General features: G+C 70.1%; 47 protein-coding genes (2 of these 47 cut by a window edge). 28 read left to right on the forward strand and 19 right to left on the reverse strand.

Annotated elements, in window-relative coordinates; all coding sequences use genetic code 11:
- From OV427_RS28850 to OV427_RS28860, 3 genes are all read left to right on the forward strand, one after another.
- A protein-coding gene (locus OV427_RS28850; protein WP_267859408.1) for a BatA and WFA domain-containing protein crosses the window boundary here: on the forward strand, window positions 1-332 show its end. The gene continues 1396 nt to the left of window position 1, outside the view; only the last 332 of its 1728 coding nucleotides appear in the window; its start codon lies beyond the left edge, outside the window; it ends in the stop codon at window positions 330-332.
- Window positions 333-420: 88 nt separating this feature from the next.
- On the forward strand, window positions 421-3186 hold the full coding sequence (locus OV427_RS28855; RefSeq protein WP_267859409.1) for a VWA domain-containing protein: 2766 nt from the start codon (window positions 421-423) through the stop codon (window positions 3184-3186).
- A 442-nt stretch (window positions 3187-3628) separates the two neighbouring features.
- Window positions 3629-4894, forward strand: coding sequence for a DNA alkylation repair protein (locus tag OV427_RS28860; RefSeq protein WP_267859410.1), 1266 nt, complete (start codon window positions 3629-3631; stop codon window positions 4892-4894).
- Window positions 4895-5333: 439 nt separating this feature from the next.
- Here the strand turns inward: OV427_RS28860 and OV427_RS28865 are convergent, their stop codons facing one another.
- Window positions 5334-6674, reverse strand: a complete 1341-nt coding sequence (locus OV427_RS28865; RefSeq protein ID WP_267859411.1) for a hypothetical protein — start codon at window positions 6672-6674, stop codon at window positions 5334-5336.
- A gap of 205 nt (window positions 6675-6879) precedes the next feature.
- Between OV427_RS28865 and OV427_RS28870 the strand changes: the two genes are divergently transcribed.
- Window positions 6880-7932 carry a hypothetical protein gene (locus OV427_RS28870; RefSeq protein ID WP_267859412.1) on the forward strand — a complete coding sequence of 351 codons (1053 nt, stop codon included), beginning with the start codon at window positions 6880-6882 and terminating at the stop codon, window positions 7930-7932.
- A gap of 61 nt (window positions 7933-7993) precedes the next feature.
- Here OV427_RS28870 and OV427_RS50615 read toward each other — a convergent pair whose 3' ends face one another.
- The 3 genes from OV427_RS50615 to OV427_RS28885 form a co-directional block, all read right to left on the reverse strand.
- A complete protein-coding gene (locus OV427_RS50615; RefSeq protein WP_324290073.1) occupies window positions 7994-10597 on the reverse strand; it encodes a translocation/assembly module TamB domain-containing protein in 2604 nt (867 codons plus the stop codon).
- A 374-nt stretch (window positions 10598-10971) separates the two neighbouring features.
- The gene (locus tag OV427_RS28880; protein WP_267859413.1) at window positions 10972-12777 is read right to left on the reverse strand and encodes an AsmA family protein; all 1806 of its coding nucleotides are present in this window, start codon (window positions 12775-12777) and stop codon (window positions 10972-10974) included.
- Window positions 12774-14912, reverse strand: a complete 2139-nt coding sequence (locus OV427_RS28885; protein ID WP_267859414.1) for a BamA/OMP85 family outer membrane protein — start codon at window positions 14910-14912, stop codon at window positions 12774-12776. Before OV427_RS28885 ends, OV427_RS28880 begins: the two co-directional genes overlap by 4 nt.
- Window positions 14913-15109: 197 nt before the next feature.
- On the opposite strand from OV427_RS28885, the gene OV427_RS28890 reads away from it, so the two are divergent.
- A complete protein-coding gene (locus OV427_RS28890; protein WP_420718287.1) occupies window positions 15110-15400 on the forward strand; it encodes a hypothetical protein in 291 nt (96 codons plus the stop codon).
- A gap of 115 nt (window positions 15401-15515) precedes the next feature.
- Here the strand turns inward: OV427_RS28890 and OV427_RS28895 are convergent, their stop codons facing one another.
- On the reverse strand, window positions 15516-17066 hold the full coding sequence (locus OV427_RS28895; protein ID WP_267859416.1) for a 4-alpha-glucanotransferase: 1551 nt from the start codon (window positions 17064-17066) through the stop codon (window positions 15516-15518).
- 132 nt (window positions 17067-17198) lie between these two features.
- Here OV427_RS28895 and OV427_RS28900 point away from each other — a divergent pair, with 132 nt between their 5' ends.
- Genes OV427_RS28900 through OV427_RS28915 form a run of 4 tightly spaced genes read left to right on the forward strand, consistent with a single transcriptional unit; the run spans window position 17199 to window position 19796 of the window.
- Entirely contained in the window at window positions 17199-17780 is a 582-nt protein-coding gene (locus OV427_RS28900) for a DNA-3-methyladenine glycosylase (RefSeq protein ID WP_267859417.1), read from the forward strand.
- A gap of 35 nt (window positions 17781-17815) precedes the next feature.
- Window positions 17816-18430, forward strand: coding sequence for an RNA polymerase sigma factor (locus tag OV427_RS28905; protein WP_267859418.1), 615 nt, complete (start codon window positions 17816-17818; stop codon window positions 18428-18430).
- Window positions 18427-18735, forward strand: coding sequence for an anti-sigma factor family protein (locus tag OV427_RS28910; RefSeq protein ID WP_267859419.1), 309 nt, complete (start codon window positions 18427-18429; stop codon window positions 18733-18735). Before OV427_RS28905 ends, OV427_RS28910 begins: the two co-directional genes overlap by 4 nt.
- Entirely contained in the window at window positions 18732-19796 is a 1065-nt protein-coding gene (locus OV427_RS28915) for a radical SAM protein (RefSeq protein ID WP_267859420.1), read from the forward strand. Before OV427_RS28910 ends, OV427_RS28915 begins: the two co-directional genes overlap by 4 nt.
- Before the next feature lie 7 nt (window positions 19797-19803).
- On the opposite strand, the gene OV427_RS28920 is transcribed toward OV427_RS28915, so the two are convergent.
- Window positions 19804-20361, reverse strand: a complete 558-nt coding sequence (locus tag OV427_RS28920) for an RBBP9/YdeN family alpha/beta hydrolase (protein ID WP_267859421.1) — start codon at window positions 20359-20361, stop codon at window positions 19804-19806.
- Between the two features lie 35 nt (window positions 20362-20396).
- Window positions 20397-21890, reverse strand: a complete 1494-nt coding sequence (locus OV427_RS28925) for a hypothetical protein (RefSeq protein ID WP_267859422.1) — start codon at window positions 21888-21890, stop codon at window positions 20397-20399.
- Between the two features lie 322 nt (window positions 21891-22212).
- On the opposite strand from OV427_RS28925, the gene OV427_RS28930 reads away from it, so the two are divergent.
- Complete coding sequence (locus OV427_RS28930; RefSeq protein ID WP_267859423.1) at window positions 22213-22704, forward strand: DUF2127 domain-containing protein; 492 nt, start codon at window positions 22213-22215, stop codon at window positions 22702-22704.
- A gap of 1 nt (window position 22705) precedes the next feature.
- Here the strand turns inward: OV427_RS28930 and OV427_RS28935 are convergent, their stop codons facing one another.
- Entirely contained in the window at window positions 22706-23476 is a 771-nt protein-coding gene (locus tag OV427_RS28935) for a DUF1003 domain-containing protein (protein WP_267859424.1), read from the reverse strand.
- A 330-nt stretch (window positions 23477-23806) separates the two neighbouring features.
- Here OV427_RS28935 and mscL point away from each other — a divergent pair, with 330 nt between their 5' ends.
- The 3 genes from mscL (at window position 23807) to OV427_RS28950 (ending at window position 27232) form a co-directional block, all read left to right on the forward strand.
- Window positions 23807-24223 (forward strand): large conductance mechanosensitive channel protein MscL, encoded by a 417-nt coding sequence (gene mscL / locus OV427_RS28940; protein ID WP_267859425.1) that lies wholly within the window; start codon window positions 23807-23809, stop codon window positions 24221-24223.
- Between the two features lie 92 nt (window positions 24224-24315).
- Complete coding sequence (locus tag OV427_RS28945) at window positions 24316-24936, forward strand: DedA family protein (RefSeq protein ID WP_267859426.1); 621 nt, start codon at window positions 24316-24318, stop codon at window positions 24934-24936.
- A 112-nt stretch (window positions 24937-25048) separates the two neighbouring features.
- Window positions 25049-27232 (forward strand): hypothetical protein, encoded by a 2184-nt coding sequence (locus OV427_RS28950; RefSeq protein WP_267863494.1) that lies wholly within the window; start codon window positions 25049-25051, stop codon window positions 27230-27232.
- Between the two features lies 1 nt (window position 27233).
- On the opposite strand, the gene OV427_RS28955 is transcribed toward OV427_RS28950, so the two are convergent.
- Window positions 27234-30380, reverse strand: a complete 3147-nt coding sequence (locus OV427_RS28955; RefSeq protein ID WP_267859427.1) for an ABC transporter substrate-binding protein — start codon at window positions 30378-30380, stop codon at window positions 27234-27236.
- Between the two features lie 102 nt (window positions 30381-30482).
- On the opposite strand from OV427_RS28955, the gene OV427_RS28960 reads away from it, so the two are divergent.
- The gene (locus OV427_RS28960; RefSeq protein WP_267859428.1) at window positions 30483-31520 is read left to right on the forward strand and encodes a lasso peptide biosynthesis protein; all 1038 of its coding nucleotides are present in this window, start codon (window positions 30483-30485) and stop codon (window positions 31518-31520) included.
- Between the two features lie 12 nt (window positions 31521-31532).
- On the opposite strand, the gene OV427_RS28965 is transcribed toward OV427_RS28960, so the two are convergent.
- Window positions 31533-32558, reverse strand: coding sequence for an arginine N-succinyltransferase (locus OV427_RS28965; protein WP_267859429.1), 1026 nt, complete (start codon window positions 32556-32558; stop codon window positions 31533-31535).
- A 358-nt stretch (window positions 32559-32916) separates the two neighbouring features.
- Here OV427_RS28965 and OV427_RS28970 point away from each other — a divergent pair, with 358 nt between their 5' ends.
- The 3 genes from OV427_RS28970 (at window position 32917) to OV427_RS28980 (ending at window position 36033) form a co-directional block, all read left to right on the forward strand.
- A complete protein-coding gene (locus tag OV427_RS28970; RefSeq protein ID WP_267859430.1) occupies window positions 32917-33885 on the forward strand; it encodes a heparin lyase I family protein in 969 nt (322 codons plus the stop codon).
- 222 nt (window positions 33886-34107) lie between these two features.
- Window positions 34108-34458 carry a DUF2019 domain-containing protein gene (locus tag OV427_RS28975; protein ID WP_267859431.1) on the forward strand — a complete coding sequence of 117 codons (351 nt, stop codon included), beginning with the start codon at window positions 34108-34110 and terminating at the stop codon, window positions 34456-34458.
- 51 nt (window positions 34459-34509) lie between these two features.
- Window positions 34510-36033 (forward strand): pyridoxal-dependent decarboxylase, encoded by a 1524-nt coding sequence (locus tag OV427_RS28980; protein ID WP_267859432.1) that lies wholly within the window; start codon window positions 34510-34512, stop codon window positions 36031-36033.
- A 112-nt stretch (window positions 36034-36145) separates the two neighbouring features.
- Here the strand turns inward: OV427_RS28980 and OV427_RS28985 are convergent, their stop codons facing one another.
- On the reverse strand, window positions 36146-37000 hold the full coding sequence (locus tag OV427_RS28985; RefSeq protein WP_267859433.1) for a hypothetical protein: 855 nt from the start codon (window positions 36998-37000) through the stop codon (window positions 36146-36148).
- Between the two features lie 186 nt (window positions 37001-37186).
- Between OV427_RS28985 and OV427_RS28990 the strand changes: the two genes are divergently transcribed.
- Entirely contained in the window at window positions 37187-38485 is a 1299-nt protein-coding gene (locus OV427_RS28990; RefSeq protein ID WP_267863495.1) for a TIGR04013 family B12-binding domain/radical SAM domain-containing protein, read from the forward strand.
- A gap of 53 nt (window positions 38486-38538) precedes the next feature.
- Complete coding sequence (locus OV427_RS28995; RefSeq protein ID WP_267859434.1) at window positions 38539-38877, forward strand: hypothetical protein; 339 nt, start codon at window positions 38539-38541, stop codon at window positions 38875-38877.
- Between the two features lie 90 nt (window positions 38878-38967).
- Here the strand turns inward: OV427_RS28995 and OV427_RS29000 are convergent, their stop codons facing one another.
- From OV427_RS29000 to aceB, 3 genes are all read right to left on the reverse strand, one after another.
- Window positions 38968-39384, reverse strand: coding sequence for a hypothetical protein (locus OV427_RS29000; RefSeq protein ID WP_267859435.1), 417 nt, complete (start codon window positions 39382-39384; stop codon window positions 38968-38970).
- 181 nt (window positions 39385-39565) lie between these two features.
- Entirely contained in the window at window positions 39566-40852 is a 1287-nt protein-coding gene (gene aceA, locus OV427_RS29005) for an isocitrate lyase (protein WP_267859436.1), read from the reverse strand.
- A 48-nt stretch (window positions 40853-40900) separates the two neighbouring features.
- On the reverse strand, window positions 40901-42526 hold the full coding sequence (aceB, locus tag OV427_RS29010; protein ID WP_267859437.1) for a malate synthase A: 1626 nt from the start codon (window positions 42524-42526) through the stop codon (window positions 40901-40903).
- 282 nt (window positions 42527-42808) lie between these two features.
- Here aceB and OV427_RS29015 point away from each other — a divergent pair, with 282 nt between their 5' ends.
- The 3 genes from OV427_RS29015 to OV427_RS29025 all read left to right on the forward strand — a co-directional run bounded on the left by OV427_RS29015 (window position 42809) and on the right by OV427_RS29025 (window position 44747).
- Complete coding sequence (locus tag OV427_RS29015; RefSeq protein ID WP_267859438.1) at window positions 42809-43159, forward strand: PspC domain-containing protein; 351 nt, start codon at window positions 42809-42811, stop codon at window positions 43157-43159.
- Between the two features lie 98 nt (window positions 43160-43257).
- Window positions 43258-44403, forward strand: coding sequence for a cytochrome P450 (locus OV427_RS29020; RefSeq protein WP_267859439.1), 1146 nt, complete (start codon window positions 43258-43260; stop codon window positions 44401-44403).
- On the forward strand, window positions 44400-44747 hold the full coding sequence (locus OV427_RS29025; protein ID WP_267859440.1) for an antibiotic biosynthesis monooxygenase family protein: 348 nt from the start codon (window positions 44400-44402) through the stop codon (window positions 44745-44747). Before OV427_RS29020 ends, OV427_RS29025 begins: the two co-directional genes overlap by 4 nt.
- A gap of 3 nt (window positions 44748-44750) precedes the next feature.
- Here the strand turns inward: OV427_RS29025 and OV427_RS29030 are convergent, their stop codons facing one another.
- Window positions 44751-45239 carry an MOSC domain-containing protein gene (locus OV427_RS29030; protein ID WP_267859441.1) on the reverse strand — a complete coding sequence of 163 codons (489 nt, stop codon included), beginning with the start codon at window positions 45237-45239 and terminating at the stop codon, window positions 44751-44753.
- 90 nt (window positions 45240-45329) lie between these two features.
- Between OV427_RS29030 and fumC the strand changes: the two genes are divergently transcribed.
- The 3 genes from fumC (at window position 45330) to OV427_RS29045 (ending at window position 48216) form a co-directional block, all read left to right on the forward strand.
- On the forward strand, window positions 45330-46730 hold the full coding sequence (fumC, locus tag OV427_RS29035; RefSeq protein WP_267859442.1) for a class II fumarate hydratase: 1401 nt from the start codon (window positions 45330-45332) through the stop codon (window positions 46728-46730).
- Window positions 46731-46924: 194 nt separating this feature from the next.
- On the forward strand, window positions 46925-47530 hold the full coding sequence (clpP, locus tag OV427_RS29040) for an ATP-dependent Clp endopeptidase proteolytic subunit ClpP (protein WP_164002197.1): 606 nt from the start codon (window positions 46925-46927) through the stop codon (window positions 47528-47530).
- Window positions 47531-47790: 260 nt separating this feature from the next.
- Window positions 47791-48216 (forward strand): hypothetical protein, encoded by a 426-nt coding sequence (locus OV427_RS29045; protein ID WP_267859443.1) that lies wholly within the window; start codon window positions 47791-47793, stop codon window positions 48214-48216.
- A 2-nt stretch (window positions 48217-48218) separates the two neighbouring features.
- Here the strand turns inward: OV427_RS29045 and OV427_RS29050 are convergent, their stop codons facing one another.
- A complete protein-coding gene (locus OV427_RS29050) occupies window positions 48219-48779 on the reverse strand; it encodes a pyridoxamine 5'-phosphate oxidase family protein (RefSeq protein WP_267859444.1) in 561 nt (186 codons plus the stop codon).
- Window positions 48780-48844: 65 nt separating this feature from the next.
- Window positions 48845-49903: an SDR family oxidoreductase gene (locus OV427_RS29055; RefSeq protein ID WP_267859445.1), complete on the reverse strand. Its 1059-nt coding sequence runs from the start codon at window positions 49901-49903 to the stop codon at window positions 48845-48847.
- A 113-nt stretch (window positions 49904-50016) separates the two neighbouring features.
- On the opposite strand from OV427_RS29055, the gene OV427_RS29060 reads away from it, so the two are divergent.
- From OV427_RS29060 to OV427_RS29070, 3 genes are all read left to right on the forward strand, one after another.
- Window positions 50017-50922, forward strand: coding sequence for a LysR family transcriptional regulator (locus tag OV427_RS29060; protein WP_267859446.1), 906 nt, complete (start codon window positions 50017-50019; stop codon window positions 50920-50922).
- Between the two features lie 273 nt (window positions 50923-51195).
- Window positions 51196-52011 (forward strand): hypothetical protein, encoded by an 816-nt coding sequence (locus tag OV427_RS29065; protein WP_267859447.1) that lies wholly within the window; start codon window positions 51196-51198, stop codon window positions 52009-52011.
- A gap of 180 nt (window positions 52012-52191) precedes the next feature.
- A complete protein-coding gene (locus OV427_RS29070) occupies window positions 52192-53634 on the forward strand; it encodes a right-handed parallel beta-helix repeat-containing protein (protein WP_267859448.1) in 1443 nt (480 codons plus the stop codon).
- A gap of 56 nt (window positions 53635-53690) precedes the next feature.
- Here the strand turns inward: OV427_RS29070 and OV427_RS29075 are convergent, their stop codons facing one another.
- On the reverse strand, window positions 53691-55631 hold the full coding sequence (locus OV427_RS29075) for a bifunctional metallophosphatase/5'-nucleotidase (protein WP_267859449.1): 1941 nt from the start codon (window positions 55629-55631) through the stop codon (window positions 53691-53693).
- Window positions 55632-57238: 1607 nt separating this feature from the next.
- A protein-coding gene (locus tag OV427_RS29080) for a DUF3293 domain-containing protein (protein WP_267859450.1) crosses the window boundary here: on the reverse strand, window positions 57239-57279 show its 3' end. The gene runs 412 nt beyond the window's last position; only the last 41 of its 453 coding nucleotides appear in the window; the start codon falls outside the window, past its right edge; the stop codon is at window positions 57239-57241.

Below are 57279 nucleotides of genomic sequence, written 5' to 3' on the forward strand. Positions count from 1 at the left end.
CCCTGCCCGTGGTGACGGTGCCCGGCGCGCGCTACACGCTGGTGGGCCCGGAGGGACGCCGTCCCGTGTTTGGCGCGGGGGCGGTGGACCTGCCACCGCCTTCGGGTCCGGGCCGCTACGTGCTGGAGCGCGACGGGGACGAGGTGGACACGGCGGAGGTGCTTGCCCTGGACGCCCGCGAGTCGGACCTGCGCGGGCGTGGCGCCGCGGACGTGGCGGCGCGCGAGGCGGGTGATGACGAGGAGCACGGCGCGCCGGGACGGGCGCGCTGGCCCCTGGTCCTGCTGCTGGCCGCGTTGGTCGCGGACTTCTACGTCACCCGGCGCGTATGAGTGCACAGGCCATGCAAGGGAACGAACAACAGGCCGCGCCAGACGGCCCCCCGAAAACTCCACCCGCAGGCGCCAGGCTCCTCTCGCGATGACCTTCTCCCTTCCCCAGGCGTGGGTGCTGCTGCTGCCGCTGGGCCTCTTCCTCTGGAAGTACGGCCGGCGGCCCGGTCCGCCCATGTGGCTGCGGGCCGCGCTGCTGGTGCTCGCGGTGGGCGCGCTGTCCGGCCCCGAGCTGCGGCTGGCGGACGCGGGCAGCGACGTCGTCGTGGTGGTGGACCGCTCCGCCTCCATGCCCCGCGACGTGGACCGCACCGCGCAGGAGCTCATCACCCTGCTGGAGGCGCAGCGCCGTCCCGGAGACCGCGTGGGCGTCATCACCTTCGGCCGCGAGCCCCGCGTGGAGCAGTCGCTGTCCACCGCCGGCCGCTTCGGCGGCTTCTCGCGGCCGGTGGATGTGGAGGCGTCGGACCTGGCCGCCGCGCTGGATGCGGCGGGCGGCCTCATTCCCGACGAGCGCACCGGTCGCGTGCTGGTGCTGTCCGACGGGCGGGCCACGGGCGTGGACGCGCGCGGCGCGGCGCGGAGGCTGGCGGCGCGAGGGCTCGCCGTGGACTGGCGCCAGCTCGCCCGGCCCGAGCCTCCGCTGGACGTCGCCGTCGTCTCGCTGGACGTGCCCGGCTCCGTGGCCGTGCGCGAGCCGTTCCAGTTCTCCGCCGTGGTGCACGCCACGGCGGCCGTCACCGGCAAGGTGCGCCTGGAGCGCAACGGCCGCGTGCTGGTGCAGGGCCCCTTCGACTTCACGCCCGGCGCCAACGTGTTGCCGCTCCGGGACTTGGTGGAGGAGCCGGGGCTCGTGCGCTACCAGCTCACGGTGGAGGCCCCCGGCGACGGTGTCACGGAGAACGACAAGGGGCTCGCGGTGCTGCGCGTGGAGGGACCGCCGCGCGTGCTGCTCTTGACGAACCAGCCCCGGGGCACACTCGCGAAGGCGCTCGCGGAGACGGGCATGCAGGTGGACGTCCGCGCGCCCTTCCGGCTCACGCTGGATGATTTGGACGGCGTGGGCTCGGTGGTGCTGGAGAACGTGGACGCCAACACGCTGGGCGAGCCGGGGCTCCTCTCGCTGGCGTCCTATGTGGAGCAGGCGGGGGGCGGGCTCGTGATGACGGGCGGGCGCAGCAGCTTCGGCGAGGGCGGCTACCGGCGCTCACCGGTGGAGCCGCTGCTGCCGGTGTCGCTGGAGATGCGCGAGGAGCAGCGCCGCGCGGCCGTGGCGCTGAGCGTGTTGATGGACTGCTCGTGCTCCATGGGCGTCACCGTGCCCGACGGGCGCACGAAGATGGAGCTGGCCGCCGAGGGCGTCGTCGCCGCGCTCACGCTGCTCAATCCGAAGGACGAGGTCTCCGTCCACATGGTGGACACGGAGTCCCACGAAATCTTCCCGCTCAGCTCGGTGGAGGCGGGCCTGCCGCTGAACGAGGTGGCGCGAGGCTTCAGCGGGGGCGGCGGCATCTACGTGGGTGAGGCGCTGCGCACGGGCCGGGAAGAAATCCTTCGCAGCGACAAGCCCACGCGGCACGTGCTGCTCTTCTCCGACGCGGCGGACTCCGAGGAGCCGGACGACTACCAGCGCACGCTGGCGGAGCTGCGCGCGAAGGACGTGACGGTGTCCGTCATCGGCCTGGGCTCGCCGAAGGATTCGGACGCGGACCTGCTGAAGGAGGTGGCCTCACGCGGCGGCGGGCGCATCTACTTCGCGGAGGATGCGATGAGCCTGCCGCGCATCTTCAGCCAGGAGACGCTCACGGTGGCGCGCGCCACCTTCGTGGACGAGCCCGCCTCGATGGAGGGCGCCCCGGACCTTCCGTTGCTGGGCCGCTTGTCGCCGCAGGGGCTGCCGCAGGTGGGCGGCTACAACCTCACGTACCTCAAGCCGCGCGCCAGCGTGGCGCTGCGCACGCTGGACACCAACACCGCGCCGGTGCTGGCCATGTGGCCGCGCGGCGCGGGGCGCACGGTGGCCTTCACCGCGGAGGTGGACGGGCCGTACACGGGCGAGCTGCGCCAGTGGAGCGCGCTGCGCGCGGCGCTGGAGGCCATGGTGCGCTGGACGCTCGCGGGCGCGACGCCCGTGGGCGAAGCGGTGGTGCGCTCCGAGCGGCGGGGCCACCTGCTGCGCGTGACGTTGGATTTGCCTCCCGGCGAGCCGCTGCCGGGCGCGCTGCCCACGCTGGTGCTGCTGCCCGGGGACGGGCGCACCGCCCAGGTGGAGAAGCCCATGCGCTGGGAGGACGAGGACCGGCTGGTGGCCGAGTACCCGCTGCAGGGCAGTGGCACGTGGCACCCGGTGGTGCGCCTGGGCTCGCGGGTGCTGCGCGCGCCGCCGGTGACGCTGCCGTACGCACCGGAGTTCGAGCCCGGCAGCGTGAAGGAGGGCCTGGAGTTGCTGCGCGCGGTGGCGGCCGTGGGGGGCGGCGTGGAGCGCCTCTCCATGACGGGCCTCTTCATGGAGGCGCCCGAGTCGCAAGGCCGGCTCGCCCTGGCACCGTGGTTGGTGGGCCTGGCGCTGGCCGTGCTGCTGGCGGAGGTGGCCGTGCGCCGCTTCCTCTCCGGGCCTCGCGTGCGCAAGCCAGCCTCGGTGACGGTGGCCAGGCCCGCGTTCGCGGGTGTGCCGGCTGTCAGTGCCGCGCCTGTTCGCGCGGCTCCCACCGTGGAGGTGAAGCGCGGCACGGAGGAGCAGGGCGAGGCGACGGCGGCTCCCACCGACACCGCGGTCGCGAAGCCGAAGGAGGGCGGGGTGGATTCCGCGCTGGAGGCGGCTCGCGCCCGCTCCCGCCGACGGCTGGACCGGTGACGCGCGGAGGTGGCGGCGCGCTCGGGCCCATGCATGGCTCACGACGTCGCGAACGCTGGCGGCAGCTCCCGTTGGAGGCGGGAACGCGCGAGCGGCGGTAGCGCAACGGATGGAAGGTGCGGGCTGGCCGGACTCGGATGGAGATCAGCGCTGAGGCACAGCCCGCGATGAAAAAGTGCAGGCCGCCCCGGGTTCGAGATGGGCAGTCAATGGTGTGGGGCGGCCCGCGGTGAAACGGTGCGGGTCGTCCCGGACTCAGGATGCAAAATCACAGTTGGGGGGCGACCTGCGGTGAGGCACGGGTGACCCCAAGCTCGGAGGGGGAACACAGATGCAGGGCAACCCGTTCCCCGTGGGGCTCACAGGGCGAAGAGGAAGATACACGGCAAGTGTGTTCAACGCAACAGAATTGGAAAATTCCTTAGGGGCGAGAATCTACGACATGGACCTCCAAGAGACGATGCGGGAGCTGGAGTCATTGGGTTCGGAGCAGACCCGGAAGACGTTCCTTCGTCACGGTGCGTCGGAGCCGCTCTTCGGCGTGAAGTTCGGGGACCTGGAGAAGCTGCGCAAGCGCATCCGGACGAACGCCGGGCTCGCCGAGGCGCTGTGGGACACGGGCAACGCGGATGCGCGCATGCTGGCGACGATGGTGGCCGATGCCGCCGCCATGTCGTGGGAGCACCTGAATGCCTGGGCCCAGGCGATCAACTGGCACTCGCTGGTGGATGTCTTCGTGAGCAACGTGGCGCTGCGCTCACCGCACTTCAGGACGGCGGTGGAGACGTGGACGGCGCAGGCCGGGGAGCTGCAGAGCCGCGCGGGCTGGCAGTTGCTGGCGGCGCTGGCCACCAAGACGACGAACCTGGTCGACGCGGAGCTTGCCCCCTGGCTGCCGCGCATCGAGCAGGGCATCCACACCGCGCAGAACCGCGTGCGCGAAGCGATGAACACCGCGCTGATTGCCATTGGCGGGAGGGGTGGGCCGCTGCGGGAGACGGCACTCGAGGTGGCGAAGCGCATCGGCAAGGTGGAGGTCGACCACGGTGACACCGCCTGCGAGACGCCAGATGCGGCGGAGTACATCGAGCGGATTCGCGCCCGGAAGGAGGGGGGCATGGCGAAGGCCGCCGCCGTGGCGAAGAACGCCGTGGACAGCGTGAAGGACATGGCGGCGAAGGCTCAGGGCGTGGCGTCGTCGGGCGCGATGAACGCCGTGGCGAACGCGAAGAACGTGATGGCCGGCGCGAGGAGCGTCGTGAGCAGTGCGCAGGGCGTGGTGTCGGCAGTGGCGAAGAAGGCGGCCGCCGGTGCGCGGAACGTGGTCTCCGGTACGGCGCGGAAGGCGCCCTCGGGTGTGAAGACGGCTGCGGCGAAGAAGGCCCCGGCTCGCGCGAAGAAGAACGGGGCGGCGAAGAAGGCCAGCCCGGCGTCCACAGCTCGCAAGGCGGCGCCGACGAAGCGTGCCTCCACCACGGCGAAGAAGGCCACCGCGAAGCGCGGCGCTTCTACCCAGACGAAGAGGACCCCGGTGCCTCGGGCTGCCCCCGCGTCGAAGCGGGCCACGGCGAAGCGAGCCGCTCCCGCACCGAAGCGGGCCACGGTGAAGCGAGTCGCTCCCGCATCGAGACGGGCCACGGCGAAGAAGGCGGCGACACCGAGCCGGAGCAGGACCGGCGTGAAGAAGGGCTCACGGTCCCGCTCCTGATTCGCACGAAGGATGGCCTCATCAGGAACGGGCTGGAGCGGGGCCCCGGTTCTCCGCCTGTTCCGGATGACAGCGGTTCCGTCGCGGAGCCGCACTGCCAGGGTTCAATCTGGACGCGGATTCGAACCGCGGGGACTCCTGCCAGACCTTGCGGTGGAGCCCCCGGGCAGGAGGTTTGAGTCTCCCTGTTCGGAAATGTCGGGGGTTTTCAGGCGCGGCGAAATGTCCCGACATTTCCGAACAGGACGGTGCCCGGAAGCGTCCGGACCGCTCATGCCGTCAGTGCGTACCGCCTGGTGGCGCTCGCCGAGCCGCCTGTCTGCTGTCGAGCGGAACGTTTCCTCCAGCTCCGCTCGTACCTCCTCGCCCGGTGCCAGCCCCGCCATACGTGGGCGACACCCAGGCCCCGCAGGACTCATCCGCGCCCTGAATCACTCCGCTACGGCGTGCACAGCCGCTGGCCACCGGTCTGCTTGTAGGCCCGCACGCGGGTCACCAGGTTGCCGTTGTCCGACTCCGGCGTGGTCGTCCCATCGATGCCGGCACCGAATGCGAAGCCCACGGAGTGGGCGGCGGCCAGCTCGGCGGTGTGCGCGAAGAAGTAGTCCACGCGGTTGTCCTTCCACGCGTCGCCCGAGTTGGGCAGGGCCGGGTTGCCCACCGGGAGCTGCCACCAGAAGTTCGGCTTGTTCAGCCGCTCGGAGAGGGCCCTGGCCCAGGCGAAGGCCTGATGGAAGTGGGGCAGGGTGGCGTTGGTCGCGTCCCACCACGTGTCCTCGCCCTGGTTCACCTGGTACCAGCCGGCGTCGCGGTCCGCCGCCTCGATGACGACGAAGTCCGTGTCCGCCGCGCCCAGCTTCAACAGGAAGTCGGCCACCTTCCGGGCCTCGCCCGCCACGTCGAAGGACGCCTGCGTGTTGAGGTACACGTCCATCTTCGTGGCCCAGGGGCTCGCGTGCAGGCCCACCTTCGCGTTGGGTGCGTACTTGCGCGTCATGGCCACCATGCACTTCGCCAGCCCCGCGGCGTTGTTCTCCTGCGTGCCGCAGTCCGTGGAATTGGCGGTGGCCACCTGCGCCGGCACCGTGCGCGGGTCTCCATTCGAGTTGAACTGGAGGTAGCCCCACAGGTCCGGCTCGAGGTGGAGCAGCGCGCGCTCACTGCCCACCTGCTGCAGCGCGAAGCGCCAGTCGTTCAGGTAGCGCCGCATGAACGCCACGTCGTTCAGCTTCGTCAGCTGCGCTGCGCCCTCGCCCTCGCGGCTGCCCAGCAGCTCCACGTAGTAGGTGATGAAGGGAAGCTGGCCGCGCCCCTTCGCCACGCGGATGAAGTCGCGCACCATGGCGCCCGGCGTGGCGGCGATGTCCTGCCAGCAGCCCCACCACGCGCACTGGTACTGCCCGCAGGAGCCCTCCTGCGTCGTGCAGGAGTTGTTGCAGGCGGTGCAGACAGTGGTCGAGTCCACGAGCCGGCTCGACACGTAGAGGTAGTGGACATCGAAGGGCGCGTTGGCCGCGGTGGCGTCCTCCATCTTCGCGCCCACCAGCAGCCGGTCCTTCCCCAGCGACTTCAACAACGAATCGCCCAGGCACGCCGAGGGCTCGGTGCCGCCATCCGTGTTGCCACCGGTGCCCGCGTCCGTCTCCGTCCCGGCATCCACGCCCGCATCGGACGAGGGCTGCTTGTCGCCGTCATCCGAGCTGGAGCAGCCCGCCAGCGCCAACAGGCCAAGGGTGAGGAACGCGAGCTGCTTCATCCGCTTCGGAGGAGGGGTGCGCATACGGCCCCCGACGCTACTCCGTCACCCCGCCAGAGCGTCACCGGACCCATGGTGTCGCGGGACGGCCCGGCCTGCCTGCCCGTCCACCTCGGCCCGCGTCCAGTCAGGAGCCAACAATCCGCCAATCTTTCAAATCAAGAAATTCTTGAGAGTTGCTCAGCGCCCCGGCTAGACGCACGGCTCCCTTATTCCCCCCGAGGATTTGATGAAGACGCGAGTGTGGATGCTCCTGGTGCCCGCGCTGCTGGCGGCTGGCTGTGGCCCCGTCGATGAAGCGGAGGCGCCCGTCATCGACGAGCTGACCGGTCAGGTGCTGCAGGAGGCCACGACGAAGTACGACATGCACCGGTTGATGGAGGACGAGGACATCGTCGGCGGCCAGTGGATTACCCCCGCGCAGGTGCAGGCCTTCCTCCAGCAGAACGGCTCGTACCTGGCCACGTACAAGGACCCGGCCTGGGGCAACAAGACGGCCGCCACGCTCATCGTCGAGCGCTCCAGGGCGTACACCATCAGCCCGCTGTACATGCTCGCGCGCATCCAGGGCGAGTCGAGCCTCATCCAGAGTGGCACCTCCACCAACCTGTCCAAGGCCACCGGCTGCGGCTGTCCGGACGGCAGCGGCTGCGACGCGCAATACACGGGCTTCGGCAACCAGATTGAGTGCTCGGCGAAGAAGATGCGCGGCTACTTCGTCGACCTGGATGCGGGGCGCACCACGGTGTCCGGGTGGAAGGTGGGCCTGACGAAGAACACGTCGGACCCGTGCACGGTGAAGCCCGTCACGAAGGCCACCGCGGCGCTCTACACGTACACGCCCTGGGTGGGCGCGTACGCCCTCCAGTGCGGCCGCACCACCGTGGGTGGCTCGTCGCTGATGGCCAGCATCTTCAACCGCTTCAAGACGGCCTATAACTGGGGCAGCGCCCCCACCACCTGCTACACCGAGACGGCGGGCACCGCGCTGCCCGTGAATGGCTGCGTGCAGAGCTCGTCGGATGCGATGTGGCGGCAGTGCCTGTCGTCCGGAGCCTTCACGGCGGGCAGCACCACGAAGCCCACCACCTGCACCGTGTCCTATCCGTGGTGCTCCTCCGCCACGCTGGGCCGCTCCGTCCCCGCGCGCACCTGCGTGCAGTCCTCCGGGGACTCGCAGTGGCACCAGTGCGGCGTGGAGGGCGCATGGCAGAGCGCGCCCACGGCGCCCACCAGCGGCTCGGGCCCCGTCGGCACCTGCTTCGAGCTGTACGCGCTGTAGCCTGCGCGCCTCCCGAGCACGGGCTCCCGTCCGAGGCACGGACGGGAGCCGCCCGTGCGCGTCAGTATTCCTTGCTCCAGATGAGGTCCAGGCCGCCCGAGCGCGCGTCGCCATACTGGCCTTCCAGGCTCCAGCGCGTACCGAGCTGGTACTCGAAGCGCACGGCGTTGGCGTTCTCTCCCTGCTGGAGGTTGGCGCCGACGCGGCCGGTGTAGCCCACGTAGATTTTGTCCGTCACGTACGTGCCCACCTCCAGCTTGGTGCCGGCGATTCCGGAGTCGCCGGCCTCGATGGAGAGCACGTCCAGCGGGAGCTTCGCCGCCAGCGCCTTGCGCGCCTCGTTGGCCACGAGCGAGCCCACCACGGAGGCGGCCTGGGCGCTGGCCGTCATGGACGCGCCCGAGCCGCGCTCCAGCGTGCGGCGGCCGGTGGCGAGCAGCGTATAGATTTCCGACTCCGGCAGCGGCGGGTCGCTGGTGGGCTTCAGGGTGATGTCCCGGCCCTGGCCGCGGATGGTGACGAACACCGTCACCTTGGCGTTGTCGTTGCGGTGCTCGGCGGTGACGTTGATGTACGGCACCGCCGGCGGGCCGGTGAAGCGCACCTGGCTGTCGCGCTGCACGTCGAAGCGGCGGCCCAGCACGTCCACGCGCCCGCGCAGCACGCGCACCTCGCCGAACAGGCGCGCCGCGTCGCGGTACTCCACGCGGAAGTCCTCGGACAGCCCCAGCTCGACATTCACGTCCGAGCCCTTCACCCAGATGTTGCGCGGCGCATTCACGTTCACCCAGTACGTGCGCAGCGGCGCCTCCTGCTCCACCCCGACCTCCTCGTCTTCACCGGCCTCGTCCACGGCCTTCGCGAGGTCCTCCGCCTGAGCTCCCACGCCGCTGCCACCCACGGCCGTGCGCCGGCGGTCGCTGGGCGTGGGGTCCGGGATGTTCTCCTCCTTGTCCTTCTCGGGTGTCCCGGGCGCTCCGGGCGAGGGCTGCTGTTGCTGCTTGCGCTTCTTGCGCTCCACGGGCACGCCGTTGCGCACGAGGACGATGTCACCGGGCCGCTCCAGTGGCTGCAAGTCCCTCCGCTTCAGCTCCGGCAGGGTGATGGTGGCCTCGGGGACGGAGACGTTGCGCAGGTTGACGAGCGTCGCGGACAGCGTGCCCTCCACCTTCGCGCGCAGGCTCACCACGGCCATGAGCTGGTCGTCGTAGATGATGGGGAAGTCCTGCGTGACGAGCGGGTGCTCATTGCCCTTCGGGCTGGACAGCTCGTACTCCCCCTTGCGGGTGCGCACGGCCGTCAACGGCGCCTCCAGCCGCAGCGAGCCATTGCCGGCCTTCGCCGACAGCGTCCGCAGCGCGAGGGACTCCTGGCTGGCCTCCAGGGCGAGCTGGATTTCGCGGTACTCGCCCAGGCCCATCAGCCCCAGCACGCCGTCCTTCCACGCCAGGGTGCCCTGGAAGGTGGGCGCTCCCACGGTGCCGGCGAGCTTCGCGTCCGCCTGCACCAGGCCGCCCAGGGTGCGCACCATCTCCGTGGCGCCGGAGAGGAAGGACGGGTCGAAGTTGCGCGCCTTGAGGGACACCTCCAGCGGCGCGCGCGTGTACTGCAGGCCCTTCTCGAAGGCGGGCAGCGACACGTCCAGGTCCACGCCGCCCGTCACCATCATCGTGCCGCCCGCCGGCGCGGTGAGCATCGCGTCGAAGGCGGAGCGGATGCCCTTGTACGTGTAGTGCAGGCGCGCCTGCCCCAGCCCCAGGGTGCCCACGCCCAGCTTCTGCACGCCCGCCGTGAGGTCCACCTCGGGCGTGTCCAGCGTGCCGCGCGCGGCCACCTCCATTGCCAGCACCCCCTGCAGGCCCTGCGAGTGGGTGCCCGGCGTGGGCGGCAGGTCCGAGGCGCGGGCGCGGGCCAGGCCGGGCAGCTCCTGGATGGACACCGGCATCAGCCGGCCGCGGATGCGGAAGGGGATGCGGCCATAGACTTCGCGGTCCTGCAGCGCGCCCAGGGGCGCCAGCAGCGTGGCCTCCAATTGCGCCAGCGGCCCTTCCTGGCGCTGCACCGCCAGCACCACCTTCACGTCCTTCTCTCCCCCCGTCACGGTGAGCTGGCCGTTCTGCGGAGGAATGCCGTTGGCGGTCGCCCCCGCCACCTGCACGGCCAGCTGGCCCTGGGGCACCAGCACCGAGCCCCGGATGTCCACCTGTGCGGACACCTTGCCATCCGGCTTCTCCACGCCCTGCATCCCCTCGAGCAACGTGAGGGGCAGGTCCGCCACGCGGGCCTCCAATTCCACCGCCGCGCTCAGCGCCTCTTCGGGCGTGGGCGGCTTCGCCAGCAACCCGCCCATCGTGAAGGGCGTGCGCAGCGCGACGTACGCCTGCGAGGCGAGCCCTTGCAGGTCCAGGCGCGCGTCCAGCGTGCCGTCCTTCGCATCGGACGCGGCGCGCAGCTCGAAGGCCAGCGGCTGCTTCAGCGAGAAACCCGGAGGAGGCACCTGGTAGCTCATGTCCCTGCCGCGCAGGACGAAGTCCAGCTTCGGCTCGCGCGCCGGGCCCACCACCGCCAGCGTCCCGGAGAGGTGGCCGCTCGCGCCTTTCGGCTGCTTCGCCAGCTCCATGGCCCGGGCGACGTCCAGGTCCTGCAGGTTCACCTTGAGGGACATCGCGTCACGGCGGCGCTTCAGCACGCCCTGCACCGGCACGTCGAAGTCCGCCGAGAGCTTCGCCACGGGCAGGCTCGCGGACAGCTTCCCGGTGGCGCGGTCCTTCACGTAGCGCGCGTCCACCTCCGCGTGGAGGCCCTCATAGCCCTGCACGCGCCCGTCTTCCCAGCGCAGGTTCGCCTCCGCGTTCGGACGTGGCAGCCGTCCGCGCGCGGCCACGTGGCCCGTCACCGTGCCACCCAGGCCGAGCGACTCGGGGACGAAGGCGTGCGGCAGCTTCGTCAAATCGAACGCGCCCAGCTCCACGCGCGCCGTCACCTGCTCGCCCTCCTTCGCGCCGCGCAGCGACAGCGACTGCGGGCCGGAGGTGAGCGTCAGCGCGGGCTCCACCTCCACCCGGCCTCCGCCGAAGCCCACGTGCGTGGGGCGCTGGAGCTTCCAGGTGGCCTCCGGCCAGGACAGCGACAGCGCGTCCACCGCGAGCCCCTGGCCGTCCTCGTCCACCAGTCCGCCCAGGCGAGGCCCAGCTGCGCATCACCCTGCACGCGCACGGAGGCGTCCAGCTTCCGCTCGCGCGTGGCGACGGTGGCCGCCAGGTCCTTGAAGGTGCGCCCGCTCGTGCGCAGCTCGGCCACCACCACCGAGGCGTCCGTGTCCAGCGGCCGGGTGACGTCCGGCAGCTCCGCCTTCACGGACAAATCCTTCAGCGCCAGGTCGGGGCCATACGCCAGCGAGGCGAAGCTGCCGTGCGCCTCCAGCCCCGGCGTGCGCAGCGGGCCCTCCACGACGAAGTCCAGCGTGCCGCTGCCCGCCATGGGCGCCACCGTGCCCGGCAGCAGCTTCGTCAGCGTCTGGGACAGCAGGGCCAGGTTGCCCGCGGTGAAGCCGCCGTCCACCCGCATCTTCTCCTGGGTGCCCTGGCCCTTCGCGCGCAGCGAGGCGCCCGGCACCAGCACCAGGAGCCGCGACAGCGTGTACTGGCCGTTCTTCGCGCTGGCCTCCAGCTCCACCGGGCCCAGGGGCTGGCCCTGGTACTCGGATGGGGAGACGGTGAGGTCCACCTCGCCGTCCAGCGTCTCCAGGCGGGTGCCGCCGCCCTTCGCGACGAGGTCCGCCTGGACGTTCGTCTTCGGGCCCTCGGCCACCAGTTGCGACAGGTCCACGTCCCGGGCCTTCGCGGTGAAGCCGCTGGTGCGCAGGTGCTCCAGGTCCAGGTCGCCCTTCAGCTCCAGCTTCGCGTCCGCCGCTTGTGCCCGCGCGTCCGCGCGCACCAGGTCCCCGTCCAGGCTGGCCGTGCCCTCCAGCGACACGGGCACGAGCAGGGGATACGTGGGCACGAAGCCCTTGAGGAGCTCCGGAGGCGCCACGAGGCGGCGCACCGTCACCTGTCCCTTCAGCGTCCCCTCGGGCTGACCCGGAGGAGTCTCCGGCGGCAGCTTCACGTTGCCGCTCGCGTCCAGCACCAGCCCCGCGGCCTCCAGGCCCACGTCCGCCTGGAGCGCGCCCTCCTCGCCGCCGCCCTTCAGCGTCAGGCGCACCGGGCCGGACACGGGGAGCGCGAGTCCGCCGGTGGCGTCCAGGGTGGCGCTGAGGCCCTGCGTCGCCGCCGCGTAGCTGGCGGTGCCCTTCGCGTCGAAGTCCTCCAACCGGAGGTTGCGCTCGGGGCCGTCCTCCACTTCCTGCCGGAAGTCGACGTAGCCGTCCTCCAGCACCAGCTCGTGGATGTCCAGCTTCAGCGTGCCCCGGCCCTTCGGGGGCTCCTCGGGCTTGGGCTCGCGGGGCTCCAGCGCGCGGGACAGGTTGAGGCCGCGCTCGTCCTGCGCGAGGTACAGGCGCGGGCGCTCCACCTTCGCCAGCGAGAGGTCCACGTGCTGGCGCACCAGCTGGCTCAGGCCGAGGCGCGCCTCCACGCGGGCAATCTCCGCCACCAGCTCGCCCTCCGGGTCATACAGCTTCAGGTCCGTGAGGACGGCGCCGCCCGGCCACAGGTCCAGGCCGCCCAGCTCCAGGCGGCCGGAGAGCTGCTCGTTCGCCAGCGCCACGCCCTTGCGGACGAGCCAGGCCTCCCCGCTGGCGCTGGTGAGGAAGACGAGCGCGCCCACCACCGCGAGCACGAGCACCGCCATGAGGCCGCCGAGCCCCCACAGCAGCCTGCGTCCCCAGCGCTTCCGGTCGCTCAAAACGCCTCTCCAATCGACAGGTGCAGCGCGCACAGGCCGTCCGGGGCGCCAGCGAACGTAGCTCCGCGAGTCCTCGGACCGGTGGTGCTCCAGCTGCTGCCAATGCCGAAGCAGCCTCCGGATTCGGGATAGATGTACCCCGGGGTGGTGACGGGCAATCCCCTGCCGATGTTCAACCGCCGCGCGATGTCCAGCCGCACGGGCCCGACGACGGTGAGGTAGCGAAGCCCCAGTCCCAGCGCGTGGTAGTGGTCGGGACCGAACAGTTTGGGACTGCCGGTCGAACTGAAGTCCGCAATCCCCACCAGGCCGGAGTCATAGAAGGCCGCCACCACGAGGCTCTCGGTGAACTGGTAGCGCACCTCCAGCGAGCTCTCGAAGAGGCTGTTGCCGCCCACCGGCACGGTGTCCCACTGCTCGTTCTGCGACAGCACGGTGGTGGACTGGCCGCCTCCAATGGGCTCGTCCACCGTCTCGGGCAGGGCGGCCATGGGGGACAGGCGCTGGCCGTTGAATCCGCGCATGGCGGTGGCGCCGCCGGAGAAGAAGCGGGTGACGACGGAGCTCTGCCCGTTGCCTGCCGGGTTCAGCGTCCCCATCCGTAGCTTCAGCCCGAGGACGAGCCGCTTGTCCTCGTCCAGGGGCCGGAAGAAGCGCACGTCCGGCAGCAGGCGCACGTAGGTGTAGTCGCCGAAAAAGGGGCCACCGCCCTTCTGCACGGACAGCGCCAGGTAGTAGCCGTCGCGGGGTTCAATGGGGTCGTCCCGGCGGTCCCAGGCGAAGGCCACCTCCAGGAAGCTCAGCGCCACGTCGCACTGGGTGACGTTGTTCGGGCAGCCCAGGACGATGGGCGGCACCGCCGCGTCCGCGCTGACGCGCCCGGTGAGCCGGTACACCTGGAGGTTGTACGAGGGGAAGATGGAGAAGCTGGGGTGCGGCTGCCAGATGACGCCCGCCTGGAGCTTCCCGCCCCAGAAGTCGTACGCCTGCTCCAGGCCGCGCTCGGCGGTGAGCGAGGTCTGCAGGCGCAAGTCACGGAAGAGGAAGCGCGGCTGCTCGAACTCGGTGGTGACTTCGAAGACGGGGCCGGCCTTGCTGCGGTTGAAGACGTTGGGGATGAAGGCGTAGCCCAGGCGGCCGCGCACGGTGAAGCGGCGCAGGCCACCCCGGAAGTTGCGGTGCGTCCACTCGCCCAGCACGCGCGCCTCCTGCCGCGCGGCGTCGATGCCGAGGCCGCCGCCCAGCCGCACTGAGCGGAAGGGCGACTCCCGCACGTCCACCACCACCGGCACCGTGCCGGACTCCCGGTCCGGCGCCCCGCGGTTCACCTTCACCGCGCCGAACACACCCATGCGGAACACGCGCGCCTGGGCCTCGGCCAGCGCCGTCTCGCTGTACCAGTCCCCCTTCTTCAGGCTGCCCTGCACCTGCTCGATGATGCGTCGCGGCGGCACCTGGGGGTTGGCGTCCGTGGCGACGAAGGTGTTGCCGAAGCGGTAGCGCAGGCCCGGAACGATGCGCAGGTCCACCGTGGCCTCTTTCGTGGCCAGGTCCACCCGCACCTCGCCGCCGGCCTCCGCCTCCGCGTAGCCCAACTCCCGCAGCCGGTCCTGGACCAGGCCCTTCGTCTCCTCCCAGGTCTCCTCGCGGAAGATGTCCCCCTTCTTGATGGGGAGGTCCGTCATCACCCGGGCGCGGTGTTCCTCCTGGAACTCCCGAGGCAGCGTGTCCAGGCCCGTTACCTGGATGTCGGTGATGTGGGTGGGCTCGCCCTCCTTCACCTTCACCTGGAGGGAGACCGCGTTGGCCCCCTCCGGCTTCACCTCGCTGGAGAGGACCTCCGCCGCGTAGAAGCCCTGCGCCTGGTAGTAGCGCTGGATGCGGCGCAGGTCCGCCTGCCAGGCATTGGCGTCGAAGTAGCGCGGCCCGCCGAAGGGCCAGAAGCCCCACCAGGGTGTCTCCGTGGTGAGGATGCGTTCCTTGATGTCGCCCTCGGCGACCGCCTTCGTGCCCTCGATGTTCAGGTCATTGACCTTGGGGCCGGAAGGGCGCTCCTGCGTGGTGGCACAGGCGGCCAGCAGCAGGAGCGCGGCAGTGGTGGCGAGGCGGAGGGTTCGGGGATGGGCGGCGGCCACGGAGGGCGTTCTTAATCCCTGTGCGCGCCGCTGACTCTCCCCTTCCCAACGGAAATTCGCCCCACTGTCGCATTCCGAGACCTGCGCGGAGTCAACAGTGTCCGGTGTCTCGCGCAGACAACCCCTCGTAATACAGCGACACGTGCAAGACGGTCCGAGGTGCGCAAGATTGGCACCCTATGTCCCTGTCCTGGCGAATGAGAGTTCTGGGGTTCTCCGCGCTGGCGCTGTTCGGCTCCGCGTGCGGCGTGGACGATGACGAGGTGGTGAAGCTGAAGGAGGGCGAGAGCTTCGCGGACGCGGCCTACTGCGGCTCGTTCGGCTGCGAGGACCCGTACCAGCTGTGCGCCGAAATCTTCCTGGAGTTCGGCCGCTCGCCCCCGCTGTGCGTCTACGACGACGTCTGCGAGCGCCTGGAGTGCGCCAACTCCAACCGCCGGTGCGCCGTGTTCGACGGCTTCCCCGGCCAGGTGAAGTGCATCGACTGAAGTGAAGGGGCCCCGGCGCCCGGAACGTGTGCTCCGGGGCGCGAGGTCCTCGTCGCCAGCGCCTTCCCGGCGGAGACCTCCTCGCGGAGGTCGTCCGGTGGGAGGAGTCGTCCCTCTAGCGCCGCGCGGAGGCGGTGAGCCAGGCCAGGCGCTCGGCGGCGCCGCGGGACTCCTCGTCCTTCAGCAGCGCGTCCGCGTCCTGGCGGATGCGGTAGGCCCAGTTCGAGTCGCTCATGGAGCCGGGCAGGTTGATGCGGTCCCTCGTGCCGAGGATGTCCTGCCAGGGCAGCACGCACAAATCACTGCCGGAGTTGAGCGACGCGGCCAGCATGGCGCGGTGGACCTCCGGGGTGAACTCGCGGGTGACGGGCACGCCGTTCAGCTCCGGCCATGCGCGGGCGGCGGCCTGGCGCTCGTCGTCGCGGGCACCCTCCCACCACTCGGCGACGGTGTCCGTGTCGTGGGTGCCCGTGGTGACGAGGGACACCGCGGGGAACTGGTGCGGGTCCCGGTAGGTGTTGTCGTCGCGCTCCCAGCGCATCACCCGGTAGCCCGGCAGCTTCAGGTCCGCGAGGATGCGGCGCACGAAGGGCGGAATCACGCCCAGGTCCTCGGCGACGATGCCGGCGCCTTCCGACAGCAGGCGGAAGTGCTTCTCGCCCAGGCGCTTGTGGCTCTCCTCATCCGGAGGGACGAAGCGGCCGGTGGGCGTCTGCTCGTCGCGAATCCACTGGCGGAAGTAGCCCACCGCGTGGTCCACGCGGCGCAGGTCGTAGTAGCTGGCCGCCTTCTTCGCGCGCTTCTTCAGCCACGCGTAGTCGTCCTTCTCCATGGCGGCGAAGTCGAAGTAGGGCAGGCCCCAGTCCTGGCCGGTGGCGGAGAAGTCGTCCGGGGGCACGCCCAGGCGCGCGTCGCGCCGGAGGATGTCCGGGTGGGCCCAGCAGTCCGCGCTGTCCTGGCCGATGATGAAGGGCTCGTCGCCGCACAAGAGCACGCCGCGCGACTTCGCCTGCTCGCGCACCGCGTCCCACTGCGTCTCCGCCACCCACTGCAGCCACGCGTGGTAGCGCACCCGGCGCTCCAGTTCCTTCGACTTCGCGGCCAGCGCTTCCGGCTGGCGGTGCTTCAGGCCCTCCGGCCACTCCCACCAGGGCCGGCGGTCCTCCTGCTCGCTGATGGCGGTGAAGAGGGCATAGCTCTCCAGCCACTCACCCTGGGCGTCGCGCCACAGGCGGAAGGCCTTCGCGCGCTCGGACTGGGGGCCCCAGTGCTGCGCTTCGAAGGTGTCGAAGGCGCGCGCGAAGGCGGCGTCCTTGAGCGGGAAGACCAGGTCGTAGCGCACGCGCGGGGCGGCGCGGGCCTCGGCGAGCTTCTGGCGCTGCTCCCCGGAGAGGGCGGCCTCGCCACCGGAGGCGGTGAACTCCGGCAGCTTCTGCAGGTCGATGAAGAGTGGGTTGAGGCCGAAGGCCGAGCGGGTGGAGTAGGGCGACGGGTCGCCCGGCGCGGTGGGCAGCAGCGGGAGCACCATCAGCAGGCGCTGGCGCGCGGCCTTCATCCAGGCGAAGAGGCCGTCCATGGCGCCGAAGTCGCCAATGCCGAAATCCGTCTGCGAGCGGAGCGAGAAGAGCGGAAGCAGGAGACCGGAGAGCCGGCCAGGTGTGGACATGGTGCGGCGCAATCTGCCCCAGCCCCGCGCCGGTGTGAACTGCTCCGACACCGAGGAGTGCGCGGGGGCTCCGCTGCCTGACGGAACAGACTCCAGGCGGCGCCGCCAGCTGGCCCCGGGTACTATCCGAACGTGAACTGTCTTCCGGAGTCCTTCTACGCGCGGCCCGCGCTCACCGTCGCCCGCGAGCTGCTCGGCACCCTGCTGGTGGTGGAGGGAGGCGGGGTGAAGCGGGTGGGGCGCATCGTCGAGACGGAGGCCTACATCGGCGAGCATGACCTGGCGTGCCATGCCGCCAAGGGCGTCACCCCGCGCACGGAGGTCATGTTCGGGCCGCCGGGGCGGGCCTACGTCTACCTCATCTACGGCATGCACAATTGCTTCAACGTGGTGACGGATGCCGTCGGGGTGGGCGCGGCGGTGCTGGTGCGGGCGGTGGAGCCCGTGGAGGGGCTGGCCGAAAAGGAGCGCACGGACGGGCCCGGGCGGGTGTGCAAGGCCCTGGGCCTCACCAAGGCGCACAACCGCTTGGAGCTGTTCTCCCCCGCGCTGCACCTGTTGCCCGGGGAGCCCGTGCCGGAGGCCCGGGTGGCGCGGGGGCCCCGCATCGGCGTGGACTACGCCGGGGTGTGGGCGGCGGAGCCCTTCCGGCTGTGGGTCCGGGACAGTCAACACGTCAGCCGGCCCCCCAAGGGAGCGCGCAAGCAGCCTTGACGGAAGCCGCCGCGGCTGGTTGGGTGCGCCCCGCCATGTCCGACGAGGCCGCCAGGGAAGAGGACCGACAGCTCCTCGAGAGGGCACAGGATGGGGACGTTTCCGCCTTCGAGGCCCTGGTGGATGCCCACCGGGACAAGGTGTACGGCCTGGCCCTGCGCATGACGCGCTCCGAGGCCGACGCCGCGGAAATCACCCAGGATACCTTCCTGTCCGCCTACCAACACCTCAAGGATTTCCGGGGGGATGCCGCCTTCGGGTCCTGGGTGCACCGCATTGCCGCCAACCACGCGCTCATGCGTCTGCGCCACCGCCGGGTGGCCCAGGCGGCCGAGCAGGAGCTCCAGGGCCCGGAGTTCACCGAGCGGGGCTCCCTGGCCGAGTACCCCATCTCCGACTGGAGCCGGGACGCCGAGGAGAAGGCCCTGGACGCCGAGCTGGGAACCGCCATCCAGCAGGCGACCGAGCAGCTTCCGCAGGGGTACCGGGAGGTCTTCCTCTTGAAAGACGTGGACGGCCTCAGTTACGAACAGATCGCAGAGGTGACGGGGGATTCCATCCCCGCCATCAAGAGCCGCCTGCACCGTGCCCGGCTCGCGCTCCGTGAAGCCATCGATGATTTCTACAACCGGGACAGTCGCGGGGTGTGAAACGCGACGAAGCGCTCGGCATCTTCGAAAGGGACAAGGGCGCGCCGCAGCCAGCCGAGGTTCGGATGTATAATTGCAAGGATTCGATCAACCTCCTGCTGGAATTCCTCGATGGCGAGATGTCCGCCGAGGAGGCACAGCATCTGAAAGAACACCTGCGCGGGTGCAGCCCCTGCGTGGACTTCCTGCGCACGTACAAGGCGACGCCCGGGCTGTGCAAGAAGGCCCTGGCGGCGAAGATGCCGAAGGAAGTCTCCGAGAAGCTGACCGAGTACCTTCGCTCCAAGATCAAGTCCGCCTCGTGAACCTGAAGCAACTGTCGCTCCCGGAGCTGGAGGCCGCGCTGGCCCCGCTCACCCCGTCGCCCGCCGCCGTCCGCAAGGTGTTCGCGGCCGTCTTCGCCCATGGGGCCAGGACGGTGGAGGACGTGGCCGGGGCCCGCCAGGTCCCGCGCCGTGTCGGTGACTACCTGCGAGAGCACGCGGAGCTGCCGACGCTGCAGGTGGTGGAGCGGCGCAAGGCGGACGACGGCTTCGTGAAGTACCTCTTCGACTCGCCGCTGGGCGGGCGGGTGGAAGCCGTCCGCATCCCCATCTTCGACGAGAAGTACGTCATCTGCGTGTCCAGCCAGGTGGGGTGTGCGCTGGCCTGCGACTTCTGCATGACGGGGAAGCTGGGCTTCAAGCGCAACCTCCAGACGTGGGAGATATTGGACCAGGTGCTCCAGGTGCGCGCGGAGGCGGACCGGCCGGTGCGCGGCGTGGTGTTCATGGGGATGGGCGAGCCGCTCCTGAACTACAAGGAGACGCTGCGCGCGGCGGACATCCTGCGCAATCCGGCCGGGTTCTCCATCTCCGGCGAGGCGATTACCTTCTCCACCGCGGGCCACGTGCCGGCCATCCGCCGCTACACGCGCGAGGGCCACCCGTACCGGCTGGCCTTCTCCGTGACGAGCGCGATTCCGGAGAAGCGCGCGCAGGTGCTCCCGATTGAGAAGACGCACCCGCTGCCGGAGCTGATTGAGGCCATCCGCGAGTACAGCACCGCGCGGCGCGAGCGGGCCATGATTGCGTACGTGGCCATCAGCGGCTTCAACCTGGGGCTCGAGGACGCGGAGGCGCTGAAGGTGGCCTTCGAGGGCATCCCCATCAAGGTGGACCTCATCGACGTGACGGACCCGACGGGGAAGTACCTGCCGCCCACGCCCGAGGAGCTGAGCGCCTTCCGGGACCACCTGCAGATTCTGAAGTCGCCGGTGGCGCGGCGGTACTCGGGCGGCAAGGAGATTGGCGCGGCGTGCGGAACGCTGGCGGCCACGCAGTACGGCGGCACGGTGATGCCGCGCCCCGAGCCCACCGCCTCGTGAGCGCGGCTCAGGCGCTCCGCAGCAACTCTTCCAGCAGGGCCTGACCTTCGAGCCACGAGCCCAGCTTCGCCGCGCTGCCCAGGTGGCCCTTCGCGCCGACATTCACCAGCCGGGCGCCCCAGTCCGCGGCGAGGCCGGTGACACGCGCCATCGTGATGTAGTTGTCATCGGTGCTCGCCACGACGAGCGAGGGAAACGGCAGCCGCGAGCGCGGCATGGGCGCGAAGCCCACGGTTCCCGGGGGGAAGTCGGGAGCCTCGGTGTCACTGGGCGCGACGAGCAGCGCGCCGTGGACCTTGCCGGTACTCGCGGGATGGACCGCGGCCCAGGACGCCACCAGGATGCACGCGAGGCTGTGGGCCGCGAGCACCACGGGCCGCTGGGCGCCCGTGATGGCGCGCTCCAGCGTGGCGACCCAGTCCTCGCGCCGGGGCGTGTTCCACTCCGCCTGCTCGACGCGCTGACAGTCCTTCCGCTCCCGCTCCCAGTGGGTCTGCCAGTGCTCGGGCCCCGAGTTGTAGAGGCCCGGCAGGAGGAGGACGGTGGGAGCGATGTCGGTCGGCATGGAGTCCCCGGACGTTACCGGGGACCCCCATCCGGTCAAGGACTGGAGTGCAGCGGCACGCTCCAGAGCTGGTTGGCCAGCGTGTCGTCGAAGGCGCTGAAGAACACCCGCTGGCCCACGCGGGTATAGGCGTACGGATAGGAGCTTCCGGTTGAGATGTCCTTCAGCAGGCGCGTGCCCGCCACCGTGCCGTCCGTCACCCAGGGCTCGATGCCCGAGGCGCCGTCATACGCGGCGAAGAAGACGAGGCTGGAGTCCGCGGCGAAGATGGGCGAGCCGTACTCGTCGGAGAGGCTGAGCGGCCGGCGCAGGAGCTTCGTGCCGGCCTTGGTGCCATCCGTCACCCACAGCTGCGTGTCGCGCGGCGCGGGGCCTGAGCTGCCGATGTACTGCTCGAAGTAGATGCGGTCCGCGGTGGCGCTGAAGGTGCTGAGCGAAGGGAAGGCGTCCAGCTGGTCCGCGTACGGATTGGACAGCGTGGCGACGTGCTCCTTGCCGCCCTCGCCGTCCAGGCGCAGGCGGAAGATGGCGAGCCGCTGGTCGACCGGGTTGGACAGGGTGACGTAGAGGTACTCACCCATCGTGGTCATCAGCCGTGGGTAGCGGCCGTCGTTGACGAACGTGTAGAGGTGCACCGTGCCCGCGCGGGTGCCGTCCGTCTTCCAGACCAGGGTGGCGCCCTGCGCGTCGTACGTGCTGAAGAACGCCAGCCGTCCGTCGCTGCTCACGTCCACGGGCCCGTAGCCTCCCGACGTGTTGAGCGTGCGCAGCGGCTGCGTGCCCGCGCTGGTGCCGTCGGTCCTCCAGGCCGTGGTGTTGCCGGCCTCGTTCCGGACGAAGAAGACGAGCACATTGCCCGCGCGCGCCGTCCGCCAGTCGACCTCGACTCCCGCCCCCAGGTCGCGGATGCGGACCGTGCCGGTGGCGGTGCCGTCGCTCTTCCACACTTCCATTCGCGAGGGCGTGGAGTCCGTGCCCGGCACGGCTCGGAAGAAGGTCAGTGTGTTCCCGAGCGCGGTGAGGCTCGCCAACTGCGAGTCCTCCGCGCCCGGGGTGACGTCCTTGACGAGCCGGGTGCCGCTGGCGGTGCAGTCACTCACCCATAGCTCGTTGCCGTTGACGGGCTCGCCCACGGTGAAGAAGAGGCGCTCGCCCACGGGGGTGAGCTGCGCCACGTGGGTGTTGATGGCGGGCGGCGGCGACGCGGGAAAGCTCCTCACCGCGACGGTGCCCGCGCTGGTGCCATCACTCGTCCATAGCGCGCGGCTGCCATCCTCGAAGTTGGCGGCGAAGGCGAGCCGGCCTTTGAAGTCCACCAGCGAGCTGGGGCCCTCCGCGTAGCGCGGAGTCATCTGCGTCGGCGGGAAGATGACCTTCACCCGACTTGCCGTGCCCGGAGCAACGGCTGCCATGGCAGCGAAGGCCGGCTGCTCCTGCACGTCCTCTCGCGACAGACCCTCCTCCGGCACCATCCCCCCGCATCCCGTAGCCAGCCAACCCACCAGCACCCCACCGCACCATCCACGCATCCGCGACCTCCATCCAACTGCCTCGGGCGAGGGTAGGGAGCGTGGGTCATGCGGACCACCGCGTGCGGGAGGCCGCGGCGCGTGTTGCGTGCGCTGGCCGACGGATGTGCCTCCCCTCTTGCTCCATGAGTGGGAACGCGAAGGGCCACACCGTGAAATTCATGCGCCACGAGCAGGCAGGAGCACGGGCCCATGCCTTCGTGCCGGCCCGCTACGTCACCGCATCTTCCCGCTGGTGCTGGAGTGACGGAGCCGTCACGAAGGTGGCACTGCGTGCTCGCGACGCTTTCCGGGGAGTGCCGCGCGGAGAATGCTGCGCCCCATGTTCGCGCCATCCACACCGGAGGCCCCTGCGAAGCCCGTCGGGCTCCGGCTCATCATCGCGTACAAGGTCGTCAAATCGGCGCTGGTGCTGGGGGTGGCGGTGCTGCTGACGCTCGCTCCTGAGACGGCGGGCGCCTTCACCGAGCACCTCATCCACGCGCTCACCGAGCGCGGGGCCCTGCTTCATCGCATCGGAGAGTGGCTTCGCTCCCACGGTGCGGCGACGCTCGTGACCGATGCCCGGACGGTGGCGTGGGTGGACGGCGTGTCGACGGCCATCGAGGGTGCGCTGCTCATCTCCGGCAGTGCGTGGGGCGAGTGGGTGGTCGTCGGAAGCCTGGCCCTGCTCATCCCCGCCGAGCTCGTCTCCCTGGAGCACCGCTTCTCGGTCGCGAAGGTGGTCGTCATCGTCGTCAACGTGGCCATCGTCGCCTACCTGGTGCACCTGCGGCTCCGGGCCCGGCGTGGCGTGCCCCGCGCATCCCCGTGAGTCAGCGTTGCGGCTCCGGCGGACGCTCGTGGCCGAGCCGCTCGGTGAGCAGCTCCAGTTGGAGCTGCTGGAGCTCCAGCATGCGCTCCCACTGCATGTGCATCAGGTGGTCGAGTTTCTCGTGGAGCGTGGCCACTTCGAGCTCGGCCTTGAGGTTGACGCGATAGTCCTGGTCCGCCTGTCGCCTGTCGCGGAGGGCCTGGCGGTTCTGCGACATCATGATGATGGGCGCCTGCAGCGCCGCCACGCAGGAGAGGACGAGGTTGAGGAGGATGAAGGGGTAGGGGTCGAAGGCGCGCGCTCCGAGCCAGCCCGAGTTGAGCAGGACCCAGCACAGGAGCAAGAAGAGGCCGCCCAGCACGAAGCTCCAGGAGCCGCCGACGCGGGCCACCGCGTCCGCCGCGCGCTGACCGAGGGTGAGGTTGCGTGAGAACTCGAGCTCGAGGTCCTCGGCGACCGTGGAGTGGATGGCCGCGCGCCGCGCCACGTCCGCCTCCACGGCGGTGAGCTGGCCGCGCTCTTCTTCGAGGCGAGCGGTGACGAGGGCGAGGCGCTCGGTGTCGCGGCAGCCGCGGCAGATGAGGGCGCTGGGTGCGGCGGCGTCCGGATGGCGCTGGATGATGAAGCGGGACAGCTCGGCGCGGAGGGCATCCAGGCGCATGCGCTCGCTGGACGGGCGCTCACCGTGACAGACGCTGCACGTGAAGGTGGGCGGGTGATGGGGCCCGTGGTGGTGATGTCCCGCGTGCCCGCCTCCGGTGCTCGTCGTCATGTGGATGCCTCCCGCCGAGCGGAGGTGTCACGGAGGGCCGCCCACCCTGTTCCACCACTGTGCCACCGCGAAGGTGTCTGGGGGAGCGCGCGCTTGCTGCGCGTGGGCGCGGCGGAGCCGGAGGTGTGCGGCGGCGCGCACCTGTTACCTCGGCGCGAGGGGCTCCGTGCATCACCTTGGAGCGTGGAGCCGAAATCGCCCTGACCACCACGTGACACCCGCCCCGGAGGGAGGGCACTCCCGCTTCGTGCCGCCGGATAGGGTGCCCGCGAGGAAGCCGGGCCGTCGGCCATCGCCGGCGGTGCGCGGGCTTCCCGGGAGGGGCCTTCCGTGTCCGTGCTCTCGGAGTTCAAGGCGTTTGCGCTGAAGGGCAACGTGGTGGACCTGGCGGTGGCAGTGGTCATCGGCAACGCGTTCACCGCCATCGTCAACGCGGTGGTGGCGGACCTGGTGATGCCGGTGGTGGGGCTGGTGCTGCCGGGCGGAGACTGGCGCAACGTCACCGTTACCCCGCTGCAACTGCGCATCGGTCACCTGCTGGGCGCCCTGCTCGACTTCTTCATCATCGCGATGGTGCTGTTCCTCGTGGTGGTGAAGGTGGGCTCGCTGTGGCGCCGCAAGGAGCAGGCGCCTCCGCCGCCCACGACGAAGGTGTGCCCGGAGTGCCGGGAGACCATTCCCCTGGACGCTCGGCGCTGCCGGGCCTGTACTTCCATGCTGGAGCCCCTGGCGTCCGGCCGAGCCTGACGCTGTTCACCGCTGGCAGGCTCGGCGTGGATGTCGCTTTCCCTTCAGGCCCTCCGGCCTTAAGTCTGGGTCCCCGGAGGTCTCACGCGCGGATGGTGGAATTCATCGACCAGCTCATCACCTCGCTGGGGCCCCTGGGGCTGCTGGTGCTGGGCGTGGCGGCGGCGCTGGAGTACATCGTTCCTCCCTTTCCCGGGGACACGATTACCCTCCTGGGGGGCGTGTACGCGGTGCGCGGCACGCAGCCGTGGCCGCTCGTCTTCCTGGTGGTGACGGCGGGCAGCGTGCTGGGCGCGGCCATCAACTACTGGGTGGGCCACTGGCTGGCGAAGCGCTTCGACGCCCACCCCGGGAAGAGCTACTTCGGCATCACCCACGCGCGGCTGGAGCAGGTGCAGGCGCGGATGCGGCGCAACGGGCCGTGGCTGTTGCTGGCCAACCGTTTCCTGCCCGGCATTCGCGGGCTCATCTTCGTCGCTGCGGGGGCCGCGCAGATGCCCCGCTTCAACGCGATGCTGCTGGGCACCCTGTCCGCCATGGCCCACACCGGGCTGGTGCTGGCGCTGGGGGCGGCGGTGGGCGGCAACCTGGAGCGACTGGCGGCGCTCGTCACCCGCTACCAGTACGCGGTGGTGGGGCTCGTGGTGGTGGGTGTGGTGGGAGTGCTGGTGCGCATGTTGGCCCGGAAACGTGCTCCCGCGCCGGAGCCCTGAGTCCGGGGCGCGACGGGACAGCGGGTCGGGATTGCGTGCCCCCGGCGGGCGCGCTTGAGTCGGGCCCATGGTCTTCCGCGCCCGCCCCTGGAGTCCGCTGCTCTTGGCATTCGTGGTGGTCGTCATCGGCGGCTGCCGGTGCGGCGACCCGGGCCTGGAAGGCACGCGCCAGGGCTTCCGTCCGCAGGAGGAGTCCGTGGACTTCGGCCGGGTGCTGGAGGGCGAGCAGGCGCGCCGGCAGGTGACGCTGCAGGCCACCGGCCGTGCGAGCATCACGGTGACGGCCTCCGCGGGCGCCCCCTTCTCGGTGCCGACGTCGGAGGTGACGGTGCCGGGCAGCGGCACGGCCACGGTGGAGGTGGTGTTCACCGCGGGCAACGGAGTTGCGGAAGGCTCACTGGTGCTGGAGGGCAGCGGTGACACGGAGACCGTCCGCCTCACCGCCACGGGGGTGCGGCCCAAGCCCTGTCCCGCCGCGCAGTGCCTCCAGGCGCGCTTCGACGTGGAGTCCGGCGAGTGCGTGGAGTCGCCCCAGCCGGACGGAGCCACCTGCATCCCGGAGAGCCGCTGCCAGGAGAACGGCCGCTGCGAGGCCGGCGCGTGCGTGGGCAGCCAGCGCTCGTGCAATGACGACAACCCGTGCACGGTGGACTCGTGCTCGCTCACGCAAGGGTGCGTGACGGAGCGTGTGGCGTGTCCCGTGCCGAGCAACCCCTGCAAGGTAGGCCTGTGCGACCGTGATGACGGCTGCACGGAGGTGGATGCCGAGGACTTCATTCCCTGCGGCCCGTTGGACTGCAAGAACGCCAATGTCTGCATTGGTGGCAGTTGCACGAAGGTGCCCACGCCGGACGGCACCGTCTGCGCGCCCGCCACCGCCTGCCGGGATGAGGGCACGTGCCAGGATGGCGAGTGCGAGCTTCCGGATGCGGGCGAGCTCGAGTACGCGAGCCGGCAGCAGCTCGGCGGTGAGCCGGTGAGCGAGCCTGGCGGGCCCGTGCTGCTCGTGCAGGACGGTGCGCTGTTCACCTCGCTGTGCGGTGGGGATGCGGGCTGCCGGCTCGTCTCCTTCACGGCCAATGGGCTGCTGCGCTTCGAGTCTCCCTACCCGGATGGAGGTGCCCGCACGCTGGTGGCCACCTCGGACGCGGGCGTGGTGGTGCTGGGCTCGGAGGGGCTGGAGGTCTACGCCCCGGTGGGGGATGGCGAGCGGCTGTGGGAGGCGTCGTGGGCGTCGATGGGCCCGCCCTCTGCTCTGGATGCGGGGACGTGGCATGGCGGGACGGGCGCGGGGCGCGTGGCGCTCACGGCCGAGGGAGACGTGCTCGCGTACGTGGACTGGCGGCCGGAGGTGGATGCAGGTGTCGATGGAGGCGACGGCGGTGTGGTGCCGCTGCCCCCGCCAGAGGCCGCGCGGCTGGTGTGGCTGGCCGGGCGCGAGGACGCGGGCACGCTGCTGCGCGCATCGCCCGTGGAGGCCTGGCCCGGTGAGGCACGGCTCGCCCTGGATGTGACGGGCGCGGCCTTTCTCTACTCGGTGGACGGGCGCCTGGCGCGCGCGGACGTCGAGCCGGACGGTGGCACGGCGCTGTGGCTGTCCCCGCTCGTGGATGGCGGTGTGCCGGATGGTGGCGCGTCGCTGGCGGTGGCGGATGGGACGCTGCTGGTGGGCGCGCGGGCCTTCGTGCACCTGGAGGCTGAAGACGGCGGCGCGACGGGGATGATGGAGCCCCGCGCCTCACTCCTCGCGGATGGTGGCGCTCCGGTGCTGGTGGACTGGGACGGTGGGACTCGCACGCTGGTGCCGCTGGCGGAGCCGGCGCTGTTGTCCGTGGCGGGTACGCCCGGCTATCTCTTCGCCCGCGCATGCAACCGCACGGACGGTGTCCCCTGCACACCCGAGGAGGAGCGCGTGGTGCTGCGCGCGGTGGACCCGGCCACGGGGAAGCTGGAGTGGGAGGTGGACGCGCTTCCGGACGAAGCCCTGCCGGGCACGCTGCACGACGCGACGCTCGTGAATGGCGGCGCGGTGGGCGTGCTCGCGGCCGCGGAGCAGGCGGACGGGCCTCGCGTCTGGTACCAGCTCTTCGCGCGCGGGGAGCGGCTGGGCATGTGCCCGCTACCCGGAAGGCCGCATGTGGCAGGCGCGGCCTTCGTGGGCGGCCTGCTGCACGTCGTGGTGGAACGCCAGGGCGCGTGGCTCCTGGAGTCGTACGCGGTGGACGGGAGCGCGGAGACGCAGGGCTGGCCTCAGCGGCACGGTGGCGCGGACGGGGCGCGGCGCGAGGCGCGGTGATTCAGGAGGCCGCGCCCGGGTCCACCCAGAGGTCCTCGAAGCGCACCTGCGGCGGCGTCTGGTGCAGCCGCAGGCCCTGCACGGTGGGCATGGCCGCCGCGTGGATGCGCTCGTGGTACAGCGGGATGAGCGGACAGTCCTCGTGGAAGAGCTTCTCCGCGCGCACGTAGAGCTGCTGGCGCAGCCCCGGGTCGATGGACACGCGCGCCTCCGACGTAATCCGGTCCAGCTCCGGGTTGCGGTAGCCCAGCGGGAAGACGGTCTGCGCGTTGGAGTTGAGGAGGAAGTAGAGGAACGTGTCCGGGTCCGGGAAGTCCGCGAGCCATCGGCTGCGGAAGGCCGGGAGCTTCCCCTCGCTTCCCCGGGCCGTGTACTCCTCCTGGGACATCCGCACGTGCCGCAGCTCCAGCAGGCCCGCCTGCACCAGCGGGCGGAAGAGCACCGCGTCCTCGGCGGCGGGGTCCTGGTCGGCGGGGTGGTGCAGGGTGAGCCGCAGCCGGCGCAGGCCCGCGTCGCGCAACAGCTGCTCCGCGAGCGCCACGTCCGGCACATGCGGTGCCCCCACGTCCGCGTCGTCCAGCAGCTCCGGTGGGGTGAGGGTGCGCGCCATGCGGGCCCCCGGGTGGAACTGGTCCACCATTCCCTGGATGTCCATGCCCGCGCGCAGGGCCCGCCGGACGCGGACGTCGTCGAATGGCGCCTCGCGCTGGTTGAGCACCACGAAGGCCGTGGAGGGCGTGGTGCTGGTGACGATTTGGAGGGACTCCAGTCCCGGCACCTCCACGTGCTCGGCGGCGAGGAAGGAGACCATGTCCAGCGCCCCCTGCCGCAGCTGCGCCACGGCCTCCTGCCGCGAGCCGGCGAGCAGGAACTCCAGCCGGTCCACCAGCGGCCCGCCGGGGCGCCAGTAGGAGGGGTTGCGCTCCAGCACGACGCGCTCCTGCTCCAGCGCCATGAGGCGGAAGGGGCCGGTGCCCACCAGCCGCCCGCTCGAGTCCACCCGGGCCACCGCCGTGGCGGTGAGGGCCATGATGTGCAGGAAGAAGGCCTTGGGCTCGCGCAGGCGGATTTCGAGCGTGCCGTCGTCGAGCGCTTCGATTCCCGACACCTCGCGCGCGAGGCCGGAGCTGTACTCGGGCGCGCCCTCCACGTCCTCCAGCAGGCTGCGGTCCGGCGAGCGCAGGGCCGGGTCCAGCAGCCGCTCCAGGTGGCGCTTCACGTCGCCCGCGGTGAGCAGCGTACCGTCGTGGAAGGTGACGCCGCGGCGCAGGTAGAAGCGGTAGCGGCGCGCGGACGGGTCCGCGTCCCAGCGCTCGGCGAGGTCCGGCTCCAGCCCGCCGTCCTCCAGCCGCAGGAGGCTGGAGAAGATGCACGAGGTGAGCTCGGAGACCTGGTTCTCCACGGTGAAGAGCGGGTCCACCGCCTGCCGGTTGCGCAGCGACGCCGCCTGGTGCAGCCCCACGCGCAGCGTGCCGCCGGCGCGCGGCGTGGGCAGCTTGAAGCGGAACACCTCCGTCTCCAGGCCCACGGCCTCGTGGCCCAACTGGTCCACCGTGCGCGTCAGCCCGTCGCCAATGCGGATGACGCGGCGTGCGTCCTCGCGCACCTGCGCCACCTCCTCGCGGATGGAGACATCGCCCTTGGTGAGCACCACGTTGGCGGAGCGCAGCTCTTCGATGGCCGCGCTCAGCCGCACCACGGACTCGGACAGGTCACGGCCGGTGCGCGCCTGGGCCTCGGCCTTCTGCGAGGCGCTCTGCCCCACGCGCGCCATCTCGTGTGTCTGGCGCACCAGCTCGCGGGCATGGCCGGACTGTTCAATCGCCATGCGCGTGACGTCCTCCACGCGCCGGGCGACGCGGCGGCTGGCCTCCACGACGGTGGTGCCCTGGGCCTCCAGCCGCTGCGTCTCGGCCACCGTGGCCTCCACGGCGGTGAAGGTGCGCTGGGTAATGGTGCGAATCTCCACCAGCGCCTCGGCGGCGCGGTCACCGAGGGCCACGCCCGTGGTGGCCTGCTCACGGCCCTCCTGCACCAGCGTCACGGCCGTCTGCACCGCGTCGCGCACGCCGGCCACCATGGCGGCGATTTCGCGCGTGGAGCGCGTGGTGCGCTCGGCGAGGTTGCGAATCTCGTTGGCGACGACGCCGAAGGGGCGCCCGTGCTCGCCGGCCTGGGCGGCGATGATGGCGGCGTTGAGGGCGAGCAGGTTCGTCTGGTCGGCGATTTCCTGGATGACGTCGACGATGCGGCCAATCTCGGTGGAGCGGTTGCCCAGCGTCCCCATCAGCTCGGCGGCCTTGCGCACCGTCTCTTCCACCCGGTACATGCCCTTGACGCTGTCGCCCACGAGCACCTCGCCGCGCTCGGCGGTGGCCGTCACGGCGATGGCGAGCTGGTTCGTGTCGTTGGCGCGGCGGCGCACGGAGTCGATGCCGCCCTCCACCGCGGCCACGAAATCCTCGGCCTCGCTGGCGAAGCGGCCCAGCTCGTCGCCGGAGGAGGCGATGTTGGCGAGCCGCTCGGCCATGGCCTGCATCAGCGCGCTGGTGTTGTGCGCGAAGCTGTTGACCTGCGTGAGCGAGTCCACCACCTGCTCCAGCCGCTCGGTCATCTCCAGCAGCGCGCCGGTGGTGTCGACGGCGAAGACCTCCAGCTGGTGCACGCGCTTGACGGCGACCTGGAGGCTGCCGCCCATGCCGCTGACGGCTTCCAGGGTGCGCTCCACGGCGCCGCCCTGACGGCGGGCGGCCTCTAGCAGCATGCGGGCCTGCTCGCTCACCTCATTGCTGGTGCGGTGGAGGTTGGCCGTCACCCGCTGCACCTGGGACAGCGCGCGGCGCAGCGACAGGATGAGGCGGCGGGTGTCCTCGTGGCCCTCGTAGCGGGAGCTGACGGTGGTGGTGAGGTCGCCCTCCGCCAGCCGCGCCATGACCTGCCGGCGCACGCGGCGCCGACGGGCCGCCCAGCGGAACCACGCGAAGTAGCCGCCGGTGAGATAGAGCGCCGGGGTGGCGACGAGGAGCACGACCCACGTCGGGTTCGGCAGCTCGTCGCCGTGAACGGCCCGTAGCAGTCCCCCCAGGACGAGCGCGGAGATGAGGCCCGCGGCCAGGCCGAAGGCGAACAGATACCGTTTGGCGCCCATGAACGGAGGCAACGCTACCCTGCCTTCTCGCGCCGGTCCTCAAAACGCCGCACACTTCGGCCCGTGGCCGCCCTGCTCGCCTTCCTGTTCCTTGCTCTCCCTGTGAAGCCCGCGAACCCTGGCGAGGTGGGCGGGTCTCCTCCCTCCCGTGAAGAGGCGCGCTTCGTCTTCGCCTGGAGGGGCGTGCCCGTGGGGACGGTGACGCTGACGCGGGAGCCGGGGCGCTTCACGTATGCGAGCCGGCACCTGCACACGCGCGACGGCCAGCCGGGCGAGCGTCGGCGCGAGGTGACGCTGGAGGTGGATGGGGCGGGGCGGGTGAGGGGCTCCGGCGCGCGAGAGGCGGGTTCGACGCGAGAGCAGGCCACGGAAGTCTTCCCCCAGGCCCTGTGGCTCTGGCGCGGCCCGCCGTCCGTGGGCTGCGTGGTGGCGCGAGAGGAGCTCTCCGGAGCCGAGGGCCCGCACTGTGTCACGCGGGTGGAGGGCTCGCGGGTGGAGGGCTCGCGGGTGGAGGGCACCCTGCTGGGCACGCCCTTCCGCGCGAGCTACTCCGCGCAGGGCCTGCTGGAGGTGCTGGACGTGGGCGACTCCCGCTTCACCGTGGCGGCGCCCGGCACGAAGCTCCGCTCACCTCCCGAGCTCTTCGCGCAGGGGCTGCCGGTGGAGGGCACGCGGGGAGCGCTGGTGCTGGAGCCTCCGCTGGAAGTCCCCTCGCGACTGGACGGCATGACGCCCTGGGAGGCAGGCGCCGCCAGAGCGCTGGCGGCGCGAGTCCACGCGGCCTTCATCGACAAGGCGCCCGGGGCCGCGGATTGGAAGGAGAATGGAGAGGGCGAGGCGGGCGGCTGTCTCGCGCATGCGCTGCGCTTCGCCGCGGGGGCGAGGGAGCGCGGCGTCACGGTGGCGCTCGTCCACGGCCTGCTGGTGGTGGACGGCGGTCCCGCGAGGCCCCACGCGTGGGTGCGCGTGGCACTGGCGAAGGGCGCAACGCTGGACCTGGACCCCACCTCGCTGGACGCCGTGAGGCCGGACACGCACCTGCCGCTCGCGCTGGAGGACGCGCGAGGGCCGGCACTGGAAGCGGGACGGCGCTGGCTGGAGTTGCTGCGCGGGGCGCACCGGGTGGTGCGCCGGCCGTGAGGTGACTGCCGGCTACTCGAAGGGGATGAGCGACAGCTTTGCCCCGGCCTCCGCGCCGAGGATTTCCTTGGCGCGAGCAGGCAGGTAGGCCACGGTGTTGTCCAGGCGGGCCTGGCAGCGCACGGAGCGGAAGCGGTTGCGGCCCGAGTCACGCTCGAAGGCGACGAGCACGTCGTCTCCCTCCATCTCGAAGTCCTCGTCGGCCAGCTTCACGGTGCGGTACTTGCGCACCAGGGAGATGTCGGCGGTGTTGGCCTCGAAGTGGGGGCCGCCGTCGAACGGGTCGATGCGCTCCACATACTTGAAGCCGACGCGCTCCAGCATGCGCTGCACGCCGCGCGTCTGGGGGCCCACCTCGCCCAGCACCTTCTGCACGCGGTCCGGGAAGAGCGACGCGTAGATGTCCGAGGAGGGGAACAGCTCCTTGATGAACTCCTTGTTCTGCCGGCTGAGGCGGTCCGCCTCCTGGTAGGTGAGGCCGGTGAACTTCTTGCCGCACGCCTCCCACAGCAGGCTGCGCCCGTCCGGCAGCAGCGGCGGGAGCAATTCCGCCAGCACGCGCGGACGGAAGATGCGCCGGTGCATGGCGATGAAGAGGAAGCGCACGTACGACAGTTGCTTGCCGGGCTTGTCCGGCGTGGCGCGGTAGGGCGGGTCCACGACGAGGCCGCCGATTTCGGTGGGGCCCTCGTAGTTGTAGGCGATGGAGAGCACCTTGTGGCGCAGGTGCCGCTCGAGGGACGCGGAGTAGTGCTCGCGCTCGCTCACCTCGTAGTAGATGTGCGGCGCCTCGTACGTCCCGTGCTGCGCGATGATCATCGACGTGCCGATGATGAGGTTGTTGCGCACGTCCTCCAGGACGAAGAGGTACTCGCGGTTGAAGGGGTTCTTCACCTTTCCCGCGAAGCTCTTCACCGACTTGTCGATGATGGCTTCGAGCGTCTCCTCGTTGTTCGGCAGGTTCACCGTGTTGAGCACGGCGGCAAGCCGTTTGAGGCCGGCCAGGTCGGTCTTCTGGACGTCACGCAGGACAAGCATGGGTGCACCGGGGACGCCCCCTTCAGAGGGGGTGCCGGAAGGGTGGGGACCATACACCACGCCTGCCGGCAGTCAGCCTCCTGGTTGCCCGCCTCGTCGACTTGCGCACTGCGTCACGCAGGCCCGCTCGCCTGGAGGGCCACGCGGAGCGCGCCAGGGTGAAACATGTTTCACAGCCTTCGAGGGCCTGTTCGGCTGTCTGCCCTGTTGTCAGGCAGGTGGGAAGGAATTGCCGGCGGAATGAAGCGCGGAATGCCTTGCGGTACGGTGTGTCACTCGTTTGCTGTCAAACTTTCTCAAGGGCACATCATTGAAAGCTCTCTTCCCCGTCTGGCTTGCGATGTGGTTGGTCCCCGGGTTGGCGTCGGCAGGAATTGTCTGGCGCGGTGACTTCGAGACGGGGGACCGCTCGCAGTACTCCGGCACGCAGATGGTGAGCGCGGACCGGCTTCAGGTGGTGACGTCTCCGGTGGCGGAAGGGAAGTACGCGCTGAAGGTGACGGTGAAGCAGGGGGATGACCCCATCAACGCCAGTGGGAATCGGAACGAGCTGGTGTACCAGGGCAAGGAGGCGGTGGGCTCGGAGTACTACTACCGCTGGAAGGTGATGTTCGCGACGGACTTCCCGAGCGTGGACACGTGGCAGCTCTTCACGCAGTGGCACCATGACGGGTGCTGCGGCTCGCCGCCGGTGGAGTTCTACGCGCGCGGCGAGGAGATTCGCATGGCGCTGAACGGCACGGGCGAGGTGCCGTGGAAGACGAAGCTGGTCCGCGGCGTGTGGCACGAGTTCATCCTGCACGCGAAGTGGGGCGCCACCGCGAACACGGGCTTTGTCGAGCTGTGGCACAACAAGGAGCTCGTGCTGTCCAAGCGCGGCGCGGTGACGATGTACTCGGGGCAGAAGAACTACCTGAAGCTGGGCCTGTATCGGAGTGACACGGTGCAGCCGGTGGGCGTCGTCTACCATGACGGGTTCGTGCAGGCGACGACGCTGGCGGATGTGATTGCGCTGGATGTTCCGCCGCCGGTGGATGCGGGGACTCCGGTCGTGGATGCGGGGACGCCGGTCGTGGATGCGGGGACGCCGGTCGTGGATGCGGGGACGCCTGCCGTGGACGCGGGCTCTCCGGAGGAGCCGGTGGAGGAGGCTCCGGAGACGGAGACGCCGCCGGGTTCGAGCGTGCCGCCTCCGGCAACGGGCATTCCGTCGGGTGAGGAGCTGAGCAGTGAGGTGGGTTGCAGCAGTGCCGGTGGCGCGCCGTTCGTGGCCTTCGCGCTGCTGGGTGTACTGGGGCTGACGCGGGCCCGGCGCCGTCGGAGCTGAGGTGGAGTGGGTCGCGCGGGTGATGGACTCGCGCGTCTTGTCGTCGAGGCGCATGGATTGTGGCCCTGGGAGGCCTGCTGCTGCCTTGACTTGAGGGACTCGTCCTTCTGGAGTGACGCGGCCCGAAGTCGGGCGCCCGCAGTGGCTCAGCAAGCAGTCCTATGAGGCGCAGCGCGATTTCGGGCTGCTTGCGATCGAGAACATCCGGAAGGGACTCTGCAGATGAAGTTGCAGGAACTCGCGGAGGAGTTCGCTCTCAACGTCGCCGCCCAGACCGAGGCCATCTGGCGAGGAGATGCCAGGACCGGGAACAAGCACGCCCGAAAGTACGGTGCCGCGGTCGACAAGCTCCTGACTCTGGGGGACACAGGACGGGATGCGCTCGCCGTGCTGCTCAAACATCCACGCATGGACGTGCGGGTCATGGCCGCGGCACATCTGCTTCGCTATTGCACCGTCGAGGCAAAGGCTGTTCTGGAGGAGGCGGCGAAGGGGGACGGCATGGTGCCATTCGAGGCCCAGCAGTGCCTGAAGCGCTGGGAAGAAGGCACCTGGGCCCTCGACCCCGAGTAGCCCGCACCCGGCGCTTGAAGCTCCGCGCCACCCATGGGAGGAACCGCGCGCATGAGCCACGACGCGCGTGACGGTGACGAAGCGGTTCCCCATCTGAGCCCGGAGGAGTTCCGGAAGCTCGGGCACAAGATGGTCGACTGGATTGCCGACTACTGGTCCCGCCTGGAGTCCTTCCCCGTCCGCTCGCAAGTCAGTCCGGGCGCAATCGCCTCGAAGCTCCCCGCGCATCCCCCGGAAGAGGGCCTGAACGGTGAGCAGGGCTGGGACGCCATCTTCCGCGACCTCGAGGATGTCGTGCTCCCGGGGCTGACGCACTGGCAGTCCCCCTCCTTCTTCGCCTACTTCCCCGCCAACGCCTCCGGCCCGGCCGTTCTCGGCGAGCTCCTCTCCGCCGGCCTCGGCGTGCAGGGCATGCTCTGGTCCACCAGTCCCGCGGCCACGGAGATGGAGACCCGGGTGCTGGACTGGCTCGCCGAGCTCATCGCCCTGCCCGCGTCCTTCCGTTCCACCTCCGCCACCGGTGGCGGCGTCATCCAGGGCACCGCCAGCGAAGCCACCCTCGTCGCCATGGTCGCCGCCCGCGAGCGCGTCCGCCGCCACGGCGCTCCCGCGGACTCCCAGTGGGTGGCGTACTCCTCCACGCAGGCCCACTCGTCCGTGCTCAAGGCCGCCATGCTCTGCGGCGTCGCCCGGGGCGCGGACGACACGGTGCACGTGCGCCAGATTGAAACCGATGCCCACCAGGCCCTCCGCCCCGAGGTGCTGGAGCGCGCCATCCGCGAGGACCTGGCCGCCGGCCGCCGCCCCTTCTTCGTCTGCGCGAGCCTGGGTACTACGTCCTCCGGCGCTTTCGACCCCGTGCGCGCCGTGAGCGCCGTCATGGAACGCACGGGCGTCACCGCTTCGGGCGGCTGGCTCCACGTCGACGCCGCGTGGGCGGGCGCCGCGCTCGTCTGCCCCGAGCACCGTGCGCTTTTGGACGGCGTGGAGGTGACGGACTCGTTTGCCTTCAACCCCCACAAGTGGTTGCTCACCAACTTCGACTGCAACGCCTTCTACACGCGGGACAAGCGCGCCCTGCTGGACGCGCTGAGCGTGACGCCCGAGTACCTGCGCAACACCGCGAGCGCGAGCGGCGCCGTCATCGACTACCGCGACTGGCAGGTCCCGCTCGGCCGCCGCTTCCGCGCGCTCAAGCTCTGGTTCGTGCTCCGCCACTACGGCGCTCGCGGCCTGCGTGCACACGTTCGCGGCCACATCCGCATGGCCGAGCACTTCGAGTCCTGGGTTTCCGCGGACGCCCGCTTCGAGCTCGCCGCGCCGCGCTCCCTCTCCCTCGTGTGCTTCCGCCTCAATCCCCTGGCCGGAGAGACGCCGGAAGCCACCGACACGCGCAACCGCGCCCTGTTGGAGCGGGTGAACTCCACCGGGAAGCTGTTCCTCACGCACACGGTGCTGCCGGCCGTGGGCGGCCGGCCCCCGCGCTACGTCCTGCGCATGGCCATTGGAGGCACGTACACGGAAGCGCGTCACGTGCGTGCCGCCTGGGACGCGCTCTCCGCCGCCGTGGGGTAGAGCGAACCGTACCCGGGCCCGCGCGGTCCGTCGCTGAAGGACGGCCGCGCGGGTTCACCGGAAACGTCGACTCAGGCCCCTCGGGACGGGGGCCCTTCAAGCTCCGTCCAGACTACGGGCAGACGTCGCGGATGCATTCGATGGGCTCCCAGCAGTCCGGGCGGCAGTTGAATCGCGTTTCCCCAGTCCCGCAGAAGCCGTCGCCGCAGTAGCCGGAGTTGCCGCAGTCGGACCAGCAGGAGGAGGTGTTCTCATGGTACGGGTTGCAGTAGCCGTCACCGCAGCTCCCCCAGCAGTCCTGGCCGCAGCTGTACACCGTCTCGCTGCCGTTGCACACGCCGTCGCCGCAGACCGCGGGCGGGGGGCCGCAGTCGGCCGCGCAGTTGTAGGCCGACTCGTGGGCGGGGTTGCAGTAGGCGTCTCCGCACCAGCCCGGGCAATCCCCGCCGCAGGAGTACATCGTCTCGCTGCCGTTGCACGTGCCGTCGCCGCAGTACGCGCCGTAGGGGCCGCAGTCCGCCGTGCAGCTGTAGATGGATTCGCCTCCGTTGCAGGCGCCGTCGCCGCAGGCGGTGCCGCAGTCGTAGTAGCAGGTGACCGTGGTTTCACCCTCCCACGAGCGGCAGGCGCCGTCGCCGCAGTAGCCACTGGAGGGGGCGCAGTCGGAGGGACAGCTGTACTGGGTTTCCCCGGCATAGCTGTCACAGTAGCCGTCGCCACAGTAATAAGGCTCACAGGGCGGGCAGATGTACGCGCCCGTCACCTCGCTCTTCGTCGCGGGGCGGCCCTGCGCCTTCTGGGCGGCCGCCTGGCCCGCCATGGCCGCTATCGCGCACGGCTGACAATCATACTGCTGCCCCTCCGTGACCTGCGTTTCGTCCGAGGACGGCTCCATGTCCACGGGACCACATGCGGCCAGGGCCGCGACGTACACACCTGCAAGGACAACCACGAGACGGCTCTTCATGCGGGGGACCTCCTGCGGGATGTGAGGCCGCGCATCACTAACATTTTCTAGAGGTCTGAGAGCAATAAGACAGACGTAATTGAATTGAATACATACACGTATTGGGGAATCCCCGTAGGAATGAGGCCTTTTGCCGGGGTGCCGCGCGCCCCAGTTGCGCGAGCCTGTGGCATCATGCCCATCCGCATGGAGTCCCACCGCCGCGTCGCACTCGTCCTCAGCTACCAGTACCCCGGCAAGTACGCCTTCACCGTGCTGGCCGGCGCCGTGGAGTCGGACCCGGCGCTCGCGGGCGTGTCGCTCCACTTCCCACGGGACCGCGAGACGCTGCTGGCCACCGTGCGCGAGCGCGCCGACGCGGGTGACACCGTGGTGGCCGCGTGGTCCTTCTACTCGGCCAGCTTCGGCCCTTCGGTGGAGGAGCTCGCCTGGGTGCGCGAGCGGCTCGACGGGCGCGACGTGCTCTGCATCGCCGGCGGCGTCCACGCCACCGCCGAGCCCCTTCAAACCCTGCAGGCCGGCTTCGACATCATCGCCGTGGGCGAGGGCGAGCACTCCCTGCGCGAGCTGCTCGGCCGCGTGCAGCGGGGCGAGGACCCTCGCGCCACGCACGGTGTCGCGTACCTCAAGGACGGCAAGCTGGTGCAGAACGGCCGGGGCGAGGGCGTGTTGCTCGACGACTTCCCGCCCTTCGCCGCGCGCAATGCCATGTACGGCGCCATCGAGATTACGCGCGGCTGCATCTACGCCTGCCGCTTCTGCCAGACGCCCTTCATGAGCAAGGCGCGCTTCCGCCACCGCTCCGTGGCCAACGTGGCGCACTGGGCGCGCGAGCTGCGGCGCTCGGGCCGGCGCGACATCCGCTTCATCACCCCCACGTCCATGTCCTACGGCACCGCGGACGAGTCCGTGAATCTGGCCGCCGTGGAAGCCCTGCTCGCCGCCGTGCGCGAGGCCATGGCTCCGGACGGGCGCATCTACTACGGCACCTTCCCCTCCGAGGTCCGCCCCGAGCACGTCACCCCCGAGGCGCTCGCGCTCCTCAAGCGCTACGTGCACAACGACAACCTCATCATCGGCGGGCAGTCCGGCTCCGAGCGCATCCTCCAGAGCACCCGCCGTGGCCACGACGTGGAGACGGTGGTCCGCGCCACCCGGCTCGCGGTGGAGGGCGGCTTCGTCCCCAATGTCGACTTCATCCTCGGCCTGCCCGGAGAGGAGCGCTCAGACGTGGATGCCACCGTGGCCCTCATGGAGCAGCTCGCCGCGCTGGGCGCCCGCGTGCACGGGCACACCTTCATGCCGCTGCCCGGCACGCCCTTCCGGGACGCCGCCGCCGGTCGCGTGGACGAGGAGACGCAGCGCAAGTTGGATCGGCTGGCCTCGCAGGGGCGGCTGTACGGCCACTGGAAGCAGCAGGCCGTGCTCGCGGAGGGCATCGTCTCCCGCCGCAAGCCCCGCGCCCGCCTGACCCCTTCGTCCTGACGCCGCCACTTCTCCGGGCCCGCGCCACCCGGGGCGTTTAGGATGGAGGCGCGATGTCTTCCGACCAGGCTCCTCCCTATTGGGTCCTCATCTCCGTCCTGTTCAGCTCCCAGCCGCTGAGCCCCGCGCTGGCGATGACGCTGCACCAGGCCGCCTACGAGCTGCACCAGCGCGGTGACGGGATGAAGGAGGTGGCTGGAGACATGCTGAGCGGCCGCGTCATCAACCTGCGCAAGGACGTGGCCCTGGGCGGCATCTCCGGCCCGGCCTTCGAGGCGGAAATCGACACCGAGCGCGGCTCCGGCGTCGTGCGCTTCGTCCTCACGCGGCAGGGGCTGGAGATGATGAAACAACAGCCCGCCGAGCCGCCCCGGCCGAAGTACCTCAACTAGGCCAGCGGGGGCCCGTCAGGCGGGCTGCTCCCTCAAGCGCAGCGCGGGCATTCCCCTGGACCCGGCGAAGCAGAAGGACCCCGAGGAAGCTCAGGTGTCGAGGCTGATCTTGTTCTTGTTGCCCATGTGGATGATGGAGTTGCCCAGCGTCGCGGCGGAGAGCGCGGCCAGGTCCATCAGGGCCTGCTCCTGCTTCGCCTGCTCCGAACCCGGCGCGGCGGTGCCACCCTGTGCCTGTCCCGGGGTGCCCTCCTGGGTGACGGGCCCGCGGCCCACGGCCGAGAGGTAGGAGTTCATCAGCCCGCTGTGCGGCGCGCTGCCCACCGACGCCAGCGCCGAGGCCACCACCGCGCCACCGGACGTCATCAGCGGGTCGCCCGGACGGTTGGCCGGTGCCGCCGCGGCGCCCTGGAGGAGCGAGCCGAAGCCCGTGCGGGAAGCGCCGCTGCTGGCCGGGGTGGTGGGCTGCTGCACCCGGGGACCCGTGAAGGAGTTGATGCGGTTCATGGCGGCTCCGTCGCGGCCCGGATGACGCGCACCTCGCGCGCTTCAGGCCTCTGATCCGCATTATCGCCGGAACCGGCCGGAAGTTGCGTCCCCCCGAAAAAGCCCGAAGGCCGCGGACTTACGGGCGCACTGCCCGTCCGTCCACGGCCCTGGGTGAAGCTTCAGGACTTGCGGCGCGCGACTAGAACTGGTGCGCCTCGGTCGACTCGTGCAGGGCGAGCGTGCTGGCGTTGCCGCCGGAGATGACCTCGGCCACCTGGTCGAAGTAGCCGGTGCCCACCTCGCGCTGGTGGCGCGTGGCGGTGTAGCCGTCCTTCTCGGCGGAGAACTCGGCCTGCTGCAGCTCGCTGTAGGCCGCCATGCCGCGGTCCTTGTACTTCCGGGCCAGCTCGTACATCGCGAAGTTCAGCGCGTGGAAGCCGGCCAGGGTGACGAACTGGAACTTGTAGCCCATGGCGCCCAGCTCACGCTGGAACTTGGCAATGGTCGCGTCGTCCAGGTTCTTCTTCCAGTTGAAGGACGGCGAGCAGTTGTAGGCCAGCAGCTTGTTCGGGTACTTCGCGCGGATGCTCTCGGCGAACTTCTTCGCCTGAGCCAGGTCCGGGGTGCTCGTCTCGCACCACACCAGGTCCGCGTACGGCGCGTAGGCCAGGCCGCGCGCAATGGCGCAGTCCAGGCCGCCGTTGAGGCGGTAGAAGCCCTCGGCGGTGCGGCCGCCCTTCTTGTCGATGAAGGCGTGGTCGTACTCGTCCGCGTCGCTCATCAAGAGCTTGGCGCTGTCCGCGTCCGTGCGGGCGACGACGAGCGTGGGCACGCCCATGACGTCCGCCGCCAGGCGCGCCGCCGTCAGGGTGCGGATGAAGTGGCTGGTGGGCACCAGCACCTTGCCGCCCATGTGGCCGCACTTCTTCTCGCTGGCCAGCTGGTCCTCGAAGTGGACGCCCGCGGCGCCCGCCTCAATCATGCTCTTCATCAGCTCGAAGGCGTTGAGCGGGCCGCCGAAGCCGGCCTCCGCGTCCGCGATGATGGGCGCGAACCAATAGCGGTCATTGCGCCCTTCCGCGTGGTCAATCTGGTCCGCGCGGCGCAGCGAGTTGTTGATCTTCTTCACCACGGCGGGGACGGAGTCCACCGGGTAGAGGCTCTGGTCCGGGTACATCTGCCCGGCCGAGTTGGCGTCCGCCGCCACCTGCCAGCCGGAGAGATAGATGGCCTTCAGGCCGGCGCGGACCATCTGCACCGCCTGGTTGCCCGTGAGCGAGCCCAGCGCGTTGATGTAGTCCTCGGTGTGGAGCAGCTCCCAGAGCTTCTTCGCACCCATCTCCGCCAGCGTGTAGCTGACGGTGATGGAGCCGCGCAGCTTCTCGACGTCCTTCTGGGTGTAGTTGCGGGTGATGCCCTCGAAGCGCTGAGCGTGGAGCTTGGCGTGAGGGGAAGCTTCGGTGGTCGTCGGCGTGGCGTCGTACATCGCAGGCTCCTCGCTACAGTTGAAGTGGTTGAAAAATGTGCTGCGGGTTCAGACCTGCGCGTCCAGGGCCTCGTAGGCCGGCAGGGTGAGGAAGTCCTCGAAGGCGGGTGCGGTGGACAGCTGCTCGAAGAGGGCGCGGGCGCGCTCCAGGTGGGCGGCGCCGTAGCGCTCCTTCGCGCCCTCCTGGTCGATGCGGGCCATCTCCTCGCCGAGCAGGGTGCGGAACAGCGCTCCCGTCACCTTGCGGCCGTCGTCCAGCGAGGCGCCGTGGTGAATCCACTGCCACACCTGGGCGCGGGAGATTTCCGCGGTGGCCGCGTCCTCCATCAGGTTGTAGAGCGGCACGCAGCCCAGGCCGCCCAGCCACGCGGCGGTGTACTGGATGCCGACGCGGATGTTGTGGCGCAGGCCGTCCTCGGTGCGCGTGCCGGACGGCACCTTGAGCAGCTCCGCCTCGCCGATGCGCACGTCCTCGCGCTTGTTGGCGATTTGATTCGCGCCCTTCATGTGCGCGTCGAAGATGTCCTTCGCCACCGGGACGAGGCCGGGGTGGGCCACCCACGTGCCGTCGTGGCCGTTCTTCACCTCGCGCAGCTTGTCGGTGCGGACCTTCTCCATCACCGCCTCGTTGGCGGCCGCGTCCCCCTTGATGGGGATGAAGGCCGCCATGCCGCCCATGGCGTGCACGTTGCGGCGGTGGCAGGTCTGGATGAGCAGCTGCGAGTAGGCGTTGAGGAACGCCTTGTCCATGGTGACCTGGCCGCGGTCGGGCAGGACGACGCCGGTGTCCGACTGGAGCGTCTTGATGAAGCTGAAGATGTAGTCCCAGCGGCCGCAGTTGAGGCCGGCGGAGTGCTCGCGCAGCTCGTAGAGGATTTCGTCCATCTCGAACGCGGCGGGCAGCGTCTCGATGAGGACGGTGGCCTTGATGGTGCCGCGCGGGATGTCGAGCTCCGACTGGGCCAGGTGGAACACGTCGTTCCACAGCCGGGCCTCCAGGTGGCTCTGCATCTTCGGCAGGTAGAAATACGGGCCGGTGCCGCGTGCGAGCTGCTCGCGGGCGTTGTGGAAGAAGAAGAGGGCGAAGTCGAAGAGCGAGCCGGAGATGGGCTTGCCGTCGATTTCCACGTGGCGCTCGGGCAGATGCCAGCCGCGGGGGCGCACGAAGAGGACGGCCGTCTTCGGGTGGAGGGCGTAGTGCTTGCCGCCCTCGGCGGTGAAGTCGATGGTGCGGCGGACGGCGTCGCGCAGGTTGAACTGCCCGCGCACCACGTTGTCCCAGGTGGGGCTGTTGGCGTCCTCGAAGTCCGCCATGAAGACATTGGCGCCCGAGTTGAGCGCGTTGATGATCATCTTCCGGTCCACCGGGCCGGTGATTTCCACGCGGCGGTCCTGGAGGTCCGCGGGCAGGGGCGCCACCGTCCAGTTGCCCTCACGGATGGCTTTCGTCTCCGCCAGGAAGTGGGGCCGCTCGCCCTTGCGCCACGCCTGCTGCACCACCTTGCGGCGCTCCAGCAGGGCCTCACGGCGCTCCCCGAAGGTCCGCACCAGCTTCGCGACGAACTCCATCGCCTGGGGGGTGAGCACCTCGGCGTAGTCGGGGTGCCACGGACCCTTCACCACCACCCCCGCGCCGAAGGACGGGGTCTTGTTCGAAGGGGTTGCCGCGCTCATCCGGACTCCTTGGCCTGATGCGTTGTAAATCGCTCCGACGGTTCCGAAAATGGATCCTCAGAGTGAGGAATGGAAGTGTTGGTGAAGTTGTGCCTGCTTGCCTGTAATCCTGTCAACAGGTAGCCGATTAAATCTGTAAATCAACAAACGGGCAGCGCTGGGGTGCTGGTGACCCACCTGCGGCGAGGAGGTGCCGGGCGGGCGCAATCGGAAGCGCCGACTTCCGTAGGTAGGGACGAGGGCTGCTGACGCCAAGGGCGGCCCGTCAGGGAGTGACACACCATGGACGCCATGAAGCGCTGCACGGCCTGTGTGGAGGAGATGAGGGTGGAGGCCACGAAGTGCCCGCACTGCGGGACGCGGACGGAGCCGATGCACCGCGGGGTCGAGGGACGGACGCTGTCCGGCGTGTGCGGAGCGCTGGCGCGTCAGTTCAACCTGGACCCGGCGTTGGTGCGCGTGGCCTTCCTCGTCTCGCTCCTGATGTCCTTCGGGACGACGATGCTCGTGTACCTGCTGCTCTGGGCCTTCACGCCTTCGTCCGCGCTGGGCAAGGCCCCCTTGCAGAGCACCGTGGACTGGCTCGGCAACCTGGGGAACTCCGACGAGCCGCGCGTCGAGACGCGCGTGTAGTTGGCTCCATCCTTCGGCCGGGGCCGAAACGTCGGCCCGGGCCGCGCCCGTAGAACCTCCTCACCGCCGGAAGCTGCCGGCGGTGGGAGGAGCCCTGGATGTCGTTCCCGAAAGACGCGCTCGCCGCGCCGACGCACCCGGACCCGTATTCCTTCTACGCGGACCTCGTCGCGCGCAGGCCCTTCTCCTGGGATGAGCCGTCGCGGATGTGGATTGCGTCGAGCGCCCGAGCGGTGGGCGCCGTCCTCACGCATCCCGCCTGCCGTGTTCGTCCCGCAACAGAGCCGGTGCCGCGAGCGCTCGGTCCCGGGGCCGCGGCGGTGTTCGGGCACCTGGTCCGAATGAGCGACGGCCCTGCCCATTGTCCGATGAAGCAGGCCGTGTCCTCCTTCCTCGGTGGCTTCGGGGAGCGGCAGGTGCGGGAGGAGGCGCGGCGGCGGACGCGCCTGCTCGGGGGGCCCGAGCGGCTGCACATGCTTCCATTCCAATTGCCGGTGTCCGTGATGGGGCGCCTGCTCGGGCTCTCCGAGGACGTGCTCCCCCAGGTTGCCGCATGGACGGGGGACTTCGTCCGCGCCCTTGCTCCGGGGGCGGACGTGGAGCGGCTCGAAGCGGGCGAGCGGGCCGCACGCGGGTTGCTGGAGGTATTCCGCGTCGCGCTCGCTTCGGACGTCGCGGGGCCGCTGGCCCTCTTCGCCCGAGGGGCCGAGCGCTTCGGAGCCCAGGGGCGGGAAGTGCTGCTGGCCAACGCCATCGGGTTGCTGTCGCAGACGCATGACGCGACGGCGGGGCTGCTGGGCAACACGGTCCTCGCGCTGCTCGGGCAGCCGTCCCTGCGCGAGCGCCTCGAGCACCTGCCCCACATCCTGGACGAGGTGCTCCGGCATGACGCGCCCGTGCAGAACACGCGGCGCTTCCTCGCGGAGGACGCCGTCATCGAAGGGCAGCGCCTGTCCGCGGGCGACACCGTCCTCGTCGTCCTGGCCGCCGCCAACAGAGACCCTGCCCTCAATGAGGACCCGCACCGGTTCGACGTCGACAGGAGGGCGCGGCGCTCCTTCACCTTCGGCGCGGGCGTGCACGCCTGCCCCGGTGAGGCGCTGGTGAAGTGGATGGCCCGGGGCGCCCTCGAGGAGTTGCTCACGGACGACTCCGGACTCCTTCGCGTCGCCGCGCGCGGCGTGTCCTACGTGCCCTCGGTAAATGGGCGCATCCCCCTCTTCTCCCGCGAGGCCCGCTCATGATTGCCGTCATCTTCGAGGTGCGTCCCCATGCCGATGGCCGGCAGGAGTACCTGGACCTCGCGGCTGGGCTGCGGCCGCTGCTCGAAGGGGTGGACGGGTTCGTCTCCATCGAGCGCTTCCAGAGTCTGACGGACCCGGGGAAGCTCCTCTCGCTGTCGTTCTGGCGCGACGAGCAGGCCGTGGAGGCGTGGCGCCGGCTGGAGCCGCACCGGGCCGCGCAGGCGAAGGGCCGGGCCTCCGTCTTCGAGGACTACCGCCTCCGCGTCGCCGGCGTGCTCCGGGACTACGGCCTGTCCGAGCGGGCGCAGGCCCCCTCCGACAGCCGGGGTTTCCATCGCGGTTGAGGCTCAGGGCAGCTTCGGGCGGATGATGCGCGGCGCGTCCGGGTTGACGTCCAGGAGCCGCACGGCGTCGCCCTCGCGCACCGTGCCGCCCCGCAGCACCTTCGCGAGCTGACCGCGCCGGCCCCAGCTCTCCTTCAGGAGTCCGGGGCGCAGGGCGTCCAGCTTCCAGCACGGCACGCACGGCTCCGTCAGCTCCACCCGCACCTCGTCCCCCAGGGCCAGCCGCTGGCCCGGGGGCAGGGTGTCCAGCGGCAGCCCCTCCACCAGCACGTTCTCCTTCAGCGCGCCCACCGGGACGTCCAGCGCCGTGCGCGAGGCGTCGTCCAGCAGCAGCACCTGGCGCTTGTGCCCGAGCGCGCGCTGGGAGTGGCGGTCTCCCTCCAGGCCCCGTCCCTCGACGGCCCGGGCTTCGGGGACGCGGAGCATGGGCGTGCCCCGCGCCTGGGCGAGCAGGAGGGCTCGGATGGTTCCGCTTGCGGTGGGAGTGCTCACGGTACAACGGTAATCACGCCAGGGCGGCGGCTGCGAGGTCCGGCCTGTTATGCCCTGGCGCCCCGTCTTCACCTTCCGAGGAGTCCCCACGTGAGCACGAAGAACGCCCGCATCGAGAAGGACACCTTCGGCCCCATCGAGGTGCCCGCCGAGCACCTCTGGGGCGCCCAGACGCAGCGCAGCCTCCAGAACTTCGCCATCTCCACCGAGCGCATGCCCCCCGCGCTCATCCGCGCGCTCGTCCTGGTGAAGAAGGCCGCCGCGCTGGTCAACATGGAGAACGGCAGCCTGCCGCGCGAGAAGGGCGACGCCATCGTCAAGGCCGCCGACGAAGTCCTCGCCGGCAGGCATGACGGCGAGTTCCCCCTGAGCATCTGGCAGACGGGCAGCGGCACCCAGACGAACATGAACGCCAACGAGGTGCTGGCCAACCGCGCCTCGGAGTTGCTCGGCGGCGAGCGCGGTGAGGCGCGCAAGGTCCACCCCAACGACGACGTCAACAAGGGGCAGAGCTCCAACGACGTCTTCCCCACCGCGATGAGCGTGGCCGCCGCCACCGCCATCGTCGCGCAGGTCCTCCCCGAGCTGCACGCCCTCCGGGACGTGCTCGCGGAGAAGTCCCGCGCCTTCAAGGACATCGTCAAGATTGGCCGCACCCACCTCCAGGACGCGACGCCCCTCACGCTGGGCCAGGAGCTGAGCGGCTACGTGGCGCAGTTGGACCATGCGCGCGGGCACCTCGAGATGGCCCTGCCGCACCTGTACGAACTGGCCCTGGGCGGCACCGCCGTGGGCACCGGCCTCAACGCGCCGAAGGGCTACGCCGAGCGCGTCGCGAAGGAGATTGCCCGCCTCACCGGTCACCCCTTCGTCACCGCGCCCAACAAGTTCGAGGCGCTCGCCGGCAATGACGCCCTCGTCCACGCGCACGGCGCCCTCAAGGGCCTGGCCGCCTCGCTCTTCAAGGTCGCCAACGACGTGCGCTGGCTGTCCTCCGGGCCGCGCTCCGGCCTGGGCGAAATCACCATTCCGGAGAACGAGCCGGGCAGCTCCATCATGCCCGGCAAGGTGAACCCCACGCAGAGCGAGGCGCTCACCATGCTGTGCGCCCAGGTCATGGGCAACGACGTCGCCGTCTCCGTTGGCGGCGCGTCCGGCAACTTCGAGCTGAACGTCTTCAAGCCCCTCATCATCCACAACGTCCTGCAGAGCTGCCGGCTGCTGGCGGACGGCATGCGCAGCTTCCGCCTCCACTGCGCCGTGGGCATCGAGCCCAACATGCCGCGCATCCGGGAGAACCTGGAGCGCAGCCTGATGCTCGTCACCGCGCTCAATCCGCACATCGGCTACGACAACGCCGCGAAGATTGCCAAGAAGGCCCACAAGGAGGGCAAGACGCTCAAGGAGGTCGCCGTCGAGCTGGGCCTGCTCACCTCCGAGCAGTTCGACCAGTGGGTCCGCCCGGAGGCCATGACGGGCCAGAAGGACTGACGCCCCCGGGCCGTGTGCGAGAAGGTGAGCCGGGCGCTCCGTGCCGCCCGGCATCCGGACTCGCAGGGCAGGGGAGCGGCCGGGAGGGCGTCCCGCGCGGCCCACACCCCGGCGGGCCCGAAGCGTGGGCCAGCGCACGCTCCAGGCAGAAGGGACGGGCGCTCGGGAACGAGGGGGATTAGGGTACTGGGGCCATGAACGTCCCCTTCGTCATTGAGACCACGCACCGCGGCGAGCGGGCGTACGACCTCTACAGCCGGCTCCTCAAGGACCGCATCATCATGCTGGGCACGCCCGTCAACGACGACGTGGCCAACATCATCGTGGCCCAGCTCCTGTTCCTGGAGTCCGAGGACCCCGACAAGGGCATCAACCTCTACATCAACTCGCCCGGTGGCTCGGTGACGGCCGGCCTCGCCATCTACGACACCATGCAGTACGTGAAGTGTCCGGTGTCCACCATCTGCGTCGGGCAGGCCGCCTCCATGGGCGCGCTGCTGCTGCTGGCCGGCGCCAAGGGCAAGCGCTACGCGCTCCCCAACAGCCGCATCATGATTCACCAGCCGCTGGGCGGCGCGCAGGGCCAGGCCACGGACATCGACATCCAGGCCAAGGAAATCCTCCGCCTGCGCAGCTACATCAACGGCCTCATCGTGAAGCACACGGGCCACACCATCGAGCGCATCGAGAAGGACACCGAGCGCGACTACTTCATGAGCGCCGAGGATGCCCGGCAGTACGGCCTCATCGACGAGGTGGTGGAGAAGCAGCGCATCATCTCCCCCACCGCCGGGAAGTAGTCCCTGGCGACGCCTCCGCCCGCTCCGGCGAGCGGGCGGCCTGATGGACCGGGAGCGCTCCAGGCGAGAGGGTGCCGACCGCTTCCGGCCGTACGTATCTTCTGACGCGTGGCCGTGCGCTTCCGGGTCCGGCGCCTGGAATTCCCGCCGGCCGCTGGCGCAGGCTCCGCGCTGGTGGCCCTGGCAGGCGCAGGTTCTGCGCGACGTCTCCGCACGCTCCCTTGGCTGCGCATGGCATGGCGCATGCTCAAGCTTCAGGCATGCCCCCACGTCGCCTCCTACTCGCCTTCGGCTCCCTCGTGCCCGCCTTCATGGCCGGGCTCGCCTGCGCCACGTCGCCCACCGGCAGGCCGCCCGAGCCTCCCTCGGCATATCCCATCCAGCTGGAGCTCGGGCAGCGGGACGTCATCCAGGCGGGGGAGGAATACGCCCGGAACAACAGCTTCCTGTTGGCCGAGGCCGACCGCGACGCGGTGGAGCTGCGCCCCAACTACTGGCGCATCCGCTTCGCGCTGGCGGACAAGCCCGGACGCGGACTGGAATTGGAGTTCGACGAGCTGGCACGCCAGGTGACGCGCGTGCAGGAAATCGAAATCATTCCGGGCGAGCTTCCCAGGCCGGCCGAGGGCGGGAGCGGGCTCGGCGTGCCCGGCGCGAGCCAGGGCCGAGGGGTGCCGCCTCCCTGAGGTCAGGCGTTCTCGTCGAGGAGGCCGGTCGGCAGCCCGTCGAGGCTGCGGACGTTCTTCTGGCGCCGGTAGGTGTCGAGGCCCTCTGGTCCCTTGGCCTCGGCCCACTTCGTGAGCGTGGGGCGCTCACCTTCGAACGCGTAGAGCGGCACGGCATAGCCGCACGAGGTCTGCACCAGCTCGAGGTCGAGCAGGATGATCTGCCGCGCGCCGAGCGGCTCCTCGCCGCCGAAGTGGGCGGTGAGCACGCGCGTGTAGTCGGGGCCGCCACGACGGAGGGTCCGGCCGCGCCCGTAGAGGCGCAGAATCATGGGTGGCCCCTCGAAGGCGCAGAACATGAGGGTCAGCCTCCCGTCCGCGAGCAGGTGCGCGGCCGTCTCGTTGCCGCTGCCGGTGAGGTCGAGCCAGGCGACCGTCTTCTCGTCGAGCACGCGGAGCGAGTCGAGCCCCTTGGGTGAGAGATTCACGTGCCCGGTGGACGCGGCGGACGCGGTGAAGAACAGCCGCTGACGCTGGATGAACTCACGGTGGGCGGGCTCGAGCTGGGGGAACTGCCTGGCCATGCGGTGGACCTCCTCCCGCAGGGTAGTCCCTTTGGCCTCCCCCGGCCGTGTGGGTGTGCGGCGGCTCAGGGGATGACGCGGCGGCGCCGGAAGTCGTCGAAGATGCCCAGGAACATCGCCTCCGTGTCCACGTACTCGTGGAAGCCGAAGCGGCGCGCCTTCGAGCCGTCGGCGAACATGTCGTAGTTCCAGGAGAAGACGAAGTCGCCGAAGCGCCAGGAGGACACGTCCTTATAGGCGTGCCGCTCCAGGCCGTGCTTCTCCTGCATGCGCTTCCACAGCGGCTCCTTGTCGGCCATGACGACGTCCAGCGACATGGGCAGCGGCGGGGCGACCTCCAGGCCGAAGTGGCGGGCGATTTTCGGCCACAGCTCGCTCCACCGGAACAGGTCGCCGTTGTTGATGTTGAAGGCCTGGTTGGCGCAGCGCTCGTCGGTGGCGGCCCAGACCGTGGCCTTCGCCAGCAGCCCCGCGTCCGTCATCTCCAGCAGCGAGTCGTACGCGCCCGGCTTGCCGGGGAAGCGCAGCGGCAGCCCCAGCTCCTTGGAGATGGCGGCATACACGGCGATGACCATCGCCAGGTTCATCGGGTTGCCGAGCGCGAAGCCGCACACCACGGACGGGCGGATGGCGGACCAGCTCCACGCCTTGCCCTTCTGCCGCGCCTCCAGGAAGGCCTGCTGGTCCACGTTGAACTCGGGCGGCATGTGGTTCGCGTCCGTCTCGCGGGCCGGCGTCTTGAACGGGCCCAGGTGCGCGCCGTAGACCTTGTAGCCCTGCATCAGGCTGACGTGCCGCAGGCCGGGGGCGATGGGCTCCACGGCGTCGACGACGTTGACCAGCATCGCGAGGTTGGGCGGCACCAGCTCCGCCCAGGTCGGCCGGTCCTGGTACGCGGCGTAGAAGAGGTGCGTGACGTAGATGAGGTCGCCCAGCTTCGCGCGGCAGTCGGCCGCGTCGAGCAGGTCCACCGCCACGTGCCGGACGCGGCCCTCCGCGGGGCCGCCCCGCCGCGACAGGCCGATGACGTCCCAGTCGCCGAGCGACGCGAGGTGGTTGACGAGGTTGCGGCCGATGACTCCCTGGGCTCCGACGACCAGGGCGACCTTGTTCTTCGGACTCATGAGCCTGACTCCCGTGGAAATGGCGCGGGCGCGCGAACGCTCCTGATAATGGGCTCCGCACCGCTCGTGGACCGCACAGGCTCACGGCATAGGACTTGTGAGGTGAATTCACGATGGCGCGTCTGGACGTCAACCGCTCGGGAGAGATGGAGGTGTTCGTGAAGGTCGTCGACCTGGGCGGCTTCTCCGCCGCGGCGCGCGCGTTCCGGATGACGCCTTCCGCGGTGAGCAAGCTCGTGGCCCGCCTCGAAGGACGGCTGGGCGCCCGGCTGGTGAATCGCTCCACGCGGAAGCTCCAGCTCACCCCGGAGGGCGTCACCTTCTACGAGCGGAGCGTCCGCGTCCTCGCCGACCTGGAGGAGGCCGAGCGCGGGGCCGCCACGAGCACCACGCCGAGGGGCCTGCTGCGCGTCAACGCGAGCGTGCCCTTCGGGAGGCACTTCCTGCTGCCCCTCGTCCCCGAGTTTCTCGCCCGCCACCCGGCCGTCTGCCTGGACCTCGTCCTCACCGACGCGGTGGTCGACCTCCTGGAAGAGCGCACGGACGTGGCGATTCGCAGCGGGCCGCTCAAGAGCTCCGACCTCGTCGCACGCAAGCTGGGCGAGACGCGCATGGTCATCGTCGGGGCGCCGGCCTACCTGAAGCGCGCCGGCACTCCGGCGACGCCGAGGGAGCTGGCGCGGCACAACCTGCTCCGCTTCGGCTACGCGCGCGCGGTGGAGGGTTGGCCGCTCGTGGAGCGGGGAGCGCCCATCACGGTGATGCCACGCGGCAATGCCCACGCGAGTGACGGCGAGGCCCTGCGCCAGCTCGCGCTCGGAGGGCTGGGACTTGCCCGGCTCGCCGCGTTCCAGGTGAAGGAGGACATGGCTGCGGGCCGGCTCGTGGCCGTGCTGGAGGACTTCAACCCCGGAGACACCGAGCCCATCCACGCCGTGTTCCTTGGCGCGGGCGGCCAGCTCCCCGCCCGTGTGCGGGCCTTCCTGGACCACCTGGCCGCGAAGGTGCGGCTGGACTGAAGCGCCGTCGTCCGGCAGCCGCGCGCCGTCGGCGGTTTGCTTGCGACAATTTTCCGGGCCTGGCGTTTACCTGATGTCGACACCTGGAGCCCCGGACACGGGCTCCGGGGAGGACACTGCTGCATCCATTCCCCTCGCCAGGGCTCCGCACGGAGTGTCTGTCGTCGCGCGCCGTGCGCGGACCGCTGGTCGTTCCCTGAGCCGAAGCCGTACCCATCTCCTGCGCTCCGCGGTGTGGCGGACGCATGGACTTTCATTTGTCGGGAGTAGGCAATGTCATTCAGACGCATGCTGCTTGTGATTGCAACCGCGGCGGTTCCCGCCCTGAGCGCCTGTAGCCCTGATGCCTCCGAGGGCGCGACGTCCGTGGATGTCGCCCCCGACGCGCTCGCTTCCGTGGAGTCGCCGGTCAAGATCTGCCCGGTGGATGAACCGGACTGCGTCGGCATCTGCAGCCCCATCCGCGACTACGGCTGCCTGCCCTGTGACTCGACCAACCCGCTGCACTGGTGCTACGAGCCGCCGCCGCCTGTCATCTGCACGCCCGCGGACGGGCTCATCAGCCAGTACCGGGTGCAGCGCACGGGCCAGGAGTCGGGCCAGCAGCCCGAGGTCAACATCCTCCAGGGCAGCGACTGCAACCGCTGGGTCGTCACCGGCATCGGCGGCTCCATCGTCTCCGACAGCAACTACGAGCAGTTGCTCATCCAGTACCGCGAGCTCCACGCGGACGGCACCATGGGTCCGCGCATTCTCTACCGCACGGGCAGCAACCCCTACCGCACCCCGGAGGCCTGGGTGGAGGCGACGGACGGGTACGCCATCGTCGGCGTGGCGGCAGGCCAGCAGGGCTCTCATGACCTGAAGACCCTGACCGGTTATGCCCGCCAGGTGGTGGTGACGCCCTCCGGTGTGCGGATGGCCGGCTCGTACCAACCGCTGTACGGCGGCATCAATCCGTACGGCTCGCTCGATTCCCAGGCCGTCAATCAGACCCCCAACGACAACGAGGTCTTCATCGGTCTGGGCCTGCGCTCGGCCGTGCAACAGACCAAGACGATTGTCGCGTACATCGGCACGCTGCCGTAGCCCGAGCGCGCTCTTCCGCGAAGGCGCCCGCGGCCCGTCCGGCCGCGGGCGCCCCGTGATTCTCCTGGGACGGCGCCAGGGCCGGAGCCTCATCTGGGTGAAGTGGAGTCACGCACCCAGGAGAGGCTCATGAGGTCTGACGGCATTTGCTGCAAGGTTACGAAAGCAACGGAAGTTCAAGTGTGGGCACGGCTGCTCCTCGTAGGGCTGGTGCTTGTCTCCACGAGTACGTGGGCCGCGGAGTTCTGGGTGGACCCGGTGCGGGGCAGTCCCGACGGTGACGGCAGCGCGGCGAGGCCCTGGCGGACGCTGAGAGAGGTCATCAACGACGGACTGGTGGAGAGCCAGAACTGGGAGTCGCTGCCCTATGTCGAGGGCAAGGTGCTGGAGCCCCGGAACGTGGGCGCCCCCGTCAAGGCGGGCGACACGCTGTGGCTGCGCACCGGGTATCACGGCGAGGTGGAGGTCACGAGTCACTACAACACGGGCTACGTGACGGTGGCGGCCGCGCCAGGTGAGGAGCCCCGCCTGGGCAGCCTGCTGGTGCGCTCCAGCGCGTACTGGGTCTTCCGGGGGCTGCACATCAGCTCGGAGTTCATGCCCGTCCCGGAGAAGACCACCCTCGTCGACATCGAGTGGCACAACTACCGGGGGCCGGTGCACCACATCACCCTGGAGGGGAATGTCATCCAGGCGGTGTCCGACATCAGCGGCTTCACCGAGGCCGACTGGGTGGGCAAGGTGGGCCACGGAATCGTCGGCGATGGGTGGAGCCTGGTCCTCCGCGGCAACCACCTGAAGAACGTCAACTACGGCATCCAGGTGGGGGCGTACGACTCCGTGGTGGAGTGCAACACGGTGGAGAACTTCTCCGGAGACGGGCTGCGCGGGCTCGGTGACGACTCCGTGTTCCAATACAACACCGTCAAGAATTGCTACGAGGTGTACAACGACCACCGCGACGGGTTCCAGTCGTGGACGTACGGCCCGGGCGGCGTGGGGACCGGCGAGGTGCGCAACGTCGTCCTCCGGGGCAACTACATCCTCAACTACGAGGACCCGAATCAGCCGTTCCGCTGCGCGCTGCAAGGCATTGGCAACTTCGACGGCACCTTCGTGGACTGGGTCGTCGAGAACAACGTCATCGTCACCGACCACTACCACGGCATCACCTTCATGGGCGCGCGCGGCGTGCGCGTGACGAACAACACCGTGCTGGAGCCCAACGGTGCGGCGGGGCAGCCCGGTCCGCCGTGGATTCGCGTGTCGGAACACAAGAATGGCACCCCGCCCCAGGCCTGCGTGGTGCGAAACAACCTGGCGGCCCAGTACGCGAATGCCGACGTGGGCGTGAGCGAGGACCACAACCTCGTGGTGACAGACCCGGCGGCGTTCTTCGTGAGTCCGGCCACGTATGACCTGCGCCTCAAGCCGGGCTCGCCCGCCATTGACGTGGGGAGCGCCACCCTGGCACCGCTCATCGACATGGAAGGCGTGGCGCGGCCCCAGGGCGCCGGCGTGGACCTGGGCGCGTACGAGTGGCGGCCCTCCTCGCCCCCGGGCGTGACGGCGGGCTCGGGTGTTCCCCAGTGCGCCGCGTTCCAGGCGGGCGCTTCGCGGTAGGAGGAAGGCGCCCCGCCCCCTTCGTGGAAGAAGAGGGCGGGGCGTGAAGCCGGGCGCTACGGCGCGGGCGGCGGCAGGATGCCGATGATGCGGTCCAGCGCGGGGAGAGGAAGCGGGCTCGCCTCGCTGCTGTTCGACTTGAGGTAGTTCTCCAGGGCGTCCGTGTCCACGGCGCCGCCCAGGCGGTTGCGGCCCTCGTTGAGCACCGCGAAGCCGTCACCGCCGGTGGCCAGGAAGCTGTTCACCGTGACGCGGTAGTCGGTGGCCGGGTTGATGACCGCACCGTCCAGGCGCATCTGCGCCGGGTCGATGCGGCTGCCGATGGGCTGGGTGGCGTCGTAGGTGTACGTGAAGCCCACGGACGGTTGGAGGATGCGGGTGATGACGCTGCTGCCCGACTGCTGCCACTGGCGCTCCAGCACCGCTTCAATCTGCGCGCCGGTCAGTGTCAGGGTGACCAGGCTGTTGCCGAACGGCTGCGTGGTGAAGGCCTCGCCGTAGGTGACCTCGCCCGCGGCGATGTCCGCGCGTACGCCGCCCGGGTTCATGAAGGCGATTTGCGCGCCACCCAGGTTGGCGGGCTTCGTGGCGGCGAGCTGCGCGTCCGCGATGACGAAGCCCATGGTGGACTGGCCCACCGGGTCCTTCTGGTTGCCCGGCGTCTGGAGCGTCGCCGCGATATAGCCGATGACCCGGTTGGCGAGCGGGGCGGAGCGCTCCTGGTACTTCGTCACCAAGGCCTTGAGGTTCGTGTCCTCCGCCACGGTGCGCGTGACGATGACGTTGTTGGCCTTCGTCTCCACCACGTCGCCCGTCGCCCGGTCGAGCTTCAGGTCGATGTCGGTGACGAGCCGGCCCACCGAGGCGGCGCTGGTGACGAGCTTGCCGTCGATGAGGCAGTTGTAGGCGTTGTGCGTGTGGCCGCTGACGATGACGTCCACCTCGTCGTCGATGCCCTTGGCGATGTCCACGATGGCGCCGGAGATGAGGCCGTCCGTGGTGCCCGTGCCCTTGCACTCGTTGACCAGCGCGCCCGTGGCCGCGACGCCACCCTCGTGGACGACGACGACGATGGCCTCCACGCCCTGCTGCTTCAATTCCGGGACGAGCTTGTTGACCGTCTCCACCTCGTCCTTGAAGGACAGGCCGGACACGTACGTGGGCGTCACGATTTCGGGCGTGCCCTCCAGCGTCATGCCGATGAAGGCCACCTTCACGCCCTCGAAGGTGCGGATGTCATAGCGGGGGAAGAGCGTGCGGTCCGCGGCGGTGGCCACGTTGGCGGCGAGGTACTTGAACCGCGCGCCCTCGAAGCCGTCCCCGTCCTGGCAGCCGTCCACCGGGTGGCAGCCGCCCGCCTGCATGCGGAGCAATTCGGGGCTGCCCTCGTCGAACTCGTGGTTGCCCACGGCGACGAGGTCGATGCCAATCTGGTTCATCGCCTCGATGGTGGGCTCGTCGTGGAAGAGCGCCGATAGGAGCGGCGTGGCGCCGATGAGGTCACCCGCGGACACCACCACCGTGTTGGGGTTCGTCTCGCGCAGGTCCTGGATGTGCTTCGCGAAGTACGTCACGCCGCCCGCATTCACCCGGTCCGGTCCGCCGTCGGGCAGGACGCCTGTCTGAATCTGCCCGCCGCTGCCCGCGGGCGCCTCGAGCTGCCCGTGGAAGTCATTGAACGCGAGAATCTGCACGCTCACCGTGGTGGGGCCGGCGTCCGTGCCGGCATCGGTGCCCGCGTCCGTGGTGCCGGCATCGGTGCCCGCGTCCGTCGCGGGCTGCTCGGTGGGGCGCGTCTCGCACGTCTTGTTGATGCAGACCCACTCCTGTCCTTGAGAGGGCGCGCCATTGTTGTCGGTGCAGTCTGCGGCGCTTTCACAGTCGTCGCTGCCGCAGCCGGCGTGGGCGAAGAGGAGCAGGCCGGTGACGAAGGCTCCGGCGAGCAGGAAGGTGCCAGGCCGCGCGCCGAGGCGCGGTGGGGATGAGGTCGATTGCATCGCAGCGGCTCCTGGAGCGGGAGGATGGGGGGACCCGCTCGGGTCGGCGGACCTTGTCGTAACCGTGTGGCGACTGCGTGAAGCCTCCGCAGCGATTCCGTATCGCGCTGAGTTCTTCCTGACGTGAGGTTTGGAGCGGTGGCGCTCATCCTCCTGGCGTTCTGTGCGATAATGTGATGCCAGTGGTAGGTGGCTCTGAAGCCGAGGCTTCCCTGTTATCGGACCGGTCCTATTGACCAGGCACATCTGGAAATCGAAGTCGGGAGTGCTCGCAGTCAGTCTGTTGCTCGGAACCCTCTATGCCCTGCCAGGATGGTTCCACCTGCTCGACTGGGGGCATCACACGGTCGCCGTGGAGAAGCTGCGGTCCGGCGACTTCGCGTGGACGACGTCACGTCGGGTCGTCGTGAGTGCCCGACCCGATATCGAGTCGGCGTATGAATCTTCCGTGATGACTCGTGGAGGAAGGGATCGCTGGCTCTGCGTTCCGCTGCTTCCTTCGGAGGGGCCTGCAAGCGCCGCCAGCGAGTCAGTCTGGGCCCTCATTCCCATTGAAGAGAGCGCCGAGGCTGCAGCGGGAACGCTCGCTTACCGGAAGAGCTTCGAGGGCGTGCTGCGGAACGTGCTGTGGGAGCAGCAGGAAAGCGAGGGACGGCTGACAGGACCTGAACGGCCCTATGGGTATGCAGGTGCGATGGTCGTTCAGGTCGGGAGTAATCCGCAGACGGACCTGGCTTCCATCTTCGGGGCATACCTGTTGTTTGTTGGAGTCGGAGTCTTGGTCCTGCTGGTGCCGCGACTGACAAGGTCACCTCCAGTCACTGGCGGGCCGCGGGCGAGTCCTCAATGAACCGCCGCTCCGCAGGCGCGCCCACACGGCCCACCTGCTCCTCCATGCTGGGCTACAAGACACCTGCGGAGGTCGGAGCTCGCCGTGCCCATGCCTGCCCCGCAGCATCATCCACGCGCACGGCATCAACAGCTCCGCAGGACTCTCGTAACGCGTGGCCCGAAGAATGGTGGCAGGTCATATCATGATATCGATTTGTGCTGGGCTTGCAATCCTTGGCCTTTGCTTTCCAGTGCCGGGATATTCGATTGGAAGCGTGAAGGATGCGGGCTGGGTGAACCAATCAGAGGAAAAAGACACCTGGTCGTCCGTACACATGTTCGCCTCGAATGCGTACCGTCTCGGAGCGCTCGTTGAGGGCGACCTGAGGCGCGTGACGAGTGTATGGCTACGGGAGTCACGCGCGTCGGACCGCGAAGCGCCCGACTCTCCCTTGCGCCGCGCCCTCGCACAGGTTTGTGGTGGTGCGAAGGAAGGGAAGCCGTGCCGCCTCCAAGGGTATTCGTTCTGGCGAATGGAATGTGGAGGAGGGTGGCTGCTGTATGCGACAAGCATGAGCCCAGAGCGGAAACAGCTTGAGGAGAGTTGCAAGAGTTTCGGGCGGCTTTTGGAGTAAGCGTTCTTTCCTCCGAATCGGCGTGAGCGCCGATCAGTGAGCCGAGAGTGACGCCATTGCCGAGAACTGGGGTCGTTACACGCCCTTGGTGCCGGACGGCATCTGCAGGGGAATGAGTTCCAGGTAATTATCGCTGCTTCGTCAGCGCTCCGTGTGCGAGGCCACGCAGAACAGCAACTCCG

This window comes from Pyxidicoccus sp. MSG2 (genome assembly GCF_026626705.1).
Taxonomy (GTDB): Bacteria; Myxococcota; Myxococcia; order Myxococcales; family Myxococcaceae; genus Myxococcus.

Bases quoted from the DNA above. Each gene is read 5' to 3' on its own strand.
- OV427_RS28855 (WP_267859409.1), top strand. From the start codon at position 421: ATGACCTTCTCCCTTCCCCAGGCGTGGGTGCTGCTGCTGCCGCTGGGC.
- OV427_RS28860 (WP_267859410.1), top strand. From the start codon at position 3,629: ATGGACCTCCAAGAGACGATGCGGGAGCTGGAGTCATTGGGTTCGGAG.
- OV427_RS28865 (WP_267859411.1), bottom strand. From the start codon at position 6,674: ATGCGCACCCCTCCTCCGAAGCGGATGAAGCAGCTCGCGTTCCTCACC.
- OV427_RS28870 (WP_267859412.1), top strand. From the start codon at position 6,880: ATGAAGACGCGAGTGTGGATGCTCCTGGTGCCCGCGCTGCTGGCGGCT.
- OV427_RS50615 (WP_324290073.1), bottom strand. From the start codon at position 10,597: ATGTCCCTCAAGGTGAACCTGCAGGACCTGGACGTCGCCCGGGCCATG.
- OV427_RS28890 (WP_420718287.1), top strand. From the start codon at position 15,110: ATGAGAGTTCTGGGGTTCTCCGCGCTGGCGCTGTTCGGCTCCGCGTGC.
- OV427_RS28895 (WP_267859416.1), bottom strand. From the start codon at position 17,066: ATGTCCACACCTGGCCGGCTCTCCGGTCTCCTGCTTCCGCTCTTCTCG.
- OV427_RS28905 (WP_267859418.1), top strand. From the start codon at position 17,816: ATGTCCGACGAGGCCGCCAGGGAAGAGGACCGACAGCTCCTCGAGAGG.
- OV427_RS28920 (WP_267859421.1), bottom strand. From the start codon at position 20,361: ATGCCGACCGACATCGCTCCCACCGTCCTCCTCCTGCCGGGCCTCTAC.
- OV427_RS28925 (WP_267859422.1), bottom strand. From the start codon at position 21,890: ATGCGTGGATGGTGCGGTGGGGTGCTGGTGGGTTGGCTGGCTACGGGA.
- OV427_RS28930 (WP_267859423.1), top strand. From the start codon at position 22,213: ATGTTCGCGCCATCCACACCGGAGGCCCCTGCGAAGCCCGTCGGGCTC.
- OV427_RS28935 (WP_267859424.1), bottom strand. From the start codon at position 23,476: ATGACGACGAGCACCGGAGGCGGGCACGCGGGACATCACCACCACGGG.
- OV427_RS28945 (WP_267859426.1), top strand. From the start codon at position 24,316: ATGGTGGAATTCATCGACCAGCTCATCACCTCGCTGGGGCCCCTGGGG.
- OV427_RS28955 (WP_267859427.1), bottom strand. From the start codon at position 30,380: ATGGGCGCCAAACGGTATCTGTTCGCCTTCGGCCTGGCCGCGGGCCTC.
- OV427_RS28965 (WP_267859429.1), bottom strand. From the start codon at position 32,558: ATGCTTGTCCTGCGTGACGTCCAGAAGACCGACCTGGCCGGCCTCAAA.
- OV427_RS28975 (WP_267859431.1), top strand. From the start codon at position 34,108: ATGAAGTTGCAGGAACTCGCGGAGGAGTTCGCTCTCAACGTCGCCGCC.
- OV427_RS28980 (WP_267859432.1), top strand. From the start codon at position 34,510: ATGAGCCACGACGCGCGTGACGGTGACGAAGCGGTTCCCCATCTGAGC.
- OV427_RS28985 (WP_267859433.1), bottom strand. From the start codon at position 37,000: ATGAAGAGCCGTCTCGTGGTTGTCCTTGCAGGTGTGTACGTCGCGGCC.
- OV427_RS28990 (WP_267863495.1), top strand. From the start codon at position 37,187: ATGGAGTCCCACCGCCGCGTCGCACTCGTCCTCAGCTACCAGTACCCC.
- OV427_RS28995 (WP_267859434.1), top strand. From the start codon at position 38,539: ATGTCTTCCGACCAGGCTCCTCCCTATTGGGTCCTCATCTCCGTCCTG.
- OV427_RS29000 (WP_267859435.1), bottom strand. From the start codon at position 39,384: ATGAACCGCATCAACTCCTTCACGGGTCCCCGGGTGCAGCAGCCCACC.
- aceA (WP_267859436.1), bottom strand. From the start codon at position 40,852: ATGTACGACGCCACGCCGACGACCACCGAAGCTTCCCCTCACGCCAAG.
- aceB (WP_267859437.1), bottom strand. From the start codon at position 42,526: ATGAGCGCGGCAACCCCTTCGAACAAGACCCCGTCCTTCGGCGCGGGG.
- OV427_RS29015 (WP_267859438.1), top strand. From the start codon at position 42,809: ATGGACGCCATGAAGCGCTGCACGGCCTGTGTGGAGGAGATGAGGGTG.
- OV427_RS29020 (WP_267859439.1), top strand. From the start codon at position 43,258: ATGTCGTTCCCGAAAGACGCGCTCGCCGCGCCGACGCACCCGGACCCG.
- OV427_RS29025 (WP_267859440.1), top strand. From the start codon at position 44,400: ATGATTGCCGTCATCTTCGAGGTGCGTCCCCATGCCGATGGCCGGCAG.
- clpP (WP_164002197.1), top strand. From the start codon at position 46,925: ATGAACGTCCCCTTCGTCATTGAGACCACGCACCGCGGCGAGCGGGCG.
- OV427_RS29045 (WP_267859443.1), top strand. From the start codon at position 47,791: ATGCCCCCACGTCGCCTCCTACTCGCCTTCGGCTCCCTCGTGCCCGCC.
- OV427_RS29050 (WP_267859444.1), bottom strand. From the start codon at position 48,779: ATGGCCAGGCAGTTCCCCCAGCTCGAGCCCGCCCACCGTGAGTTCATC.
- OV427_RS29055 (WP_267859445.1), bottom strand. From the start codon at position 49,903: ATGAGTCCGAAGAACAAGGTCGCCCTGGTCGTCGGAGCCCAGGGAGTC.
- OV427_RS29060 (WP_267859446.1), top strand. From the start codon at position 50,017: ATGGCGCGTCTGGACGTCAACCGCTCGGGAGAGATGGAGGTGTTCGTG.
- OV427_RS29065 (WP_267859447.1), top strand. From the start codon at position 51,196: ATGTCATTCAGACGCATGCTGCTTGTGATTGCAACCGCGGCGGTTCCC.
- OV427_RS29075 (WP_267859449.1), bottom strand. From the start codon at position 55,631: ATGCAATCGACCTCATCCCCACCGCGCCTCGGCGCGCGGCCTGGCACC.